General features: G+C 67.4%; 49 protein-coding genes (2 of these 49 cut by a window edge). 27 read left to right on the top strand and 22 right to left on the bottom strand.

Features of this window, described 5'->3' with window-relative positions; all coding sequences use genetic code 11:
* On the top strand, window positions 1-147 hold the final stretch of the coding sequence (locus tag AC07PF_RS26555) for a hypothetical protein (protein WP_494613876.1). It extends 417 nt beyond the left edge of the window; the window shows 147 of its 564 coding nt (coding positions 418-564); the start codon falls outside the window, past its left edge; its stop codon occupies window positions 145-147.
* Window positions 148-158: 11 nt separating this feature from the next.
* Window positions 159-440: a hypothetical protein gene (locus tag AC07PF_RS26550; RefSeq protein WP_494613875.1), complete on the top strand. Its 282-nt coding sequence runs from the start codon at window positions 159-161 to the stop codon at window positions 438-440.
* Window positions 441-510: 70 nt separating this feature from the next.
* Here AC07PF_RS26550 and AC07PF_RS26545 read toward each other — a convergent pair whose 3' ends face one another.
* The 3 genes from AC07PF_RS26545 to AC07PF_RS26535 form a co-directional block, all read right to left on the bottom strand.
* Complete coding sequence (locus AC07PF_RS26545) at window positions 511-813, bottom strand: hypothetical protein (protein WP_494609418.1); 303 nt, start codon at window positions 811-813, stop codon at window positions 511-513.
* Between the two features lie 297 nt (window positions 814-1,110).
* Window positions 1,111-2,604, bottom strand: a complete 1,494-nt coding sequence (locus AC07PF_RS26540; RefSeq protein WP_007858434.1) for a M12 family metallo-peptidase — start codon at window positions 2,602-2,604, stop codon at window positions 1,111-1,113.
* 198 nt (window positions 2,605-2,802) lie between these two features.
* Window positions 2,803-3,573, bottom strand: coding sequence for a hypothetical protein (locus AC07PF_RS26535; RefSeq protein ID WP_494613874.1), 771 nt, complete (start codon window positions 3,571-3,573; stop codon window positions 2,803-2,805).
* 221 nt (window positions 3,574-3,794) lie between these two features.
* Here AC07PF_RS26535 and AC07PF_RS26530 point away from each other — a divergent pair, with 221 nt between their 5' ends.
* Window positions 3,795-4,199 (top strand): hypothetical protein, encoded by a 405-nt coding sequence (locus tag AC07PF_RS26530; protein WP_494613873.1) that lies wholly within the window; start codon window positions 3,795-3,797, stop codon window positions 4,197-4,199.
* A 60-nt stretch (window positions 4,200-4,259) separates the two neighbouring features.
* On the opposite strand, the gene AC07PF_RS26525 is transcribed toward AC07PF_RS26530, so the two are convergent.
* Together AC07PF_RS26525 and AC07PF_RS26520 are read right to left on the bottom strand one after the other, a co-directional pair.
* Window positions 4,260-5,033, bottom strand: coding sequence for a hypothetical protein (locus tag AC07PF_RS26525; protein WP_494613872.1), 774 nt, complete (start codon window positions 5,031-5,033; stop codon window positions 4,260-4,262).
* A 264-nt stretch (window positions 5,034-5,297) separates the two neighbouring features.
* Window positions 5,298-6,530 carry an NAD(P)/FAD-dependent oxidoreductase gene (locus AC07PF_RS26520; protein ID WP_494613871.1) on the bottom strand — a complete coding sequence of 411 codons (1,233 nt, stop codon included), beginning with the start codon at window positions 6,528-6,530 and terminating at the stop codon, window positions 5,298-5,300.
* A gap of 266 nt (window positions 6,531-6,796) precedes the next feature.
* Here AC07PF_RS26520 and AC07PF_RS26515 point away from each other — a divergent pair, with 266 nt between their 5' ends.
* The 3 genes from AC07PF_RS26515 to AC07PF_RS26505 all read left to right on the top strand — a co-directional run bounded on the left by AC07PF_RS26515 (window position 6,797) and on the right by AC07PF_RS26505 (window position 11,795).
* Window positions 6,797-9,229 carry a PAS domain S-box protein gene (locus AC07PF_RS26515; RefSeq protein WP_494613870.1) on the top strand — a complete coding sequence of 811 codons (2,433 nt, stop codon included), beginning with the start codon at window positions 6,797-6,799 and terminating at the stop codon, window positions 9,227-9,229.
* Window positions 9,230-9,481: 252 nt separating this feature from the next.
* Window positions 9,482-11,137, top strand: a complete 1,656-nt coding sequence (locus tag AC07PF_RS26510; RefSeq protein ID WP_494613869.1) for a hypothetical protein — start codon at window positions 9,482-9,484, stop codon at window positions 11,135-11,137.
* A 445-nt stretch (window positions 11,138-11,582) separates the two neighbouring features.
* Entirely contained in the window at window positions 11,583-11,795 is a 213-nt protein-coding gene (locus AC07PF_RS26505; RefSeq protein ID WP_145698117.1) for a hypothetical protein, read from the top strand.
* Between the two features lie 600 nt (window positions 11,796-12,395).
* Here AC07PF_RS26505 and AC07PF_RS26500 read toward each other — a convergent pair.
* The 6 genes from AC07PF_RS26500 to AC07PF_RS26475 all read right to left on the bottom strand — a co-directional run bounded on the left by AC07PF_RS26500 (window position 12,396) and on the right by AC07PF_RS26475 (window position 23,774).
* On the bottom strand, window positions 12,396-12,551 hold the full coding sequence (locus tag AC07PF_RS26500; RefSeq protein ID WP_179679810.1) for a hypothetical protein: 156 nt from the start codon (window positions 12,549-12,551) through the stop codon (window positions 12,396-12,398).
* Between the two features lie 137 nt (window positions 12,552-12,688).
* A complete protein-coding gene (locus AC07PF_RS26495; protein ID WP_494613868.1) occupies window positions 12,689-13,132 on the bottom strand; it encodes a hypothetical protein in 444 nt (147 codons plus the stop codon).
* A gap of 10 nt (window positions 13,133-13,142) precedes the next feature.
* A complete protein-coding gene (locus tag AC07PF_RS26490; protein ID WP_494613867.1) occupies window positions 13,143-13,643 on the bottom strand; it encodes a hypothetical protein in 501 nt (166 codons plus the stop codon).
* A 654-nt stretch (window positions 13,644-14,297) separates the two neighbouring features.
* Window positions 14,298-14,570: a hypothetical protein gene (locus AC07PF_RS26485; RefSeq protein WP_007851806.1), complete on the bottom strand. Its 273-nt coding sequence runs from the start codon at window positions 14,568-14,570 to the stop codon at window positions 14,298-14,300.
* Between the two features lie 17 nt (window positions 14,571-14,587).
* Window positions 14,588-22,753: a JAB domain-containing protein gene (locus AC07PF_RS26480; protein ID WP_494613866.1), complete on the bottom strand. Its 8,166-nt coding sequence runs from the start codon at window positions 22,751-22,753 to the stop codon at window positions 14,588-14,590.
* Between the two features lie 109 nt (window positions 22,754-22,862).
* Complete coding sequence (locus AC07PF_RS26475; protein WP_494613865.1) at window positions 22,863-23,774, bottom strand: LysR family transcriptional regulator; 912 nt, start codon at window positions 23,772-23,774, stop codon at window positions 22,863-22,865.
* A 289-nt stretch (window positions 23,775-24,063) separates the two neighbouring features.
* Here AC07PF_RS26475 and AC07PF_RS26470 point away from each other — a divergent pair, with 289 nt between their 5' ends.
* Window positions 24,064-25,104 carry a Bug family tripartite tricarboxylate transporter substrate binding protein gene (locus AC07PF_RS26470; protein WP_494613864.1) on the top strand — a complete coding sequence of 347 codons (1,041 nt, stop codon included), beginning with the start codon at window positions 24,064-24,066 and terminating at the stop codon, window positions 25,102-25,104.
* A 52-nt stretch (window positions 25,105-25,156) separates the two neighbouring features.
* Window positions 25,157-26,743, top strand: a complete 1,587-nt coding sequence (locus tag AC07PF_RS26465) for an amidase (RefSeq protein WP_494613863.1) — start codon at window positions 25,157-25,159, stop codon at window positions 26,741-26,743.
* A 37-nt stretch (window positions 26,744-26,780) separates the two neighbouring features.
* Here the strand turns inward: AC07PF_RS26465 and AC07PF_RS26460 are convergent, their stop codons facing one another.
* A complete protein-coding gene (locus AC07PF_RS26460) occupies window positions 26,781-28,628 on the bottom strand; it encodes an RCC1 domain-containing protein (RefSeq protein ID WP_494613862.1) in 1,848 nt (615 codons plus the stop codon).
* 27 nt (window positions 28,629-28,655) lie between these two features.
* A complete protein-coding gene (locus AC07PF_RS26455; protein WP_494613861.1) occupies window positions 28,656-30,491 on the bottom strand; it encodes an RCC1 domain-containing protein in 1,836 nt (611 codons plus the stop codon).
* A gap of 156 nt (window positions 30,492-30,647) precedes the next feature.
* Here AC07PF_RS26455 and AC07PF_RS26450 point away from each other — a divergent pair, with 156 nt between their 5' ends.
* Window positions 30,648-32,657, top strand: coding sequence for a tetratricopeptide repeat protein (locus AC07PF_RS26450; RefSeq protein WP_494613860.1), 2,010 nt, complete (start codon window positions 30,648-30,650; stop codon window positions 32,655-32,657).
* A 194-nt stretch (window positions 32,658-32,851) separates the two neighbouring features.
* Here AC07PF_RS26450 and AC07PF_RS26445 read toward each other — a convergent pair whose 3' ends face one another.
* Window positions 32,852-33,694, bottom strand: a complete 843-nt coding sequence (locus AC07PF_RS26445; protein WP_494613859.1) for a dienelactone hydrolase family protein — start codon at window positions 33,692-33,694, stop codon at window positions 32,852-32,854.
* A gap of 250 nt (window positions 33,695-33,944) precedes the next feature.
* Between AC07PF_RS26445 and AC07PF_RS26440 the strand changes: the two genes are divergently transcribed.
* Window positions 33,945-34,754 carry a hypothetical protein gene (locus AC07PF_RS26440; protein WP_494613858.1) on the top strand — a complete coding sequence of 270 codons (810 nt, stop codon included), beginning with the start codon at window positions 33,945-33,947 and terminating at the stop codon, window positions 34,752-34,754.
* 160 nt (window positions 34,755-34,914) lie between these two features.
* On the opposite strand, the gene AC07PF_RS26435 is transcribed toward AC07PF_RS26440, so the two are convergent.
* The gene (locus tag AC07PF_RS26435; protein WP_494613857.1) at window positions 34,915-35,124 is read right to left on the bottom strand and encodes a hypothetical protein; all 210 of its coding nucleotides are present in this window, start codon (window positions 35,122-35,124) and stop codon (window positions 34,915-34,917) included.
* A 28-nt stretch (window positions 35,125-35,152) separates the two neighbouring features.
* Between AC07PF_RS26435 and AC07PF_RS26430 the strand changes: the two genes are divergently transcribed.
* A complete protein-coding gene (locus AC07PF_RS26430) occupies window positions 35,153-35,446 on the top strand; it encodes a hypothetical protein (RefSeq protein WP_494613856.1) in 294 nt (97 codons plus the stop codon).
* Between the two features lie 105 nt (window positions 35,447-35,551).
* Here AC07PF_RS26430 and AC07PF_RS26425 read toward each other — a convergent pair whose 3' ends face one another.
* Window positions 35,552-37,351 (bottom strand): RCC1 domain-containing protein, encoded by a 1,800-nt coding sequence (locus AC07PF_RS26425; RefSeq protein ID WP_494613854.1) that lies wholly within the window; start codon window positions 37,349-37,351, stop codon window positions 35,552-35,554.
* A gap of 136 nt (window positions 37,352-37,487) precedes the next feature.
* Between AC07PF_RS26425 and AC07PF_RS26420 the strand changes: the two genes are divergently transcribed.
* Window positions 37,488-37,820 carry a hypothetical protein gene (locus AC07PF_RS26420; RefSeq protein ID WP_007855330.1) on the top strand — a complete coding sequence of 111 codons (333 nt, stop codon included), beginning with the start codon at window positions 37,488-37,490 and terminating at the stop codon, window positions 37,818-37,820.
* 169 nt (window positions 37,821-37,989) lie between these two features.
* Window positions 37,990-38,976: a quinone oxidoreductase family protein gene (locus tag AC07PF_RS26415; protein ID WP_494613853.1), complete on the top strand. Its 987-nt coding sequence runs from the start codon at window positions 37,990-37,992 to the stop codon at window positions 38,974-38,976.
* A 24-nt stretch (window positions 38,977-39,000) separates the two neighbouring features.
* Here the strand turns inward: AC07PF_RS26415 and AC07PF_RS26410 are convergent, their stop codons facing one another.
* Window positions 39,001-39,489, bottom strand: coding sequence for an Lrp/AsnC family transcriptional regulator (locus AC07PF_RS26410; RefSeq protein WP_007855333.1), 489 nt, complete (start codon window positions 39,487-39,489; stop codon window positions 39,001-39,003).
* A gap of 162 nt (window positions 39,490-39,651) precedes the next feature.
* Here AC07PF_RS26410 and AC07PF_RS26405 point away from each other — a divergent pair, with 162 nt between their 5' ends.
* From AC07PF_RS26405 to AC07PF_RS26370, 8 genes are all read left to right on the top strand, one after another.
* Window positions 39,652-40,824, top strand: coding sequence for a pyridoxal phosphate-dependent aminotransferase (locus AC07PF_RS26405; protein WP_494613852.1), 1,173 nt, complete (start codon window positions 39,652-39,654; stop codon window positions 40,822-40,824).
* Between the two features lie 6 nt (window positions 40,825-40,830).
* A complete protein-coding gene (locus tag AC07PF_RS26400) occupies window positions 40,831-42,000 on the top strand; it encodes a monodechloroaminopyrrolnitrin synthase PrnB family protein (RefSeq protein ID WP_494613851.1) in 1,170 nt (389 codons plus the stop codon).
* A gap of 66 nt (window positions 42,001-42,066) precedes the next feature.
* A complete protein-coding gene (locus tag AC07PF_RS26395) occupies window positions 42,067-42,987 on the top strand; it encodes a LysR family transcriptional regulator (protein ID WP_494613850.1) in 921 nt (306 codons plus the stop codon).
* Between the two features lie 67 nt (window positions 42,988-43,054).
* The gene (locus tag AC07PF_RS26390; protein WP_494613849.1) at window positions 43,055-44,047 is read left to right on the top strand and encodes an alpha/beta hydrolase; all 993 of its coding nucleotides are present in this window, start codon (window positions 43,055-43,057) and stop codon (window positions 44,045-44,047) included.
* A 22-nt stretch (window positions 44,048-44,069) separates the two neighbouring features.
* Window positions 44,070-44,498: a DMP19 family protein gene (locus AC07PF_RS26385; protein ID WP_494613848.1), complete on the top strand. Its 429-nt coding sequence runs from the start codon at window positions 44,070-44,072 to the stop codon at window positions 44,496-44,498.
* 109 nt (window positions 44,499-44,607) lie between these two features.
* A complete protein-coding gene (locus AC07PF_RS26380; protein WP_494613847.1) occupies window positions 44,608-45,015 on the top strand; it encodes a hypothetical protein in 408 nt (135 codons plus the stop codon).
* A gap of 16 nt (window positions 45,016-45,031) precedes the next feature.
* Window positions 45,032-46,897, top strand: a complete 1,866-nt coding sequence (locus AC07PF_RS26375) for an RCC1 domain-containing protein (protein ID WP_494613846.1) — start codon at window positions 45,032-45,034, stop codon at window positions 46,895-46,897.
* Between the two features lie 50 nt (window positions 46,898-46,947).
* Window positions 46,948-47,736, top strand: coding sequence for a hypothetical protein (locus AC07PF_RS26370; protein WP_494613845.1), 789 nt, complete (start codon window positions 46,948-46,950; stop codon window positions 47,734-47,736).
* Between the two features lie 770 nt (window positions 47,737-48,506).
* Here AC07PF_RS26370 and AC07PF_RS26365 read toward each other — a convergent pair.
* Window positions 48,507-49,613, bottom strand: a complete 1,107-nt coding sequence (locus AC07PF_RS26365) for an FUSC family protein (protein WP_494613844.1) — start codon at window positions 49,611-49,613, stop codon at window positions 48,507-48,509.
* Window positions 49,614-49,615: 2 nt separating this feature from the next.
* The gene (locus AC07PF_RS26360; RefSeq protein WP_035203769.1) at window positions 49,616-50,068 is read right to left on the bottom strand and encodes a MarR family winged helix-turn-helix transcriptional regulator; all 453 of its coding nucleotides are present in this window, start codon (window positions 50,066-50,068) and stop codon (window positions 49,616-49,618) included.
* A 223-nt stretch (window positions 50,069-50,291) separates the two neighbouring features.
* On the opposite strand from AC07PF_RS26360, the gene AC07PF_RS26355 reads away from it, so the two are divergent.
* From AC07PF_RS26355 to AC07PF_RS26345, 3 genes are read left to right on the top strand one after another with little or no spacing between them, the layout of a single operon-like run.
* Window positions 50,292-51,020, top strand: a complete 729-nt coding sequence (locus AC07PF_RS26355; protein WP_035203787.1) for a class I SAM-dependent methyltransferase — start codon at window positions 50,292-50,294, stop codon at window positions 51,018-51,020.
* Window positions 51,021-51,033: 13 nt separating this feature from the next.
* The gene (locus tag AC07PF_RS26350; RefSeq protein ID WP_494613843.1) at window positions 51,034-51,423 is read left to right on the top strand and encodes a VOC family protein; all 390 of its coding nucleotides are present in this window, start codon (window positions 51,034-51,036) and stop codon (window positions 51,421-51,423) included.
* Window positions 51,416-51,736 (top strand): hypothetical protein, encoded by a 321-nt coding sequence (locus tag AC07PF_RS26345; protein ID WP_494613842.1) that lies wholly within the window; start codon window positions 51,416-51,418, stop codon window positions 51,734-51,736. Before AC07PF_RS26350 ends, AC07PF_RS26345 begins: the two co-directional genes overlap by 8 nt.
* Before the next feature lie 18 nt (window positions 51,737-51,754).
* On the opposite strand, the gene AC07PF_RS26340 is transcribed toward AC07PF_RS26345, so the two are convergent.
* Genes AC07PF_RS26340 through AC07PF_RS26330 form a run of 3 tightly spaced genes read right to left on the bottom strand, consistent with a single transcriptional unit; the run spans window position 51,755 to window position 54,411 of the window.
* Window positions 51,755-52,150, bottom strand: a complete 396-nt coding sequence (locus AC07PF_RS26340; RefSeq protein WP_494613841.1) for a hypothetical protein — start codon at window positions 52,148-52,150, stop codon at window positions 51,755-51,757.
* Between the two features lie 52 nt (window positions 52,151-52,202).
* A complete protein-coding gene (locus tag AC07PF_RS26335) occupies window positions 52,203-53,225 on the bottom strand; it encodes a Bug family tripartite tricarboxylate transporter substrate binding protein (protein WP_494613840.1) in 1,023 nt (340 codons plus the stop codon).
* Between the two features lie 43 nt (window positions 53,226-53,268).
* The gene (locus AC07PF_RS26330; RefSeq protein ID WP_494613890.1) at window positions 53,269-54,411 is read right to left on the bottom strand and encodes a M20 aminoacylase family protein; all 1,143 of its coding nucleotides are present in this window, start codon (window positions 54,409-54,411) and stop codon (window positions 53,269-53,271) included.
* 282 nt (window positions 54,412-54,693) lie between these two features.
* Here AC07PF_RS26330 and AC07PF_RS26325 point away from each other — a divergent pair, with 282 nt between their 5' ends.
* From AC07PF_RS26325 to AC07PF_RS26315, 3 genes are all read left to right on the top strand, one after another.
* Window positions 54,694-55,668: a LysR family transcriptional regulator gene (locus AC07PF_RS26325; RefSeq protein WP_494613839.1), complete on the top strand. Its 975-nt coding sequence runs from the start codon at window positions 54,694-54,696 to the stop codon at window positions 55,666-55,668.
* Between the two features lie 117 nt (window positions 55,669-55,785).
* A complete protein-coding gene (locus AC07PF_RS26320; protein WP_494613838.1) occupies window positions 55,786-56,580 on the top strand; it encodes an SHOCT domain-containing protein in 795 nt (264 codons plus the stop codon).
* Window positions 56,581-56,652: 72 nt separating this feature from the next.
* A protein-coding gene (locus AC07PF_RS26315; protein WP_494613837.1) for a calcium-binding protein crosses the window boundary here: on the top strand, window positions 56,653-56,738 show its start. The gene runs 1,537 nt beyond the window's last position; 86 of the gene's 1,623 nt are visible here — the first part of the coding sequence; it begins with the start codon at window positions 56,653-56,655; its stop codon lies off the right edge, out of view.

Genomic DNA, 56,738 nt, shown 5'->3' with positions numbered 1-56,738 from the left:
AATAATAACCGGAATAAAAAAAAGGAAATCATCAATCGATTTGTCCGGCATGTCCTGGAGCGCGTCGAAAAAACCCCTGCCGACAGCCCTTACAGAGGCATGCCAATCATTGGGTTGCTGAAAGGTTCTGCCAAAGCGGTTTCATGAGAGGTGAAGCAGTGAATTTTAAAAAGAAAGATATGGATGGGTTGGCTTCATTTTTTGCGGAGTGGCGCGGTGAAAACGCTTTCTTTGCCGGCTATGTCAATGGCCATGACCGGTTTACCATCGGATTGCAGCGCAGTGGCGGTTCGACGGACTTCATTGGCGTGACATTTGTGCAATTCGTGTATATAAGTGGTCCGGTTCGCTGGTCTGGCTGTGACATCCAATGCGAGATAGTGGCCATGCCAGAAGGAGAGCAAGGGCTGGCCGCTTTGTTCACTGCCACGGCGGTCTGATAAGGCCCTGCCAAGTGCTTGCAGGGGGGGGCGGGCTGGCTCAGGCAGTGCCTGGCGCGGGTAAGGCCTTTTACGCCGCCAGGGGCCGCGCGATGGGCCGGTCGACCTGCGACATGCGCAGTGCGTTGGACACGGTGACGTCCAGGCGGTGGGCCCAGGAGTCGAGGTCGTTCCGTTGGGCGGTGTCGTGCCGCTCGTTCCAGCTGAGTTCGGCCACCAGGCGGTCAGGCAGGTCGAGCACCGCGCGGAATGAGCGGTCGTTGGCCATGAGGGCCCAGTTGAGCAGCACGGCCTGGGCGTCCGTGGAGGCGGATACGCTGGGCGCAAACCTGCAGACGCCGGCGCGGGTGAATTCGAAGAGTGCGGTAATCACGTTGGGTATGCCCCAGTCACTGGGTTGGCCAGGCGTTGTGCCCCGGGGGCCATGGCTCCAGCGGGGCACGGTTGCTCCCCGGGGACTGGCGCGCGCGGGGCGAGCATGTCTGCCCCTGGCAAAACAATGCTTGCCTTGGAACATCGAAAGTGATTGGAGCGCAAATCGCTGGCGGGCGATATCCCCCAAAAAGGGGGCGTCGCCATCTGGCGCCAGAGGCAACGCGGGCCTTGCTTGCTGCGCACGCGCCGTTACCCGCCTTGGCCACAGGCCCGGCGGCGGCGCGCGGTATGGCCCTCAGACGTATTCCAGCCCCGTCTGGCTCAGCCCCACCAGGTTGATCTTGCTGGCAGTGAGGTCTGAGCTGGCCACGGCCCAGGTCAGCGATGCGCCGGTGTAGCTGCCCGATTGGAGCAGGCCCGCCAGGTTCTGCACGGTGGCGGCATCGGCCGCGGTGCCGAACAGGTTGGCGTACAGCAGAGCCACGACCTGCTCGGGCGTGGCGGAGGGGCCGGCCACGGCGGCCAGGGCCAGCTCTGCCAGTTGCTGGGGCGTGGCACCGGATTCGTCCACTGCCTTGATCACGGCACCCACCAGCCCGCGGTTGTTCAGCGCGTTGGAGCCCAGCAGGGTGCTGATGAGGCGCGCGGCGGTGCCGGCGGCCCCGTCCAGGTCCAGTGCCACGGAGTGGTCCGCAAAGCGCACGCGCTCGATCTGCTGAAGGGTGTCGATGCCGTCCAGGCCGGCGCCCTTGTCATTGAGCCGCCAGGTGCCGCTGCCGGTGGGCTGCAGGGTGTAGCCGCCCCGGGCGCCGTGGACCAGCAGGGTGTCCACGCCAGCGGCGCCGGTGAAGCTTTCGCTGGCGGGCTTGCTGTTGAACAGGTCGGCGTCGGCCGTGCCCTGGGTGCCACTGGGCTGGTTGGGGTTGCTGGGCGTCGGTACTGGCTTGGGGGGCGTGGGGGCCGGCGTCGGCGTCGGTGCGGGTGCCGGTGGCTTGGGGGCCGGGGCTGGCGTGGGCGAGGGTGCCGGGGCAGGGCCAGGCGCTGGAGCGGGGGCTGGCGCGGGCGCCGGCGCCGTATCGAAGGTCAGCGTCGGGCCCTTGGTGGAGTTGAATCCGTAGGTGCCCCCCAGGCCATCGCGGCCGTAGAGCCAGTCCAGCGCGAGCAGGTCGTAGGCCTGGAAGGTGGTCTTGGCGGGGCCGGCATGCGTGTACGACATGACGGTGTTGTTGGTGTTGTCCTGCCCCGCGGGCAGGGGGTGCGAGGAGTCGAAGGGGTGCGACAGGCCCAGCGCATGTCCCACCTCGTGCAGCAGCACTTCATAGCCGGCGCCACCGGCCGTGGGCCGGTTGTTGATGCCGGCGTGCTCCACGTTGTCCAGGTAGACCACGGCCTCGATGTTCAGCGAGTTCACCGTCTGGTTGGGGCCGGAGTAGCTGTAGCCATAGCCAGACGATGCCAGGCCCGCGGTGGAGGGGCCCTGCAGGTTGGTGGCGGCGAAGTGCAGGTCTGCCTGGGCCGAGGTGGCGACCTCGGTGAAGACGATGCCGGTGACGGCGGAAGCATGCTGCAGGATCTGCAGAGTGGACTGTTTCTGGTCGGCGTTGAAGCCCGTGACCGCGCTGCCGGTCTTCTTGGTCGCCTCGCTGCCGGCGCTGGCGTCGAAGGTGTAGTAGATCACCTTGCGCCCGTCGGGCCAGAAGTTCCAGATGGGCGTGCCACCCAGCAGGGCATCTGCCTGGGGGTTGCCGGAAAAGCGCATGTTCTGCAGGTCGGAGACGGTAACGGCCATGTCGTTCGGGATGGGTTGGCGTGGAATCGGGCGGCTATCGCCCGGCAAGGGGGCGGGCGAGGCGCGAATCTATCACCGGGGTGTCGCGCGCGCTGTGGCGTGAAACCAAATGTCACGACATGGCGCTGCGCGCCGACAGGCGGTCGCCGGGCGGGGCTGGACGGCGCGTGGCGGACGCGATGCGGGGTGGCTGCGCGCTCAGCGCCGGGCGCACACGTAGATGTACGAGGCGCTGAAATCGCTGGCCTGGTAGGCCAGTGCCAGCGGGTAGCGTGCGCCGGCGGCCGTGTCCAGCGACACCAGGTACAGCGGAAAGCCGCGGTTGGCATAGATGCGGTCGCCGCTGCTGCCCAGGCCGTCGAAGGGCAGGCTGAGGCTGGGGACCGGGATGGGGTTGATACGGGAGGTGTCCACCACCGCCTGCGCTGCCGTGAAGGTGGCGGTGGCGTTGTACGTGGCGCCCGTGTCGCTGGAACACAGGTAGGCGCCGCTGTAGGCCGCGTAGGGGTCGCCCGCGCCGGGCGGGATGGGGTACTCCGCCAGGGTGGCCACCTGGCGGTAGCGGCCGCTGGCCAGCATTTCGAAGAAATCGGTGCCGTAGCCCACGAAGACGGCCCCACCCAGCTGCGCGCGGGTGTTCCAGTTGTTGACCGCGATGGTCTCGGTCGGCTGGCGGATGGTGCGGTACTCGGGGATCTCGCCGCCCGTGTAGGGCACGAAGCCCCGCGTCTCGGACAGCAGGTAGAACTGCCCGTTGTGCAGCAGCACGAAGTACAGCTTGCCCTGGCCGAGGAAGCGCGACTCGGGGCTGACGCTGATGGCGAAGTTCAGTGCCTGCGTGCTGCCGCTGATGGTGGTGGCCACCGTGGTGATCTGGCCGAAGGCGGGCGCGGCGCCCAGGCCCAGTGCCAGGGCGGCGCCAGCCAGAAGTCTGCGCAAGGTACCAGGAAGGGGCATGGTGATGGGCATGGCGGTGTCCGGTTACAGCACATTCAACGCGGTGGCATTGCCGGCGGTTTACGTGGAGGCGCGCATGCTCCTGCTGTCATTGCGGCTGCAGGCGCGCAGTCCATTTTGCGCCTTGCCTGGGCCGTGGAGCGTGCGCTGGGCGCATACTGTGTCAAAACGCGCCTGCCATGGCGCCTGCGCGCTGTTGCCGTTGCCATCCCTTCGACCTGCCGACCGCCACCATGCCCATCCCTTCGACCCCCACCCCTACCCGCCTGCCCACCCCGTTCGAGTCGCTCGCGGGCGTTGCCAAGTTCCTGGGCGCGCAGGAGATGAGCCCGGCCTTCCATGCGCGGCATGCGCAGGCCATCGATGCGGCATGCGCCTTCCTGCAGGAGCTGGTGCGCGACCACCCATCGCTGGACATGGCGTTCAACGCGGCGCTGCCGCTGCCGGTGGTGGACGGCGGCAAGCTGGTGCTGCAGGCGCTGTCGTCCATCCAGTTCGCCGAGCAGAAGCTGCACTGGTTCGACAGCCAGATGAACACCACGCTGCGCGCCCTGGCGCCCGTGGTGCGCGACCCCGCACTGCCCACCTGGATGGCGGAATGCCGCTGGGCGGTGGATGGGGCGGCGGTGAATGTGTAGGGGATTCCCGCCCACGGCCGCTGGCAGGCCGTGGGCAGCGTGCCCGGCGCGCGGCCCTGGTCAGAGCTTGGTGCAGGCGTACATGATTTCGCTGCTGTACGTACTGCCTTGGTAGCCGACCGCCAGACTGTACGAGCCGCCGGACAGCTTGAGCATGACCAGCTTGAGGGGGTAGGGTGTGCTGTGGTAGATGCGGTAGCCGGGCTCCTGGAGGATGGTGCTTGCCGGCAGGCTGTAGGAGTACACGGGGATATTCGACAAGCGGGTCACATCGATGGTGGTGGCGCTGGCGGTGAACGAGGCGGTGATGGAGCCTGAGCGACCGTACTCGTCGTAGCACATGTAGCTGCCGTTGTGTACCGCATAGGGGTTGGTCACGACGGGGGGCGTCGGCGTCGGTGCAGGTGCCTGGGGCAGCGTGGCCACTTGCTTGAACTTGCCATTGTTGATCATGTCCATCACGTCGGTGCCAAAGCCCACGAAGACGGAGGCGCCGGCTTGGGCGGTGGTGTTCCAGCCCTGCACGGTGATGGTTTCGGTGGCCTGGGTGATGGTGCGGTAGGCCGCAGGCTCGCCGCCCGTGTAGGGGATGAAGCCGCGGGTCTCGGACAGCACGTAGATCTGCGAGCCGTGCAGTATCACGAAGTACAGCTTGCCACGTCCCAGGTACTGTGCCTCGGGCGTGATGCGGGCCACCAGGGTGTAGGCGCTCGATGAGCCGCTGCTGGTGGCCGATGCTGTGATGTCGGCGAATGCGGGACTGGCGGCGCCAAGGCTGGCGACGACGATGGCAGCGGCGGCGGCAATTTGCTTGAACGTGCGGGTGAGGAGCATGGCAGTGGTGAACCGAGGTTGCGCCGGCGTGGGCTTCTTGGGGTTGTGGTGGCCGGCAGGTGGTAGAGAGAAAAGCAAAGAAAGATGCGTGCGAAACACATGTGTCCACATGGACACACTTGTATCCATTGGTTTCTTGATTTCAAGGCAATGGAGCGATCACCACAATCGCCAATATGGGTGATGCAGGCAGGCTTCGTCGCCGAGGGCCCTGCCGGGCGCGGAGTAGGGTGGGGGCAGGTGCCGCGCGCGCGGCCGGCGCCGTTACAAAAACCGCTGCGCCAAATAAGGCGCCGGGTCCACGAACGGCGCCTCGCCGCTGATGAGCTCGGCCACCAGGCGCCCCGTGACCGGGCCCAGGGTGAAGCCCTGGTGCGCGTGGCCGAAGTTGAACCACAGGCCCGTGTGCCGCGGCGCTTTGCCCAGCACGGGCAGCATGTCGGCGGTGCAGGGGCGCGCGCCCAGCCAGGGCGTGGCCTCCACGGGCTCGCCCAGGGGCAGCAGTTCGCGTGTGGACTGCTCGGCGCGGCGCAGTTGCACGGGGGTGGCGGGGGCGTCCAGCAGCGCGAACTCGGCCCCGGTGGTCAGGCGCAGGCCGCGCGCCATGGGGGCCAGCATCACGCCGCGCTCGATGTCCAGCGCCGGCATGGTCAGGCTGGGGCCACCGGCAAAGTGGCGGTGGTAGCCGCGCTTGCTGAACAGCGGCAGGCGGTAGCCCAGGCGCGTGGTGAGGGCGCCGGCCCAGGGGCCTAGGGCAATGACGGCGTGCTGCGCGCTGATGCTGCCAGAGTCCACCTGCACGGCCCAGCCGCTGCCCTCCTGCCGCACCGCCATCGCGTCGCCCGTGGCCAGGTGCCCGCCGCGCTGCACGAACAGCCGCGCATAGCGCGCCACCAGCTCGCCGGGGTCGCGCACGGTCCACGGGTCCTGCCAGTGCACGGCGCCGGCCAGCGGCATCTGCAGCACGGGCTGCGCGGCGGCCAGGGCCGCCGTGTCCAGCACCTGGCAGGCCAGGCCGTGCGCTGCCGCGGTGGCCCGGGCCTGCGTGGCGGCCGCGTCGAACACCGGGGCGGTGCGGTACAGCTGCATCCAGCCTTGCCTGTGCACCAGGTCGGCGGCGCCGGCCGCTTCAATCCAGCCGCCATGCTCGGTCAGGCAGTGCGCGATCAGGCGGCTGTAGGCCTGGGCGATGGGCGCGTAGCGCCCAGGCGCCGACGCGGCCCAGTAGCCCAGCAACTGCGGCGCCAGGCGCAGCACGGCGCCCCAGTGGTAGTGGGCGTCGTTGCTCAGGCCGGTGGCGATGCGTGCCAGCGTGGCGATGTTGCGCGGAAAGGCGTAGGGCTGCACGGCCTCGCGCTGGATGATGCCGGCATTGCCGTACGAGGTCTCCTGGCCCGGGGCCTTGCGGTCGACGAGGGTCACGGCGTGGCCGCGCTGCTGCAGCGCCAGGGCGGTGCTGACGCCGACCATGCCGGCGCCGAGAACAATGGTTTCCATGGGGTGATTATTGTGCCGGCCCGCGCCAGGTACACCCACTGCGTTGCGCTGTTTTTCGAACCCTCGATTGCCGTATCGGCAATCGCTGCCCGCGGCCACCGCGCACTGACATTGGCCACTTGCCATGCCACACCAACGCGATACAGTCGGCCCGGATAGGAGCTGTCCTACAAGGCCGGGCGGCAAGACCGGTTACCTTTCCACCACGGACCCGCGCCGCGCAGGGCCGTTTGTGTCGATCCCCGCCCCTGGGACAAAGGTTGCGTATGAGGACGGCTCCCGTTGTATTGAGAGGCCACTGCGCTTGCCGCCGTGTGGAGTACGCCGTGCATGCGCTGGAGTTGGAGGCCGCGGTGTGCTACTGCGAGACCTGCCGCAGGGCCTCCGGCGGTGCCGGCATGGTCTGGGTCGGTGGCGACAGGGGCACCCTGCGCGTGTATGGCGCAATGCACACCTGGCGCTCGTCCGACCACGGGGCTCGCCAGCTGTGCCCCGAGTGCGGCAGCCAGCTGTTTCGCCTGGAGGATGCGCAGCCCGGCGTGGTCGAGGTGGCCGTGGGCACGCTCGACGATGCCAGCGCCATCCGCAGCACGCACAGCGCCTTTGCCAACCAGCGCCCGCGCTGGGATGCACGCATGGCGCTGGGCAGCCAGCCGCTGGCACCGGTGCCCGGCCTGCTGGCCAAGGGCACCCTGCACAGCGAAGCGCCGGGTGGGCCTGCGCGCGACGAGACGCTGCACAGCATGCTCACCAGCACGCAGGACGCCTTCGTCAGCATCGATCCCGGCGGCTTCATCACCGAGTGGAACCCGCAGGCGCAGGCCGCCCTGGGCTGGAGCTACGACGAAGCCATCGGCCGGCCCATGCACGAGCTCATCATCCCCCCCGAGATGCGCAGCGCCCACCTCTATGGCATGGCGCGGCTGCAGCGAACGGGTGAGGGCCCGGTGCTGCGCCGGCGCTTCGAGGTGGATGCGCTGCACAAGGACGGGCATCGCCTGCCGGTGGAGCTGTCCATCGCGCCGCTGCGCATGGCTGGCGGCATTGGCGCCACGGCCTTCATCCGCGACACCAGCCAGCGCCAGGCGGTAGAGCGCGAATTGCGCGCCAACCAGGATCTGCTGCAGCGCACCGGCGAGCTGGCGCTGGTGGGCTCCTGGACGGTGGACCTGCCCGCCAGCACGGTGCACTGGTCGCCCATGGTGCGGCGCATCCACGGCGTGGACGACGACTTCGTGCCCACGCTGCCCGGTGTGGTCGGCTTTTACGAAGAGGGCGCGCAGGAGCGGCTCATCGCCGCCTTCGAGCAAGGCATCGAGGACGGCCAGAAGTGGGAGATCGAAGCCCCTCTGCGCACCCCCGATGGCCGGCGCGTGTGGGCGCGCGCCATCGGCAACACCGAGTACGACGAACACGGCGCGCCGGTGCGCGTGGTCGGCGCGCTGCAGGACATCACCGGCCGCAAGCGGGCCGAGGAATCGCTGCACATGCTCACCCAGATCCTGGAGGCCACGCCCGACTACGTGGTGCAGGCCGACAAGGACGGCCGCGTGACCTACATGAACCCGGCCGCGCGCCAGGCCCAGGGCTACGACGCCGGCTACGACGTCACGCAGCACCGCTTCACCGACTTCAACACGCCCGAGACCACGCGGCGCTACCGCGACGAGGTCATGCCCTCGGTGCACAAGACCGGCGTGTGGATGGGCGAGAGCACCGTGCTAGTGGCCGGCCAGCCGATCGCGGTGGACCATTCGGTGCTGTCGCACAAGGACGCCACCGGCCAGGTGGTGCGCTACACCGCCGTGATGCGCGACATCTCGGCGCAGCAGCGCGCCCGCGCCGACCTGTTTCGCCAGCAGCGCACGCTCAGCTCCATTGCCGAGGCGATCCCGGACGTCATCGCCGTGGTCGACCGCGAAGGCCGCTACGAGTTCGTCAACTCCGCCTTCGAGAAGCTGGTGGGGCCCTCGCGCGCAGAGATCGTGGGCCACAGGATCGGCGAGGTCATGCCCATCCAGGAGCTGCAGGGCAGCATGGCCCACATCCAGAAGGCGCAGGGCGGAGAGCCCACCACGTTCGAGCTCGACCTGCACCTGGGCGGGCGCCAGCGCAACATGGCCATCACCCTGGTGCCCCGCTTGTCGGAAGGCGGCACGCCCGACGGCTTCATCGCCGTGCTGGACGACGTCACCATCCACCGCCAGCGCGAGTCGCGCCTCATCGGCCTGAGCGAGCGCGACGGCCTCACCGGCCTCATGAACCGGCAGGGCCTGGAGGCCTACCTGCAGCGCATACCGATCGGCGAGGCCCACGGCGTGGCCATGCTGTACGTGGACCTGGACCGCTTCAAGCCCGTCAACGACACCTGGGGCCACCCAGTGGGCGACCAGTTGCTGCAGGCCGTGGCCGCGCGCTTCCTGGCGCTGGTGCGGCCCATGGACCTGGTGGCCCGCGTGGGCGGCGACGAGTTCGTGGTGGTGCTGGGCGGCATGCCCAGCCGCGCCGCCGCCGAGCAGGTGGCCGACAAGCTCGTGGCCACCGCCGCCAAGCCCTTCGACCTGGGCGGGCGCAGGGTGCTCATCGGCGCCAGCGTGGGCGTGGCCTTTGCGGGCGACGACGGCTGGCGCGGCCTCATGGAGCGCGCCGATGCCTCGCTGTACCGCGCCAAGGCGGCCGGACGGGGCAGGCGCGCCTGAAATGGCTGGCCCCTGAGTTGCCGCGCCTCGGTGCAGTCAGTGGCCAGAGGCGGCAGGCACCCCCGGGTCACCACCACGCGCCGGGGCTTGTAGCAGCAGCAGCCATGGCGCGCAGGCTTGGCACACGCATGGCGGCGCCTGCAGCACAGTGCTGTGCAACCCCATCCCCTGCTGTTTTGGGTAGCATGGTCGCTACAGTCCAGCCCTTGGTGCCTTGCCACGAAACCCGCGACCCCGACGAAAGACCTGCCCATGCCAGCTGATTCCCATCCCGTCTGCGTGCGGGAGTTTCGCCAGGTTTTGCTGTGGCCCCTGCGCCTGATGCCGGTGCGGGGCTCCGAAGGCCGGCACGCCAAGCCCTGGCAACTGCTGGCGGACATGGGCGAGGAGGCCTCGCCCTGGCGCGAGGTGGTTGACGAATTCACGGGCGACAGCAGCCGCTTTCACGAACGCCATTACAACGAGTTCGTCACCTTTTTGCCCTACGTGCAGCGGTTCCTGTATGGCGAAGGCCGCAGCCAGCCAGGCAGCAGCGCCACCGGCTCGCCGATGCGGGTGTTCCGGCGCAGCGACGTCAGCGCCGTGCGGGCAGTGCTGCGCCCCGGCGACGCGCCGATCATGCTCGACATCGTCCACGTGGACCTGTATTTTTTTCTCGACCTGGACCTGGTGCTGCTCAATGTCGAGGTCAGCGCCCGCGACCTGGCGCTCGACCAGGCGCAGGAGCTGCTGTACCGCTTCGGCCGTGGCTACCCCGCCGGCTGGGATGCGCAGGGCCATGCCCAGCACTGCCTGTACAGCGCCGAGTGGCTGGACGCCGCCGGGCAGGTGCTGGCCCAGTCCGATGCCAACCAGCGCGACCTCTTCATGGCCCATGTCAGCAGCCACCGCGCCCCGCGCATCGCGGCGCACTGGGCCTGGCTGCTGGAGCCGCTGGTGAGCGACCATTCCGAGCGCAGCGGCCCCCTGCGCTACCGCCAGATCGAGTACTACCGCATGCCGCAGCTGGCCTTTCTGGCGCTGGACGACCCGCGCGCACTCAGCCGCAGCGACTTCGTGCGCCTTGGCCTGGTGACCGGTGCCCCCATGTCCGGCGACGGCACCGGCCTGCCCTACGCCGAAGAGTACCTGGACGACTTCGAAAAGCGCTTCTGCTACGACCGCTTCTGGAGCGGCAGCGGCGCCGCCCCCAATACGCGCTACCTGTGCAGCGGCCATTCGCTGCTGGTGCTGGGCGATGCCGGCAGCCCGTTCTATGTCTGCCGCGACCGGGGCGTGCTGGCGCAGTTCAGGCACCAGCATTTTTTGCTCTTCTTGATCGCGCATTTCCAGAAGGCGGCGCTGCTGATGTTCTCGGACCGGCTGGCCGAGGCCCTGAAAGACCTGGACATTGCCGATGCCGCCAGCGTGCGCCGTTTCAAGCGCACCATCCGCGACAGCTTTGCCGGTTTTCTGCGTTTCACGCACCGCTACTGGTTCCACGAAGTGTCCGAACAGGCCCAGGTGCGCGCCCTGTTCCGCATGTGCGCCAACCACCTCGGGCTGGACCCGCTGTACACGGAGGTCAAGGAGCGCATCGGCGAAATGAACCAGTACCTGGACGCCGACAGCCTGCGCCGCCAGGCCAATACCGTCGTGCGGCTCACGGTCGTGACCATCTTCGGCCTGATCGGCACCGTGACCACGGGCTTCCTGGGCATGAACCTGCTGGCCGAAGCCGACGCCCCCCTGGGCCGCAAGCTGGCAATCTTCGCCATCGTGTTCGTGCTGACCACCTCGCTGACCGTCTACACCATGGCCAAGTCCAAACGCCTGTCGGACTTTCTCGACGTGCTCTCGGACGAACGCGCCACGGCCTGGCAGAAGTTCAAGGCGCTGGGGCTGGTGTGGAAGCGTACGGGCGGGTAGAGGAGGGCGGGTGGTACGCCATGGGCCGCAGCCGTTGAACGGCCGGCAGGCACAGTTGCTCTGGCGAATCTACCCGTTCACCGACAAGGGCTTGGCCGCCGGGAAGCTCGACGCGCTTGGCGATTCCAAGTCCCACGAGAGTGGCGGTCCGACGCGGTAAGGGCGTTCTTCCACTCCGCCGCAGAATCCCCGGGCTGCTCCCTTGGTCGTCGGCTGGCTCCATTCGCCCGGCAAATCCGAGTCCCACGAGAGAGGCGGGTCGAGGCGGTACGGCATCACCAGCCCCCCGCACGCTGTCAGCGGTGGAAGCACTGGATCGACCAGTCGTGGGTCCTCGGCCATCGTCAGGCTGTGTAGGTTTTTGAGCGCGTCCATTGGCATCACTGTAGCCGCTGCGGTAGCTCTCTGCAACGAAGCCGCCTTGGCTTGGTGCAGGATTGTGAGGTTGCGCAGGCTGAAGGCCGCCCAGCAACTGCCGCGCCTTGCCCATCTGGTCGAGCCCGACGAGCACGCCGCCCTTGCGCCGCAGCACGGGGTCCACCCCACCTTTGCGCAGGCGCTCTTGCAGTTGTACGGGGTCGCCCCGGACCATCAGCGTGCCGTCGCGTTGCATCTCCATGACGGGCACGGGCTGAGACGCTCCAGCATTCGCCTGTGAGCCATGAACTGTGCGAGGGGCTCTGGCACCCACTGGGCTGGGGCCACCTATGGAACTGCCAGCGGTTGGTGCTTGGGTCGCAGAGGGCGCAAGCTGTGCGGCAGTTCTGGCCCGGGGCAAGGTGGCCGTTGCCGATGCGCGCTGAGACCCCCGATCCGCCTGCGTGCCAACCGGGCCAGCCGACGCAGCGGGTGGGCGGCTGAGAACCTGCTGTGCCAGTGCCGCCTGGTCCACGGGCACCAGAGTCACACCCGCGAATGGTTCGGCACCGCGCACGCCGCCAGCCTGCAGGTGCGCCAAGATGGCTGCCTGGTCGCCTCCGACCACGAGCATGCCGGAGTCCAGGGCCTGGACCTGTGCCTCTATGGGGGCGGTGGCCTGGGGCTGGGGCGCTGTTGCAGGTGCGCTTGCGGGACGTGGGTTTTTTCAGGACGGCGAGTAGCTCGTCAACCTTAACTCACCCATTAAACGACCAACTGGACGGATCCCGAGCGCGCCTATGGCCTCGCTCTTCCCTCCAGGGGTTTCCCCATCGATTCCTGCGTGCCAGAACCGACGCACCCATCACTTCCAGCGATTCAAGAATCGTAGAAATTTATTTCATTCTTTGTCGTAATAATTTTTCATCCAGTGATCAATGTCCATTCCTTCCTTTGCGACAAAGTACACAAAGAGTTTTGCATTTCCAAGACTTGCCCCTTTTCCGAGGAGATATCTTATGTATTTTTCCGCATCCAATCGTGCAAGTTTGCGCACGTCCTCCAGATGTAGGTTGTATACATCTCTGTAATCACGACAGCTTCCCCCTTCCTGAGAAACATCCCTCCCAAGATCACGATTCAGGAACTCTAGAGTGGAATCATATAACCCAGCCATAGCAAATCCTTTAACAGTTATTTTTTCCTGGCAATTATATTAACCTTGCTAGGAGCATCCTTGAGTCCATCGGCGTCAATAGGGTCCTTCAATGTTATCTCGAAGGCCTCGTATCCAACTTTCCCCCTGGCCTTGCCGAACGATATATCTCTTATCGTGGCCTGCGCCCAATCATTTTTCGTTCCATTGTGATTGCTTTTGCGATGCTTGTCGAATTCTTTTTGGAAATTTTTGAGATTTTCTTCAGCCAGCTTGCCAGGCAAGGCAATCGGGGGGCTCCCCGTAGTTTCAATGTAATAAGAAATCAATTTTCTCAATATTGCCTCGGTCACTCCAGGGGCGTTGATTATCACGTGCTCCTCTGTTGATTTTATTTTTGACTTTTTTGAAATGCTCAAAATTGGGCCGTTATCTGTTATTTCCACGCTGGCAAAATCAACATCCTCTCCGTCCACGAGCATCGTAATGGCGTTACTTGGGTCGTTGTCCGTAGTTATTCGAACCCTGAAGTCCGTGAGCGGAAGGTGCGCTGCCGTTGGGCGGCCCAAGCCCCGACGGGGCCGAGGCTGAGCGCTCCAACTGTGCAATGCCAAACGCCAAGTCCACCAAATCCTGCCCATCAAACGCCTGTGGATTGCCCGTCAGCTTGCCGAGCAAGTCCTTCAGCGATGCGCGCACCCGCGCCAGCCAGCCCTGCACCGAGTTGTTCGGCATCAGTGCAGTAGGCTGCACGCCCAGTTCCATCGCCACCTGCACGGCGTAGGGGAACAGCTCTTCACTGCTGTAGGTGGCAGTATCTGCGCTGTCTGGCGGCGAAGCCCGCACGCGCGCTGCGGCCTCGTCGTAGACCTGGCGCTCCAGGCTCCCCTCGGGCCTGGTCGCCCAACTGCCAATCACCCTGTGCAGTTGCCTCCACCCCGCTTCGCCCAGCACCGCCTTGCCATGCTTGTGCACCAGCTCGTGCGCGGCCACGGCCATCTCCTGGCCGGCTTCTATGTGGTCGGCGATGAGGAAGACGGTGTTGGTTTAGAACCTGTTCACGGTCTCCCAGGGGTCGCGCAGCGGCCTTGGCGGGATGGGGTGCAAGGCGCGGGGTGCAGCCGATAGCCCGTGCTATCGGCAAGCGCCGCAACGCCGCAGACCGCCCGCCAAGGCCATTGCCCGAAGGGTTGGAGCGAAATCGGGCGATTGGACGCCCCGCCTGCTTGCATGGGCATGGGCCCATGCGGCGCATCCGAAGCATCCACTCATCCCGATTGCGCTCCAACGCGATCCCCTGCGAGATCGTGAACAGGTTCTAGGGTTGAAGAACCCCTGGGCCAGACCGGTGTCTTGCGAGCCCATGTCGACTTCGCCGATGAGGGGCTCCCAATGCGCCTTGATGTCCTCTGAGGTGGCCACCACCACGCGGCCACGGCCCTCTGCGAGCAGGCCCATGCTGTTGGTGAGCTTGGCAACTGCGGCGCGCACCGATTGAACGGTGGCAGGCTTGAAGGGCAGGCCCTGGAGTTCTGATTTGGCGAGCTACGGCTGAACTGCTGGCTTGGCAGGGAGGAGGACTGGGCCTGCTCGCCAGAACCAATGCGTTAACCGCTTCCGGCGATTGAAAAGTCGCAGAAAATTATTTCATTCTTTCTCGTAATAATTTTCCAGCCAATGGTCAATATCCATGCCCTCCTTGGCGACAAAGTACGTAAAGAGCTTGGCGTTTCCAAGGCTCGACCCTCCAAGAAGATACCTTATGTATCTATCCGCATCCAAAGGAGCAAGCTTCCGCACATCATTAATGTGGAGGTCGTACACCTCCCTGTAACTACTGCAGCTTCCTTCTTCCTGCGATACATCTCTTCCCAGATCACGCTCCAGTGCTTTTAGAGTGGAATCGCGCAAACCAGCCATGGTAACTCCTTTGATAATCATTTTTGCTTTGCAATAATATTCAATTTGCTGGGCACTTCTTTCAGTTCATCGACGTCAATCGGGTCCTTTAGTGTTATCTCAAAAATTCCATATCCCAGCTTCTGCCTAGCTTTGCCGAACGATATGTCCCTTATCGCGGCCTGTGCCCAATCATCCTTTGTTCCATTTTGATTGTTTTTGCGATGCTTGTCGAATTCTTTTTGGAAATTTCTGAGATTGCTGTTGGCCAGTTTGCCTGGCAACCCAACCGGAAGATGCCCTTTCGTTTCGAGGTAGTAAGAAATCAATTTTCTCAGCATTGCCTCAGTCACTCCGTGGGCATCAATTTTCACGAATTCTCCTGATGATTCTATTTTTGCTGTTTTTGAAATATTCAGGGAAGGTCCATTTTTTTCATCATCTTCTATGTTGGCGAAGCCAACATACTCTTCACCCACAAGCAAAGCAATGTCGTCCGCGTAGGGATTGTCTTTTGACATCCGGACCTTGAGGTCTTCTTCCTTGAAGGGAATGGGCCGGGGATTGTCCTTCGTTCCCAGCGGACCTTTCTTCGGTGCTGCACCCGCGTTGTCATCTCCCGCCCCGCGGCTCATCTGGATGGGAAGATAGGGGGCGGAAGGTGCCCTGCCGTTGGGCCGCTCAAGACCCGACGGGGCCGAGGCTGAGCGCTCCAACTGTGCAATGCCAAACGCCAAGTCCACCAAATCCTGCCCATCAAAAGCCTGCGGATTGCCCGTCAGCTTGCCGAGCACGTCCTTCAGCGATGCGCGCACCCGCGCCAGCCAGCCCTGCACCGAGTTGTTCGGCATGAGCGCTGTAGGCTGCACCCCCAACTCCATGGCCACCTGTACGGCATAGGGGAATAGTTCTTCGCTGCTGTAGCTGGTCTCATCCGCTCCGGCCGGCCGTGAAGCCTGCACGAGTGCCATGGCCTCGTCGTAAACCAGCCGCTCCAAGCTCCCCTCAGGCCTGTTCGCCCAACTGCCAATCACCTCGTGCAGTTGCCTCCACCTTGCTTCGCCCAGCACCGCCTTGCCATGCTTGTGCACCAGCTCGTGCGCGGCCACGGCCATCTCCTGGCCGGCCTCGATGTGGTCGGCGATGAGGAAGACGGTGTTGGTTTGCGGATCGAAGAACCCCTGGGCCAAACCTGTGTCCTGCGAGCCCATGTCCACCTCGCCGACCAGGGGCTCCCAGTGCACCTGGATGTCGGCCGAGGTGGCAACCACCACGCGGCCACGGCCCTCTGCGAGCAGGCCCATGCTGTTGGTGAGCTTGGCCACGGCAGCCTTTACGGACTGCACGGTGGCGGGCTTGGAAGGCAGGTTATTGGCCCGTGAAGCTTGATCTGGCGCGCTGCGGCTGAATTGCTGGCCCGATAGGGAGGCAAGGGAAGGCTGAGAGGGCAGGGATGGGCCTGCCGACGCCGAGTCGCGTGGCGGCGGCTGCTGCAGCAACTGCCGCGCCTTGTGCACCTGGTCGAGCCCGACGAGCACGCCGCCCTTGCGCAGCAGTACGCTGTCCACTCCGCCACCCCGCAGGCGGTCGAGCAGTTGCGCTGGATCACCCTTGACCATCAGCGTGCCGTCGCGCTGCGTGTGCATGCTCACGGCGCTTGGGGCGCTCGACCCAGGTTCGCCCTCGGCGACCCGGCGCCCCCGGGTCAGCGAGAAGCCTGTGCCGCCCGTATGCACACCCTGCTGGTGCAGTGTGCGTCCGGCATCGGGCAGTGCATCACGAAGAATGCCCGCGGCCAGTGCATCGCGCACAGGCTTGGACCCTATGTCGCCCGCGTCGCCTACCGCGAAAACGCTGCCCGAGCCTGATTGGCGCATGAAGCGGCGCACGGTGGCCGCCAGGTAGGGATAGCTGCGCGTGAGGATGCTGGCTGGCGCTTCGGAGATCGCGCGCACCTTGCCATCTGCGCCGGTGCCGATGAGCGTGATCCAGCCTGGCCGCTGCATGGACTTGCCCACGATGGCGAAGTCGTCTGGCCCAGCCATCTTTTCGCCCAGTACCGCCATGGGCTTGCTGGCTTTGAGCAGCCTGTCCTCACCAAAGTCTTGGTAGCGCACCATGTCGGCAGGTTCTCTGCCTTGGTTCGCAGTGTCGATCACAGCGTACTTGTTGCTGTTGATGACAACGTGGGCCAGCAGGCCCGGCACATGCGCGCCGAGCATGCGTGTGAGTCCAACGTCCTCAGGACTGGGCGTGGGATTTCCCGATGGGTGGTTGTGCAGCAAATAGTAGGAGTCCGCCCCAGTCTGCTGCTTGATGTCGCGCATCTGGTTCACGTATTCCTGTTCGCTGACGCCAGCAGGAGCCATCGGCGTAGTTCCAGGCATGCGAGAACTTACGCCGGTGGCATGCACCACCACGCCGTCCTTGACGAAGAAAACCCGGAATGTCTCGAACCGGGGATCGCGATACACCTGGGCCAGTTCGGCCAGGCGCTGCGGGCTGTTTACTTGCTCGCCAAGGAGGGCTTGGCTGCCGGCGCGTTCGATTCGCTCGGCGATTCCGAGTCCCACGAGAGTGGCGGTCCGACGCGATAAGGATGCTCCTCCACTCCGCCGCAGAATCCCCTGGCTGGTCCCTTGGTCGTCGGCTGGCTGAATTCGTCCTGCGAATCCAGATCCCACGAGAGAGGCGGTTCCAGTCGGTACGGCATTACCAGTCCCCCGCACAGAGTCCAGGGAGGTAGCACGCGAGCGACCAGTCGTGGGTCCTCGTCCATCATCAGGTTGGGTGGGCTCTTGAACGCGTCCATCGTTATCACTGTAGCCGTTGCTATGGTTTTCTGCAACGAAGTCGCTTTGGCTTGTTGCGACCTCCCTCTGCGCCACTGCAGACGTTGGGAGCGCAGCTCCGCTGCGATCTTGTGTGGACTGCGGGTTACTGAACAATTGCCGCGCCTTGCCCGCCTGATCGAGCCCGACGAGCACGCCGCCTTCGCGCCGCAGCACGTGGTCTACACCGCCGGTCCGCAAGCGCTCCTCCAACTGCACGGAATCGCCCTTGACCATGAGCGTGCCGTCGCGCTGCATCTCCAGGCGCGCGGAGTCGATTGGCTGCGTCCATGGATTTTGCGGACTGCGGGTGCTGAATCGAGCCCGGCCATAGTTCTCGATATCGCCGCCTGCCGCCCCGGCGTGATCGATGGCGCGCATCACAAAGCGCTCGGCCTCGTTGTAGGTCATGGCCCTTATGGCCTGCGCCAGCTTGGCCATACCTGCCTTGTCGGCCACGGTGGCCAACCATTGGGCCAGTGCACGGATGCGCGATGGCTTCCACCGTGTTCCCATGCTCACATCGACATTCAGCTCTTCGGATATCCGCGCCAGACCCTCCTCGATCGCCATCGCCTCCAGCTGCCCTTGCAGTTCACTGCCCTTGTACCCAAGGCGCGCAAGTTGTTCGCGCTGCTGTGGCACGATGCCGGTGCGCTTCCATTCATTGGCATACTGCTGAACCCGCGTGTCCCTTGCCGCCAGATCCAGCATGGTTTGCACGTACTGCGCGCGTGGCACCAGGAAGCGCACACCCCGATGGAGCAGTTCATGGAAAACGACCAGCCGCACGTCCAGGTCCGAGCCCACACCCGACTGGAACACATAGATATCCCCACTCCCGAGGGTAATGCCCGATGCCACTACTTGCGCAGGCACGACGAGTCCGATATCTCCGGGGCTGCCCACGGCCTTGACTGGTGGCGCACCAGCCAGCCCCGCAAGAGTCTTCTGGATCACCTGGTCGATGCGTTCAAGCGAAAGCTCGGCCTTGGGGGGCGTTGAACGGTTGCTGTAGCGACTGGCAGGCGAAGATCCATCTTCGGCTTTGGATGTTGGCGCAGCGTAGTTACCGTCCTGCACCAGCGATGCGCTGCGGTTGAGCTGCTGGCTCGTCGTTGAGGGGCCTGCCGAGGCTTGGGCGTGTGGTGACTGCTGCAGTAACTGCCGCGCTTTGTCGACCTGATCGAGCCCGACGAGCACGCCACCTTCGCGCCGCAGCACGCTGTCCACCCCACCTTTGCGCAAGCGCTCTTCCAACTGCACGGAATCGCCCTTGACCATGAGCGTGCCGTCGCGCTGCATTTGCATGGGCCCCGGGATGTGCTTCTGCGCTTCTCGAAGTTGCGCGCGGTCCTTGGGCCTTGTGACTGTCCGTCCTCCATTGGCAAGAGACTGACCAAGGTCGGTCACGGCATCGCGCAGAATGCCAGCTTCGACAGCGCCCCGAACCGGACTGTTGTTGATATCACCGGCCTCGCCCACGGCAAAGACTTCGACAGACCCCGACATCCGAACAAATCGACGCACCGTGGCCGCCAAGTAGGTGGGGCTGCGCGAAAGAATGCTCGAAGGTGCTTCGGCAACGGCCCGCACATGGCCATCAGAGCCTACTCCAACCAGGGTCATCCAGCCGGGCCCTTGCATGGACTTGCCCACTATCGCCAGAACGTCGGGCGATGGGATGGTCTGGCCCAGCGCAGCCAGGGGTTTACTGGCTTGCAGTAGGCGGTCTGTCCCAAAATGCTTCAGACGCACCATGGCTGCGGGCGCCGCCCGGCGCGCTGCATCCTCGGGCGTGATCACCGCATACTTGTTGCTGTTGATGACCACATGCGCGAGCATCCCGGGCACCTGCCGGGCAAGGTGCTCTGTCAGCTCAATATCTTCCGGGCTCGGCTGTGGATCGCCGGATGGATGGTTGTGCAGGATGTAGTAGCCCTGCGCTCCCGTGCGGCGCATGCCTTCGCGAAATTGTGCGAGGTACTGCGCTTCGGTCATGCCCGAAGGCACCATCGGTGTCCGATCAGGCAGGCGTGAACTCACGCCCGTGGCATGCACCACCTCGCCATCCCTGACGAAGAAAACCCGAAACGTTTCGTACCGGGGATCCCGGTATACCTGCGCAAGCTCTGCCAGGTGCTCTGGTGAATCTACCCGTTCACCGACGAGGGCCTGGCTGCCGGCAAGCGTGATGCGCTCGGCGATTCCAAGTCCCACAAGAGTGGCCCGGGGTGCCGCGCGATCTCCTTGGCCCGGCCCTCCACGGTGCAATCCGCCAGCAGGTGCTCCTGCGAAGTAAGTGGTGCCTGCAGAGTATCCATCGTCGGGTTGGGTGGGCTCGTGGAGGGAAAAGCTGGCACTGCCCTGCCTTGAAGCATCTGCGGCAATTCGTTCGGGGGAAAGGCTGCCTCGCCTACCGCGTCCGACTCCCAGATCAACGGTCCGCCCGGATCGTAATAATCCACGCGCGTCTCCGACTCGTGGACCGATGGGAGCGTCAGTCTCTGGTGATGTGACACCTTTGCCGTGCCGGTCAACGGAAAGGTCGGAGCGGTTGGGGCGGTCGTCATCGATGAAAGTGTAGCGGGTATGCCCTTGGCGACCTCTGGTATCACTCGCATATCGTTGTCCCCGGGACATGTCATCCATAGGCGCGGCGGTCTGGTCGTTGTTGCCAGACCTCTGTGTCTGACCTGCCGTCCTGTCTGGCGGTGCCATGGTGCGCGGTGGTTCAAGCAAAACCCGCTGTGCCAGTGCCGCCTGGTCCACGGGCACGATGGTTGCGCCCATGAACGGCTCGGCGCCGCGCACGCCGCCTGCGTGCAGGTGCGCCAGGATGGTGGCTTGGTCGCCGCCGACCACGAGCATGCCGGAGTCCAGGGCCTGGATTTGTGCATTGATGGGGGCTGGGACTTGGACCTGTGCCGCTGCGGTGTGGCGGGCGGTGCCGTGCTGGGTGGTTGTGGGCGCTGGGTCTGCGGCGCCGGTGTCGGCTTCGGCATCCGCGGCGGCAGGTGTTGGTGCCGGTGCTGGAATGCCGGATGCCTGGGGGCTTGTGTCCGCCTGGTCAGCATCGTGGTTGACCTGCACTTGCGGCGATGCGTCGGCGCTCTGCTGCGTGCTGCTGTGGTTGCCGTCTGTCGATGCCTGCATGGGCGCCGGGGGAGTGGCCGGTGGTGCTGCAGGGGCCGGTGCGGTCGCTGTGCTGGTGGCAGACTCCTGCGCTGGCAGGGCCTCGGCCTGGCGCAGTATTTCGGCCTCGGCCTGGGCCTTCCTTGTGGCGGTGGCGACATCCGACCAGGTGGCGTTGCCGGGCACGGGGACACCGTCGTAACCTGTTGCCGGCGCCGTGGAGGCTGGTGAAGGCGCTGGAGCAGGGGCCGGGGCGGTGGTGCTGCCGGTGCCGCTCTCGTAGGTCGCCTCTTGGGTATGGGGTGGGTTTGGCGTGGTGGACTGGTCCTGTGCCCGCGGTGCGGATGGTGCGGGTGGTGCCGCAGCGGCCATACCCCCCAGCACACGCCTCCCCCCGTTCATCATCCCGCCCTGCATCACGGTCTGGGTGATGGTGTCGCCCACCTGCCTGAAGTAGTCCTCGAAGGTGGCGTTCGGGTTCAGCGCCATGCCTGCGGGGGCCCATTTGTCCACGGCGAACTGGCCGGTGGTGGTGAGCACTTCGCCGGGGATTTCCTTTTTGACCTGGTTGGCCAGGAAGCCCGCCACCGCATCCGATGGCATGCCCTGCGTGGCCTTGCGGATGGCATCCAGGTTGCCCTTGAGGCCGAACTTCTCTCCGATCACCTCGAAGGCGGCGAACGCGCCTGCGCGCCCTGCGGCCTGCTGCGGGTCGAGCCCGCGCGACTTGCCGTCGCTGTACTCCTGGCCGAACGACTGCGCGGCGATGCTGCCCATGGCAAGCAACTGGGAGGGGACGAAGCTGCCCGTCACCAGCATGGGCAGTTGCTGCGTGATGGAGGCGATGGCCCCTTCGGCATTGCGCTGCAGGTGCGTGCCGCGCTCGCCGATGGCCTGCTCCATGCCGCGCAATGAAGTGGCGCGGTCTGCGGTGCGCTGTTTCGTTGCATCGTCTGCGCCGCTCAGGTCTTCGATGAACTGGCTGATGCCCACCACCCCCTTGCCCAGGCCCAGCCCGCCCTTGGCAACGCCGCGCCCCACCACGTTGTTGAGCAGGTTGGCCGGGCGGTCTGGGTCGGAGAGGTCCTTGGTAGCGAAGTCGTAGGTGGAGGGCTGCACCGTGCCGCCCAGGGCTTTTACCTCCTGCCCTGGCGCGACGCCCGCAGCGGCGCCTTCGTAGGCTGCGCGGCGGGCGAAGTCGGGGTGTTCGCCCTTGGCGATCAGCGTTTTGGTGCGGCCTTCTGCGCGGGTATCGAACAGGGCCGCTGTCGGCGACGCGGCGAAAATGCCCTTGTCCGCCTGTGCGAACTGAGCGGCGCGCTCGCGCGCAAGCTGGCCCTGCCATCCTGGCAAGGATTGAAGTCGCTGGCGGTCCTGCGGGCTGGCCGCATCCCAGGCGTTGTTGGCGGCCTTGCGTGTTTCGGGCCGCAGCGGCAAATCGCGGGAGGGCAGGTCTGTCGCAGGCACTGCCTCGCGCTCCAGCACACTGCCCACGCTGGCGGGCGGGGCCTTGCCGGTGGTTGGTTCGGGCTGGTTGGCCACCCAGCGTGCGGCCGCGCCGGTGCCCGGCAGCATCTGGGCCAGGGTCTTCGCGCCCGATGCCAGCTGGCTTTTCACCTCCTCCACGAAAGGCCTTGGCGCTGCCGGGGCCTGGCTGTACATCAGGCTGCGCGGGTCGTTGGCGGCGTTCAGCCTGCCGTCTGCCGGGGCAGCGGGCAGGTCTTGCCTGGCTGACTGCGATGGCGGTGGCCCTGGCACGGGCGCAGTGGCCTGGGGCCTTGCGGGCCGGGGCCTGGGCGCAACTGCGGTGGGCCGTCCCGAGGGGGCTGGCGCTGGTACAGGTGCTGGGGCGGGCATCCGTGCATCGGCCTGCGGTGGGGGTGAGAGGGGTGCAGCGGCCGGTGCCGCCAAGGCATTGCCGCCGTGGCCTTCTTCTTCCTGGCGGTAGGAAGCCAGGGCCTGGGCATAGTCGCCGCCAAACGCCTCCAGGCGCGAGCGCAGCGAGGCTGCGGTGTCGAAGATGGAGTCGACCGAACTGCCAGGGCCCAGCGCGCGCAGCACATCGGCATCCACCCCGTACTCGCGCGCGGCGGCGTCCAGGGCCGCGTCAATAGGTACTGGGCCGGGCGGCACGGGGGCGGGCGGGTCCGCAAACCACACGGACAGCGGTGTGGTGTCGTCATCGGGGGCGTAAGCCCCCCAGGCCTCATCTTGCGAGGCCAGTTGGTACAGGTTCATGGAAAGGGCTCCGCGCGGAGGTGGGTGGTACGAGACCACTCTCGCGCGCGGATCACCCGCTGGGGAGTGCCGGCATATATGCAGCGGGCACCCCCGCGCCCGCTGCTATCTACCCGGCCTTGATGTGCTCGGTGAGGAACTGCACGAAGGCCTTGCCTGCGGCGGGCAGGGCGCGGCCGGCCAGGGTCTGCACCTCCAGGTAGCGCTCGTTCATCTCGCGGTCGCGCAGGGCAATGGCCACCAGGTCCAGCGACGGCAGGCGGGTGCGCACCGAGAGTTCGCCGTAGAAGGCGATGGCCTCGGGGGCGGTGGCGGCGTAGCTCACCAGCGAGTCGGCGTGGTTGCTGGTGATGGCGGCGTTGTACTGCAGGCCCTGGCGGCTGCAGCTGGTGTCCAGCAGCTGGCGGATGGAGCTGACCGGCGTGGGCAGGGCCAGCGGGTAGGCCACCACCTGGCTGAGCGAGAGCTGGCGCTGCGCGGCCAGCGGGTGGCGGCGCGACATGACGGCCAGCACGGGGCAGGGGTGGCGCAGCTCCAGGCGGATGCCGGGCTCGGGCAGGCCGCTCAGGGTGATGCCGATGTCGGCCTCGCCGTCGCGGATGCGGCCCGGCACCTCGCCCTGGGCGCACATCTCCAGGTGGAAGCGGATGCCCTCGTAGGTCTCGCCGAAGCGCGCGATCAGCGTGGGCAGCAGGTCGTAGGCAAAGCCGGCCGCGCTGGCCACGCGCACAAAGCCCTTGCGCAGGCCGCGCAGGGCCGAGATGTCGCCGAGCACGCGCTCGTTGTCCTGCTGGGCACGCTTGGCGTGCGCGGCCAGCAATTCACCGGCCGCATTGGGCACCATGCCGCGTGCCTGGCGCTCGAAGAGCAGGGTGTCCATCTCGCGCTCGAGCCGCGCCACCTGCCGGCTCACGGCCGAGGGCGCCACGTTCAGGCGCAGGGCGGCGTCCTTCACCGAGCCGGCGCGCACCACCTCCAGGAAGTAGCGGACGGCGGTCTCCTGCAGGATGTGGCTGGACATGGGGATGCTCCTATCGTTCATGTTTCCAAGCGCTTGCTCCCAGACGGCCCGTGAAACTCGCGCGGCCAGGGCCAGTGCCCCCGTGCAAGGGCCGCCCCGCCGCACTGGGGGCGTCCCCCTGAGGGGGAAGGCGCGCAGCGACTCAGGGGGCATCAAGCCCAATTGCGATTTCGGCAATCGACAATTCTAAACATTGCGCTTGTGGCACTGGGAGATGGCTTCTACCATGGCTGCATGGCGTTTGCGTGACGCCTGACCCATGACCACCCTTGCTCCAGGAATGCTGTCCATGAAATCACCGATGTCGTTTGCGCCCCCCACCGCCGCAGCCCGTGCCCACCGCCTGAATGCGGCCCTGTTCGCCGGCCTGGCCACCGTGGCGGCACTGGGTGCCCTGTTCAGCACGCCGGCGCGTGCGGCGGACGCAGCAGCCTTCCCGAGCAAGCCGCTGACGCTGGTGATCCCGTTCCCGCCCGGCGGTGCCACCGATGTGCTGGGCCGCGTGATCGCGCTGCGCATGGGCAAGGAGCTGGGCCAGCCCATCGTGATCGAGAACCGTGCGGGCGCGGGCACCATCATCGGCGCGGGCTACGTGAGCAAGGCTCCGGCCGATGGGTACACGCTGCTGCTGAGCTCGGGCACCACCTTCACGGTGAACCCGGCCATCCGCAGCAACCTGCCGTACGACCCGGTGCAGGGGTTCGACCCCATCGGCATATCGGGCCGCACGGGGCTGATCCTGCTGGCCAACCAGCAGGTGCCGGTGCAAAGCGTCAAGCAGTTCGTGGACTATGTGAAGGCGGCGCCGGGCGCGTATTCGTACGGCTCGTTCGGCAGCGGCACCACGTCGCACTTTGCGGGCGAAACCATCTTGCAGGCCACGGGCCTGAAGATGACGCACGTGCCCTACAAGGGCAGCGCCCCGGCCATGACGGACCTGATGGGCGGGCAGGTGCCCTTCACCGTGGACACGGTGGCCGCGACCATTCCGCAGCTCAAGACCGGCAAGATCAAGGCCATTGCCATCACCACGGCCAAGCGCTCGCCGCTGCTGCCCAATGTGCCCACGCTGGCCGAGTCCGGATACCCCGGCATCGACCTGGACACCTGGCTGGTGATGGCCGCGCCCAAGGGCCTGCCGCCCGCCGTACGCACCAAGCTCGAAAAAGCCCTGGCCGCCACCGTGGCCGACCCCGAGACCAAGGCCAAGCTCACGGCCCAGGGCATGGAGCCAGCGTTCAGCAGCGGTGCGGCGGCGGCCGAGCTGATCCAGCGCGAGCTGCCTGCGATGCGTGCAGTCGCAGCCCGTTCGAACATCACTGCTGATTGACCCAGTGCTGTGCGCGCAGCGCGTGGCACCCTGAACAACACACCGAGACAACATGCCAGATATCGCTTTTTCCACCACCACCCCATCCGAGTATCCCGACACCGCCAGCCGCCCTGGCGATGCGCTGGTGGAGCAGTCCGCCGTGGCGCTGCGCCGGCTCATCGGGCGCAAGGAGGTCTCGCCCGTGGAGCTGCTGGAGGCCTGCATCGACCGCATCGAGCGCATCAACCCCTTCGTGAACGCCGTCACGGCTACCTGCTTCGACCGGGCGCGCAGCGAGGCACGCGCGGCCGAGCAGGCGGTGGTGGATGGCACGGCGCCCCTGGGCCTGCTGCACGGCCTGCCGCTGGGCGTGAAGGACCTGGAGCCCACCGAGGGCCTGCTCACCACCTGGGGCTCGGCCATCTACCGCGACCATGTGCCCACGCAGGACATCGAGCTGGTGGCGCGCCTGCGCCGCGCCGGTGCCATCGTGGCCGGCAAAACCAATGTGCCCGAGCTGGGCGCGGGCGCCAATTCGCGCAACACCGTGTGGGGTGCCACGGGCAACCCGTTCAACCCGAATCTCAACGCCGGGGGCTCCTCGGGCGGCTCGGCCGCGGCGCTGGCCTGCGACCTGCTGCCGGTGTGCACGGGGTCCGATACCGGGGGCTCGCTGCGCATACCGGCGGCCAAGTGCGGGGTGGTGGGTTTTAGGCCATCGCCGGGCGTGGTGCCCAGCGTGCGCAAGCCCCTGGTGTGGACGCCCATCTCCGTGGTCGGGCCCATGGGCCGCACGGTCGAGGATGCCTGCCTGCAGCTGGCCGCATCGGCCGGCATGCACGCGGGCGATGCGCTGAGCTACCCACTCGACCCGCTGAGCTTCCTCACCCCGCCCGAGGTGGACCTGGGCCGCCTGCGCGTGGCCTATACCGAGGACTTTGGCACCTGCGCGGTGGACGAGGGCATACGCGCCACCTTCCGCGCCAAGATCGCGGCCATGCGCCACCTGTTCCGCAGCTGCGACGAGGTGAAGCTGGACTTGGGCGACGCGCACCGCTGCTTCGACGTGCTGCGCGCCGAGGCCTTCGTGGCCGGCATGCAGGCCGCCTACGACCGCGACCCTGACAGCCTGGGCCCCAACACCCGCGCCAACTACGAAATGGGCAAGCGCATGAGCCTGCTCGACAGCGCCTGGGCCCAGGCCGAGCAGACGCGCATCATCCAGGCCACGCAGCGCACCTTTGCCGACTACGACCTGATCCTGTCGCCCACCACGCCCGTCTCGCCCTTCGCGTGGACGCAGCTGTATGCCGACACCATCAACGGCGAGCAGCAGGCCACCTACTACCGCTGGCTGGGCCTGACCTACGTGGTCACGCTGATGACGCACCCGGCCCTGTCGCTGCCCTGCGGCACGGACCACCTTGGCATGCCGTTTGGCCTGCAGATCGTGGGCGGATTTCGGCAAGACCACCAGGTGCTGGGCGCATCGCTGGCGCTGGAGCGGGCGTTTGCGGCCCGGCCCGAATTGCGCCGGCCCCGGCCGGACCTGGCGGCGTTGCGTCGGGCGGTGCCGGATTTGCGCTCCATCGTGACCACGCCGCCGGTGCTGGGCTCGGCGGGGCAGGGGGCTGCCGCGTCGGTGTCGGTGGTGTAGGCGCAGTCTGGGCGCAGAAGCGGCGAGGGCGCGCGCCTCAGTACGACGTTCTCATCACCGCCTTGGCGCGCAATGCGCCCTTGCGGTTGCCAACGGTGTAGAAGACGGTCACCTCCACATCGCCCTGCAAGGCGGCGAAGAGCGAGCATCCCACCGCAGAGCCCAGGTGCACGGGTTCCAGCCGCGTTCCGGGGCCCGGGATGTGGGTTCCGTCGGAAATCCAGTCGGTGTCATTGGTCATGATGGTTTTGCGGTACCCGCCCCGTGCGGTGTGCTCCACGGACCGCCCCCCGCCTGTCACCTTCACCAGGCTGCTCATCAGCCCCTCTGGCAGGGCCTTGGCGCCCCCACGGATGCCGTACCGCGTCTGCAGATAGGCGCACGGGTCGGGGCCAGGCATGGCGTTGGTGTGGGTGTCTGCCTGCAACTGAAGGCCACTGCCCAGCCCTTCGTGCAGCGCGGCCTCCCGGATCCACTGGCTCAGGGGCCCCAGGTCGGCCACCTGCCCGGCGCTCAAGGGGCCCGCGTACAGGAGCTGCGGGGTGCCGTGGGCGTTGATGGCCAGCCGGTGGCCGCCGGGGTAGTCGCGCACGTACAGAAGATTCTTGTCGATGCCGGCTGGCACGGTGCCGGCCTGCGGGGCAAAGGTCTGCGGCAAGGTCTTCTCGGCCCAGTCGAGCACCTGCGCCGCATCGTTGGCCGACCCCAGGCCCTGCACGGCCATGGGCGCTGCAGAGCCCTGCGGGCGGCAGATGGCGAGGTCCACCACCGGGCCGTAGGAGGCGGGCACGCCCGGGTACAGCCCGCCCGGCACGCGGCACGGGGCGCTGCTCCAGCCGGCGCCTTCGCCCCAGCACTGCACGTAGCCGCCTTCCAGCACAGCGCAGGCTGCAGTCTTGCCCGCGCTGATGGCGATGGCCTTGGTGATGCCCACCACCAGGCCCGTGGCCGGTGTCGCAGTGCCGGGCGCCAGGCCCATGCCCAATTGGCCGTTGGCATTGTTGCCCCAGCACTTGATGGTGCCGCCCTCCAGCAGCGCGCAGGTGAATCCATCACCCACCGCCACGGCCTTGGCTGGCGCGCCCAGGCCTTGCACTTCCACGGGAGTGGTCAGCGGGGCGTTGCTGGCCGGCACGCCCAGCTCGCCGTACTGGTTGCTGCCCCAGCAGGACACCTTGCCAAACCCGCGCAGCACGCAGGCATGGCCGGCGAAGAGGGATACATCCACGGCGTCCGTGATGCCCGGCACGGCGCGCGCCGTGCGCGGGTCTTCTGCGGCACCCGCCAGGCCGCTGCCGGCGCCCACGCAGATGACTTTGCGGTCATTGGGCACATCCATCACGCCGCAGGTGCTGGCCCGGCCGGCAGCGAGTTTTGTCATGGTGTCCATGCCCTCCACGCGCACGGCCTCGGCCGTGGTGGTGGGTACCGCGCTGCCGATCTGCCCCTGGCTGCCGTCGCCCCAGCAGAACACCTGCAGCTCACTCGTGCGGGCACAGCCGTGCCGTGCGCCCACGGCGATCTGGGAGATCTGGCGCAGGCCGCTGAGCGTGTAGCCCCACGGGGCCTGCAGGACCGGATTGCCGAGCTGCGAGTACGCATTGCTGCGGCCCCAGCATTGGACCGAGGTGCCCGTCAGCGCGCAACTGAAGTCCTCGCCCACGCGGATGTCCTGGGCGCGCGCCTCGTACGCCAGTGGCGCCATGGGCAGCGTGCCCCAGCAGGTGGCGACGCCGGTGTCGGCCACGGAGCAGCCGTGGCTGGTGCCCATGCTGAGGGTGGTGGCCATGGCTGCCGGCGGTGCGAAGGCGGTGGGCAGCACGACAGCGGCGCCTGCAAGCAGCCGCAAGAGAATCGGGGAGGCGTGGCGCATGTTGTCGTTCATGGTCTGGTCTTTCGCGGCAGCGCCTGCCTACACCGTCGGGCTCGGGATGACCTTGACCCGGGTGCGCAACTGCCCCTTGCGGTTGCCCAGGGTGTAGAAGACGGTCAGGTCCACGTCCAGGCCCAGGGGATTGAAGCTGGGGCACGCCGACGTGCGGCCGAACAGCACCGACTCTTCCTTCATCCCGGCGGGAATGGGCTCGCCCGGCTGGCGCGTGCGCTGGGAAATCCAGTCGGTCTCGGTGGTCAGCACCGCGATGCGGTAGCGGTTGTCGACGGGGAATTCCATGGATCGGCTGCCGCTTTCCACCCGCACCGAGGTGGTCACCAAGCCTTCAGGCACGCCGTTCGCCCCGCCGCGGATGGCGTGGGGAATCTGGAACCCGTTGCACACATTGCCGAAACTGATCTGGACGATGTAGGGCATGGCCTGCATCTGCAGGTCGCTGAGCCGGCCCTCGTCCAGGCTGGCCTCGTTCAGCCACCGGCTGAGCGGGCCCAGGTCGGCCAGTTGCCCTGCGGTCAAAGGCCCAAGGTACAGCAGGTGCGGTGTGCCGTGCACGTTGACGCCCAGCGTGTGGCCGCCCGGGTACTGGCGCAGGTGGAACAGGGTATCGCCCAAATCCGGGGCGCTGGCGCCCTGGGCTGGGAAGGCCCCCGGCATGGTCTTCTCTGCCCAGTCCAGTACCTGGCCCGCATCGTTGGCCGGCCCCAGGCCCTTGACGGCCAGGGGTGCGAACGAGCCCAGCGGGCGGCACATGGCGATGTCGACAATCGGGCCGTAGCTGGCAGGATGCTGCGGGTAGATACCGCCCAGCACGCCACAGGTGCCGTTGCCCCAACCCGTGCCCTGGCCCCAGCACTGCACATAGCCACCCTGCAGCACGGCGCAGGCGGCTGTCTGCCCGGCGCTGATGGCGGTGGCATCGGTGATGCCGGTGACCAGGCCGGTGGCAGCCCCACCGAGGGCCGTACCCAGCTGGCCGCTGGCGTTGTTGCCCCAGCACCTGATGGTGCCATTGACCAGCAGGGCGCAGGTATAGCCACTGCCCACGGCGACGGCCTTGGCGGCGGCGCCCAGGTTGGCGACCTCGACGGGGGTTGTCTGCGCGCCGCTGCTGGCCGGTATGCCCAGCTCGCCAAAGCGGTTGCTGCCCCAGCAGGCCACCCGGCCCTCTCTGCGCAGCACGCAGGCATGGCCGTCGAAAAGGGAAACCTCCAGCGCATCGCCGATGCCTGGCAGCTCGCGCGGCGTGCGCGGTGCATCGGCTGCGCCGGCCAGGCCGCTGCCGGCGCCCACGCAGAGCACGCGGCCATCCTCCTGTACCGCGCAGGTGGCGCCGTTGCCTGCGGCAACGTGCACCGCCTTGGCCAGCCCGGGGATTGCGGTGGCCCGGGCCACCGCCGTGCGTGCAGGCTCGCCGAGCTGCCCCTGGCTGGCATCGCCCCAGCAGCGCAGCGATCCGTACAGCAACGCACACGCGTGCCGCGCCCCCACGGCAACCTGGTCGGCCTGGTCGAGCCCCTCCACGAACTGCCCGGTCGGCTTCGCGGCGGCCGTGCCCAACTGCGAAAATTCATTGTTGCCCCAGCACCGCACGGAGCTGAGCACCAGTGCGCAGCTGAAGTCGCGGCCCACCTTGATGTCCTTGATCACATAGGGCGCCTGGTCCTGCACCGGCAGGCTGCCCCAGCAATTGGCCTGGCCCGTGTCAGCCACCGAGCAGCCGTGGGTGGTGCCCATGCTCACGGTGGTGGCCATGGAGGCCGTAGGCGTGAAAGCGGTGGCCAGCGCCAGTGCTGCAAGGGCGAGCACTGTGCGCGCCAGCCGCGACAAAAGGGGCTGGGTGGGTCTGTCGTTCATGGTCCTCAACCTCTCGCAGTGTTTTCGGGCCATTCTAGGAATGCAGGCCCGCGGCGCCTGTGGCTGCGGTCACAGGCGCCATGTAACGAAATGCGCCGCAGGCGCCCTAGAATCCGCCTCAACAACGACGATGCCAAGCCTGGGAGGGTACCGAGCATGAGTTACACGCTGCAACTGTGGGAAAAGCCAGTTGACTGGCCGTGGCCGACCACCAAGAAGGAGGCCGATGCGCAGTTCGAGCGCGTCAGCGACAGCCCGCCGCCAGGGCAGAACCCCAAGTTCCTGGAGTGGGGACGGGTGCTGCAAGAGCGCTACCCCGAAGCGATGGACGTGTGGCTGGACGGCAGCGAGGACGGCGTCACCGAAGATGCCACGCTCGGCTTTGGCATCAACACCCGTACGGAGCATTGGGACGCGGCTTTCAACCTTGCGTGGGAGCAGGCCACCCTGCGGGGGCTGAGCCTGTACGACCCGCAAAGCGGCGTGCACTACCTGGGCAATGGCGATGTGCCCGAGGAGCCGGACCTGCAGGTGCGCTTTGCCGTGCAGGCACGCGAGCGGGGCGACGATGCCAGTGCCTGGGCCGAGTACCGGCGCTGGGCCGCGCGTGGCAACCCGCACGCGTTGTACGCCATGGGCCGCGCGCTGCGCTTTGGCACCATGGGCCAGCGCCGCCACTTCGATCTGGCAGCCGCGCTGCAGGTGATGGGCGCGCACGATGCACCGACCCGGCAGGACGCGCAGGCCTTTTACGAGCGCTTTCCCATCGAGGCGAAAGGGCGCATACAGACCCTGATGGCGCGGCTAAAGTCCGCATCGGGCGACATGCTGCTCACGATCGTGGACGGCGAGCGCAAGGCGCTGGACGACGCCTTCACGCACAACGAGCAGATGATGCTCTACACCAGAAAGCGTATTGAAGCCGCAGACGCTCTGGAGGCCATCGCCCTGCAGGGCCATGAGGTGGCAGCCTTCCAGTATGCGCTGGAGGTGGTGATCGGTTGGGAGGAGCCCAACTACGAGAACGCCCGCTACTGGTGCCAGCGCGCGGTGGACTGGGACCACGAACCCGCCAAGCGCCTGTTTGCACTGATGCACGAACGCGGCTGGGGCGGCCCTGTGGACATGGCCCTGGCCGCCAAATGGAACGCCGCAGCCAAGGACCAGTGGCAGCAGGAACAGAAGCTGCGGCAAGCGAGGGAAGAGGCCGAATCCCCCGGCGGACTGAGCCTTGCGCCCATGGCACCGTCGGCGCCCGCCATGGCTCCCGTGGTGTGGACCGGCTCGGTCACGCGCGACCTGGTGGGCTGGTTCGCCCGTGAGGGCAACCCCCATGCCGCCTTCCATCTGGGCACGTCCGATCAGTACGGCCGCGACGGCGGGTTGGTGAACCTGGCGCAGGCCCGCGACTGGTATGCCCAGGCGGCGGAGGCCGGCCATGCCGACGCCACCTACAACCTGGGCGTTTTCATCGAGGACGGCACCGGTGGCCCCAGGGATGCGCAGGTCGCCAAGGCACTCTTCATGCTGGCCAATACACGCGGCACCACCAGGCGCGTGGATGACCTCAAGATCGCGCCCCACGAGCAGGGCCCCGTGCGTGCCCTGGTGGCGGCCCTGCGCGAACCGGGCCGCCTGCGCGCCGTGCTGCGCGAGAAGGGGCTGGGGGCCGGTGCATCGCCGGCAGTGGCAGGCATGGGAGGCAGCGCGGGTACCGCCGTTGCCGGTGGCGCCGCCGCGGCGCTGTCGGCATCGGACTGGGGCCGCACTGGCGGCGCACCCGCTGCGCCGGCGACCGCGGCCCCGCAGGGCCCGGCCCCTGCTCGCTCGCGCGGCCGCATCGACGACCGCGAGGCGGAGGACGACCCTGCCGACGACCCCCGGTACCGGAACACCACCTTCTCGCTGCACCTGGGCCATCTGGCCCTGGTCATCGGCGCGGCCAACGTGGTGCTGCTGATCCTGTTCTTCAAGGAAGGCGCGAGCTTTCGCCGGGGCATGGCCGTGATGGGACTGATCGCGGCCTTTGGTGCCTGGCGCACCGGGCGCGACTTCGACTGGGCGCCCGCCGCACGCGCTGCGGTGGCGGTGGTTGCGGCCATCCCCATCGTGGGCATGGCGGTGAGCGTGTGGATGCTGGTCCGGGCGTTTCGCGGGCGGGTGTAAGAACCTGTTCAAAAAGATCTTGAACAGGTTCTAAGAGCGCCAGCAGCGTGCGCGGCAGGAGGAGCATCGGCTGCAAGGCCCGACAAACCGGTCTCGCCGGGTACCACCTCTCGCCCCCAGGGGCCGACCCTGGGCAACCGGAACATGCATGCCCGGACGCCGCGGCGCCCGGGATGCGTTCGTTCAGGCCGGTATCAGGCCAGTGCCTTGCCGAATGTGGCCAGCAGGCGTGCCCAGGCGCGATCGGACTGGGCGGCATCGTAGACCCGCGAATCGGAAGGGCACCAGCCGTGGGCGGCGGGGTAGACCTCGACTTCGGCCTGCAGCCTGGCGCTGTCGAACGCGGTGCGCAGGCTGGCCTTGGCCTCGGGGTCCTTGGTGTCGTCGTTTTCGGCAATCGCAATGAGGTATTGCGCCTTGGTCTGCGCCACCAGGCGGTGGGGGCTGTCAGGCGCCGGCGTCACCATGGCGGCGCCATGGAAGCTGGCCACGGCACCGACGCGGCCCGAGGACACCAGGGCAGTGCGCACCGCAATCGGCCCGCCCATGCAGTAGCCGGTGGTGCCAATCTTGCGGGCCTTGTCCACCTCGGCCTGGGCGTCGAGCCAGGTCACGAAGGTCTTGCCGTCGCTCAGGTGCATGGCGGGCGTCAGGGCCTGCATCAGCGGCAGCACTTCGGCAATCGGCGTCTGGCCGCCCTGGGGGGCGGTTGGCGCCTTCTTCTGTCGGTAGAAAGGGTTGACGACGAGCACGCTGTAGCCCGACTCGGCCAGGCGCTTGCCCATCTGCCGGAAGGCCGGGCGCAGGCCGAACACGTCGGGCCATACGAGCACACCGGGGGCCGAGCCCGACGTCGGCGCGACGAAGTAGGCGTCGCAGCTTCCGTCCGGCGTGGTGATGGTCACCTCACGCTCTGCCACCGCTGCAGCGTTGGCCACCGCAGGCAGGGCGGTCAGCACGCCGGCCGACGCCGCCCACGCGGCAAAGTCGCGGCGGGTGTACTTGTGGAGATCGTCATGGTCATTCGAATCGCACATGGTGGTCCAGCTCCTTTTCGGTCAAAACAGTTGCGGCAGGGCGTGCCATGGTACGTGACAACCAGGAATGCTGCAGGCTCTTTGGTGCCGTGGTGCGGTGCCGGGGCACATGGGCTGCATGCGCTTGCTCCCTTGCCTTGGGGGCGGCCCAAAGCACCCACAAGCTGCATGGCAAACGCGAAATTTGCCGATTCAAGGGCTGCGCTTACGATGGCTGCGAGGGAGTTTTCGAGCCATAAGAAATTACACCATGAGAGACCATCGCCACCCCGAAGGCCTGGCCCCTGCGCTGCCAGCCGCCTACGCAACGAGCACTGCCACACCCGGCAGCACCGCCCGCGCAACCGATGCACCACCACAGCGCCGCCGCAGCCGCGAAGAGCTGGCCGCCGCCCCGCAGCGCGCCCAGTCGCGCGTGCAGGGCCAGGTGCAAAAACAAAAGGACCAGGAGCGCCGCGCACGGATGCGGCAGGCCCAGCAGCGGCGCGAGCAGCAGCCTGCCGCGCGCCTGTTTGTGCCCTACAAGCTGGCCGCGGTCTTCGTGGCACTGCTCGTCTTCATCTTTGGCGGTGCCTTGTTCGAGGTGGCGCGGGGCGAGCACTTCCTGGTCACCGGCCACGCCACGCTGCGCGCGGCAACCCCCTGGCTGGCGCTTGCCGCGGCCCCGCTGTGGTACTGGGCACTGTGCCGCACGGAGGTGCTGGCACCCTGGTGGGTGCAGCAGATGCCCACCTGGTTCGTGCGCCAGATGGTGGCGTACCCCTTCGCGGCGCTGCTGGGCGCCGCAGCGGTGGGGGCCGCCCCCTGGGGCTGGGCTGCCTACCTGGGCGAGCTGGTGGGCAAACCCGCGCGCGTGGAGGTGCGTGTGGTGTCGGTGGAGGCACCGCGCACTTCCAGCAGCTGCACCCAGTACGCCCGCCTGGAGTTTCGTGGCAGCACAGGCCGCGTGTGCGTGAACACCTCCGTGACAGGGGTGATGCCGCGCGCGGGCGATACCGTGGTGGTGGCCGGGCGGGTTTCGCGCTGGGGGTTGCATGTGGGGACGGTGCATGGGAGGTGAGCCACTCGTCAACTCGTCTTCCATGCCGCATGTTGCCCGCGATATCTCCCTGGGCCCACAGCCCGGCACCAGCACGGGCGATGCCATCGACCAGTTAGGGCCCGAGGTGGCAGCCGTGCTGCGCGAAGGCATGGCGCTCGAGCGCAGGGGAAGCCTGGATTCAGAAGCCACCGCGCGCATCGAGGCGCGGCTGCAAGCAATCATTGAAGCCCAGGATCGTGCCATGCAGGCGCAGAAGGCGTTCAGCGAAGAAGCGGACGATCCACCCCTGCCGGTTGGCCGCCGTTCTGTTGCCGGTCTTCGCCGCCTTCTGGTTCTGGACGATACGCGGGGCGCAGGCCATCCAGAGCGATGGGATGACCTGGACCAAGCGTTGGCTGGGGATGTTTCCAGGCTGTGTGGCCCTGACCACCGCCATGGTGCTGGTAGCGCCCTGGGGCTGGTCTGCCATGCTGGGCTGGACCTTGGGCTCGCCCACCCGCGTGCAGGTGCGCGTTGTCTCTTTCAAGGTGCCTGAATACTACCGTGGCTGCCATCTGCGCGAGGCATTCGAGTTCAACGGAGCCACCTCTTCCAGCGCCTGCGTGGACGGTCGCTTCAAGGGCGAGATGCCGCCCGTGGGCAGCTTGGTCACGGTGTACGGAAAGCTATCCCGATGGGGGCTGATGGTGAGCAGCATCCACGGGCGGTGAAGGCGTTCGCAAAGGCTCCAGCCCGCATGGGGCGTTGCAGCGGTCTGGCTGTGCACGCAGCGCATGGACTTCCAATGGGCGGTAGCCGAGCGGTCGGTTGTGGTGTCAGGACGACTCCATCACCTTGGCCCGTGTCCGCACCTGTCCCGCCTCGCCATCGATGGTGAAGTACAGCACCACCTCCACTTCGTCGTCGCCACGGATCAAGGTGGCCGGGCAGCCCCAGGCCCGGCCCGTGTAGGTACCGGGGGGCGGTGGCGACCTGCTGTCTTCGCCCACGTTGGGCACGTCCAGGTAGGTGTCGCCCTTGAGCAGGCGGATCGCGGTCGGCTTGAATCCGGCCGGCAGGGCATTGCCAGCGGTGGCCCCGAGCCAGAACCAGACGGACAGGTTGTTGCAACTGGTCCGCGGCGGTCCGGGGAAGAAGTCCACATTGACGAGGACCTGCTTGAGCTGCAGCGTGGTGCTGATGGGCGGTGTGGTGGGCTGGCTGGCGCGGGCCTGGCGCACCCAGGGGGCCAGGCGGCCCAGGTCGGCCAATTGGCCGCCGCTGTCGGGGCCCAGGTACATCAGGTGTGGCGTGCCGTGGCCGTTGACGGCAAGGTAGGTGTTGCCGGGATAGGCGCGGACCAGGTAGTTTCCGATGCGGCCGGACGGCGAGGGGATATTGAACCGGGGCGGAAAGGCCCTTGGCAGGCTGGCCTCTGCCCAGTCCATCACCAGGTTCGCATCGGCCAGTGGGCCAAGGTCCTGCACGGCGTAGGGTGTGGCGGACGCGCCGTTGAAACAGGCCGCGAGATTGGAGGTCGGGTAGCTGTACTGCACGCCTGGGTAGTGGGCCCCCACGGTGGTGCACAGGCCATCGCCACGGCCAAGGCCGGCGCCCCAGCAGTTGACGTAGCCGCCGTCGAGCACTGCGCAGGCGTGCGTTGCGCCCGTGCCGATGGCCGTGGCGTCGGTGATGCCCAGCACCTGCCCTGTGGCGGGCGTGGCAAAGTCCCGCTGGTAGCCGATGCCCAACTGCATGTCCGGGTTGCCGCCCCAGCATTTCACCGTTCCGTTGGTGAGCACTGCGCAGGTGTAGCCGGGTCCCACGGCAACGGCCTTGGCCGGGCTGCCCAGGCCCGGCACTTCCACCGGTGTGGTCATCGGCGTGGCGCTGGCGGCCATGCCCAGTTCCCCCTTGGCGTTGCTGCCCCAGCAGGCAACGGCGCCAGTCTTGCGCAGCACGCAGGCATGGCCGTCGAAGAGTGCGACGTCCACCGCATCGCTGATGCCGGGCACCTGAATGCCCGTGCCGGGCGCAGGGGCCATGCCGCCCGGGGCGGTGAGCGGCGGGGTGCCGCTGCCGTAGCACCATACGGTACCGTCGCGCTTGACCCCGCAGGTGCTGCCGTTGCCGGCGGCCACGCGGGCCACGTCGTGCAGCCCTTGCGCGTAGGTGGCTTGCGCCGAGGGCGTGGCGCTCACCGGCGCGCCGCGCTGGCCCCGGCTGCCGTCGCCCCAGCAGTACACCACGGCCCCGCTGAGCGCGCAGGCGTGGGTGGCGCCCACGGCCAACTGGGTGGCCTCGCGCACCCCTGCAATGGCCTGGCCCGGGGTGTCGACCGTGGCGGGGCCGAACGACAGGCTGCCCATGTTGCCCCAGCAACTGGCCGTCTCGTCCTTGCGCAGCGCGCAGTTGAAGCCCTTGCCCGCGCGCAGGTCGGCAATGCCCGCGGTGCTGGTCCTGGCCAGCGGCACGGCGCCCCAGCACTGGGCCCCCCAGTCGTTGGAGACGGAGCATGAGGTGTCGTACCCGGTGCTGAGCGTGGTGGCCCGGGCGGGGGCTGCGGCCAGCAGCAGCAAGCCGGTGGCGAGGGCCAGGAGCCAGAGGAACGGGGTGGCGAGGGTAGTGCGGGGCATGCTGCGGTTCTATCAGTTTCGGTGCCGTGTGCACACACAAAAAACACCTGGTCACGAATGGCGGGTGCCGGCGCGCGCGGCACAATGCCTAACTGCACATATCCATCCGCAATCTCCCATATCCAGGCACTGCCCCATGGCGACCGAGCCCATTCGCTACCAACTGGTGATCCAGTTTCCCGACAGCTACTTCACCTCGCTGGACGAGGTGCATGCCTTCGAAGATCGCCTGATCGCCTGCATGCCCAGGACCTGTTCGGTCGATGGGCACGACGTGGGCTCGGGCACGGTCAACTTCTTCATCTACACCGGCTTTCCCAATGCCGCTTTTCTGACGTTCAGGAAGTACCTGGGCACGAACAAGGTGGAGAAGAAGGTGCGGGTGGCGTTCCGCGAAGCCACGGGCGAGGACTTCACCAACCTTTGGCCCAAGAGGGATGCGAGGCCATTCCACTACTGGTACGACTGAGCCGATACCGGCCCTTGCGTCTTGCGGACGGAGGGCTTGGGGGCGCCCCGCATCGCATTGCTGCACCCCATGCACGGCTGAACTGCAGCCAGCCCGGTTGCTGGCGCAGGCACGCATGCCTACGCTTGCCAGGTCTCCAACCGAACACTGAACAGAGTAGGAAGCGCGCATGGCACAGCAGCAGCAACAACAAATCGTCCTCCACGCCACCGGCGCCCCCGAGGTGATGCGCCTTCACCCCACGGAGACCCAGGCCCCCGGCCCGGGCGAGGTCTGGCTCACCCAGGCCGCCATCGGCGTGAACCCGCTCGACGTGAGCCAGCGCAAGGGCGCCGTGCGCATCGCTTTGCCCTCGGGCCTGGGGCTCGAAGGCGCGGGCACGGTGGTGGCCATCGGCGCCGGCGTCGCCAACGTGGCCGAGGGCGATCGCGTGGCCTATGCCACGGGGCCGTTGGGGGCGTATGCCAGCGCACGGCTGTTCCCGGCCGACAGGCTGGTGAAGCTGCCCGATGCGCTGGCCTTCGACGAAGCGGCGGCCGTGCTGTTCAAGGGCATCACGGCGCAGTACCTGCTCAAGACGACGTACGCGGTCGGGCCGGGCACGCGCATCGTGGTCTACGGCGCGGCGGGCGGGCTGGGGCAGATCATGGCGGCGTGGGCACGGCACCTGGGCGCCTTCGTGATCGGCGTGGTGTCCAAGGCCGAGAGCCTGGAGCGTGCGCGGGCCGCGGGCTGCCACGCGGTCTTCGTGTTCGACCCGGCCACGCTGGCCGGGCAGGTGAAACAGGCCACAGAGGGCCTGGGGGCCGACGTGGTGTACGACCCCATCGGCCGCGTCTCGCTGGAGGCCTCGCTCGACAGCCTGCGCCCGCGCGGGCTGCTGGTGTCGTTTGGCGCGCTGTCGGGTGCGCCCGCGCCCATCGAGATGGGCACGCTCAATGCCAAGGGTTCGCTGTTCGTCACCCGGCCTTCGCTCGCAGCCCACACCGCCACCGCGGCCGAATACCAGGAGCGGGCACGCGACGTGCTCGATGCGCTCGGGGCCGGGATCATCCGCGCCCAGTTGTGGCGCCGCTACCCGCTGGCCGAGGCGGCGGCGGCGCATGCGGACCTGGAAGAGGGGCGCTCGCAGGGGGCGATCGTCCTGGTTCCCTGAGGCGGTTGACGCCCCTGGCCGGGCTCAGTCGAGTGCGGCCTTGCGGATGGGCAGGCCCGCGTAGGACTTGAGCGTCTTGAGCACGAAGGACGACTGGATCTCGCGCACCCCCGGCAGCTTGCCGGCCACACGGCTGATGAAGTCCGCGTAGGCGTTCATGTCCGTTGCCACCACCCGCAAGAGGAAGTCGCCGTTGCCCGACACCATGTGGCACGACACGATCTCGTCCACGGCCGCCACGGCGGCCGTGAACTCCTGGATGTTGCGCTCGTCGTGGGTGTGCACGCTGATGGACAGAAAGCTCTCGATGCCGAAGCCGAGCTTTTGCGCGTTCAGGTGCGCGTGGTAGCCGTCGATGAGGCCGGACTCCTGCATCTTCTTGATGCGCCGCCACACGGGCGTGTTGCTCAGGTGCAGCTGCTCGGCCAGGTCGGCACTGGACAGCCGCGCGTCGCGCTGCAGTTGTTCAAGGATCACGACTTCGACCTCGGTCAGCGCTTCGGGACGGCCCATGGTTCTTTCTTCTTTCGATCAGCGAGAGCAGATGGTATTGGAGCGCCCGCCGATTGCAAAGGTTTTGCGCTTTGCACCGGCCCAGGCGTGTTTTGCGCAAAGTCTTTTCCTGCCTGCGTCGTGAGAATCGATTTCTCCCCACCCGAGGAAAGACCCGCCACCATGAAATGGCCCGCCACGCGCATCTCCAGCAGCTCGCCGAAGTCCTTCGGCATGTACCAGCGGGCCGCTGCGCTCTTCCCGCACGACCCCGACGTGATCCACCTGGAGGTGGGCCGCCCCGACTGCGACACGCCCGCGCACATCAAGCAGGCGGCCATCGACGCCCTGCAGGCCGGCCGGGTGCACTATGGCGAGTTTCCGGGCGAACTGGACCTGCGTGAAGCCATCTGCACCCGCCTGGCCCGGCACAACGGCATCGAGGTCAGCCCGGCACAGGTCATCGTGACCAACGGGCTCACGCACGCATCGTATGCCACGGTGATGGCGGCCATCGACCCGGGCGACGAGGTCATCCTGCTCGCGCCGTACTACCCCCAGGTCATCAACAAGATCGAGCTGGCAGGCGGGGTGGTGGTCGCCGTGCCGCTGGATGCCGCGGCGGGCTTTGCCATCGATGCGGCGCGCATCGAGGCCGCGGTCACGCCGCGCACGCGCATGGTCTGCATCGTTAATCCCAACAACCCCACTGGCCGGGTCCATACCCGCCAGGAGCTGCAGGCGCTGGCGGACGTGGCCATCCGCCACGACCTGCTGGTGCTGTCGGACGAGGTGTACGAGCGCATCGTGTACGACGGTGCGCACCACACCAGCATCGCGTCGCTGCCCGGCATGGCCGAGCGCACGATCAGCCTGTTCGCTTTCACCAAGGCCTATGCCATGGACGGCTGGCGGCTGGGCTACCTGGTGGCCGACCCCCGGTTCATCCCGGCGATCCTCAAGGTCACGATGAACGACGTGTCCCACGTCAACACCTTCATCCAGGCGGGCGGCGTGGCGGCGCTGACCGGCGACCAGGGCGCGGTCGAGCAGATGGTCGAGGAAGACCGGCGCCGCCGCGACCTGGTCTGCGACACGCTGGACGGGCTGGCCGGCATCCGCTGCCCGCGCCCGCAGGGCACGATCTACGCCTTTGCCGACATCCGCGGTACGGGCCTGGGCAGCCAGGCGTTCGCCGACCGGCTGCTTGCGCAGACCAAGGTGAGCGTGGAGTCCGGGGCGTTCTACGGCCCGGCGGGCGAGGGCTTCGTGCGCATCTGCTTCGGTGGCGAGCCGTATGCGCGCATCCAGACCGCGATGGACCGCATGCGCGGTTTCCTGCAAGGCCAAGGGTAGAGCGCCATGGGTATCGCGAGCGCCACTGCATTCGACGGCTGGATCCGCAGCCGCTTCAAGGACTTCAACACCGAGCTGGAGGAACTGTATTTTGCCAAGGCGGACCGGGCCGACGTGGAGGGCACGGGCGATGGCACCAAGGCAGCGTTGCGGGACGAGGGGGCCGCGCACATCGCACGCATCCACGCCGAGCCCCGGCTGTACGAGGACGAGGCGCGCAGCTACGACCTGCTGGGCAACATCGGCCTGTACATGGCCGCGCTGCGCCGCCATGAGCTGACCAACCCGGACCGGGAGGAGCGCTCGCCCTTTCCGGTGGCGAGCGCGCTGGCGCAGCGCCTGGCAGCCGGTCTGGGCGTTGCGCCGCGCTTTGCCACCGCCCACGTCAACCTGCGCAACCTGGCCATCGGCGGCGAGCACAAGAGCTTCACGCGCCTGCCGGACGAGCTGCTGTTCATCGAGTACAACTGCCTGCCCATCCTGGCCTACATCCGCGCTGCCGACGTGCTGCGCCGCATAGCGCCGCTGGGCGTGGCCCACCCCGCCACGCTGGCCCTGCTGCGCGATGCGCAAGCCGCGCTCCGGGACGTCGGCCGTTACAACGCCGAGCTGCACCGGCGGCTGGACGTGGACCGCTTCTTCTACAACATCCGCCCCTATTTCAAGACCTACCGCGTGGGCCGCCATGCCTACCGGGGCGCCAACGCCGGCGACTTTGCCGCGATCAACGAGATCGACCTGTGCCTGGGGCTGTGCCGCGTGTCCGACCCGGGCTATGCCGGCATCGTGCTGGAGAAGATGCCGTTTTTGCCGCGCGAGGACCAGCAGGCGCTGCAGGCCGCCTGCCGGCAGCAGAGCCTGCTCGACGCCTTTTTGGAGGCCGCGCCGGCCGCGCACGGGCATGCGGGCCTGCGCGCCAACGTGCAGGCGTTGCTGGATGTCTGCACGGCGCACGGAGAGACGGCGGCCCAGCACCACGCGCTGTTCGTGCGCCGTTTCATCGAGGTCCCTTCGACCCGCATGGAGGAAAAGCACCTGGCGCAGATCACCGCCAGCGGCCCCCCGCTGCAGGCGCTGCTGGCGGCGCTGGAGGCGCTGCGCGACCGGCGCCTGGCCGTGGACCGGCCGGGCATCGACTCGCGGCACGCCGACCTGGCGGTGCTGCGTGCGCTGTAGCAGGGCAGGGCGCAGCCCGGTGCATGGCATCGCGTACAGTCCCCGTGACTGCTTTGTGATTGCCCCATGGACCTGCTCGACAGCCAACACGCCGATGAACTAGCCACACTGCTGGCGCTGCATGCCGAGGGCTCGTTCGCGGCCGCGGGGCGGGCGCTGAACAAGCACCCCTCGGTGCTCTCCAAGCGCCTGGCCGCGCTGGAGGCACGGCTGGGCGTGCGCCTGGTGGAACGCACCACGCGGCAGCTGCGCTTTACCGATGACGGCCTGCGCCTGGTGGAGAAGGTGCGCCACGCCGCGCTGCTGATCGCCGAGGCGCAGAAGGAGGCCGCCCAGGGCGCACACGAAGTGCGCGGGCGGCTGCGCCTGTCCATGCCCGCCGCCATGGGCCGGCGCTGGCTCAGCCCCATGGTGGCCGGATTTGCCCTGGCCCACCCCGAGGTGCAGGTGGAGGTGGAATACGCCGAGCGTTTCGTCGACATCGTGGCCGAGCATTTCGACGCGGCCATCCGCATCGGTGAGCTCGAAGACAGCCGCCTGGTGGCCACGCGGCTGTGCGAGCACCGGCGCATCCTGTGCGCGGCGCCCGGCTACCTGCAGCGCCATGGCACACCCCAGGTACCGACCGACCTGGCGGCGCACAACTGCCTGGGCTTCACGGGGCTGCGCTCCTACCCCGAGTGGCGCCTGACGCGCGACGGCGTGACCGAGGCCGTGCAGATCAAGGGCAGCCTCATCAGCAACGACAACGAGGCCCTGCTGGCCGCAGCGCGCCTGGGCCTGGGCATCATGGCCGCGGGCGACTGGCTGGTCAGCCCCGACGTTGCCGCCGGCCACCTGGTGCCGGTGTTGGCGCCCTGGGGGCTCAATGCGCATGCCGGCATCTACCTGGTGCGGCCCTCGGGGCGGTTCAGCACCGCGGCGATGGCGGCGTTCAAGGCCTGGATGGTGGGGCAGTTTGCGCAAGGGGCGCCCTGGCGCTTGTAGGTGGGTGCACCCACGCAGCCACCACTTGTAACGGCTGGAGGGGGGCACATCGGCAATACTTGGCCGCATGAAAGCACTCCTACTGGGCCTGGTGGCTGTGGCCGCATCGCTGGCCGCCGCGGCACAGCCTGCCACCGATCCGCGCGCGAAGCCCATCGAGGCCCGTGGCCCGCTGGCGCCGCTCAAAGGCACGCTGCTGGCGCCTGCCAGGGCCGGTGCGCCCGTGGTGCTGGTCGTGCCCGGCTCGGGCCCCACGGATCGCGATGGCAACAACCCGCTGGGCGTGAATGCCGCCACCTACAAGCTGCTGGCGCAGGACTTGGCGGCCCGGGGCATCGCCTCGGTGCGCATCGACAAGCGCGGCATGTTCGGCAGTGCCAAGGCCGTGGCCGATGCCAATGCCGTCACCATTCCCGACTATGTAACCGACGTGCACAGCTGGGTGGGTGCGATCCGCCGCACCACCGGTGTGCCCTGCGTGTGGGTGCTGGGCCACAGCGAGGGCGGCCTGGTTGCGCTGGCCGCTGCGCAAGGGGGCGGTGAGGTGCCGGGCATCTGCGGCCTGCTGCTGGTGGCCGCGCCCGGCCGGCCGCTGGGCCAGGTGCTGCGCGACCAGCTGCGTGCCAACCCGGCCAACGCGCCCATCCTGGATCAGGCGCTGGCCGCCATCACCAGGCTCGAAGGCGGGGCCCGCGTGGACACTGCCAGCCTGCACCCCGCCTTGCACCCGCTGTTCAACGAGGCGGTGCAGGGCTTTTTGATCAGCGCCTTCGCGCAGGACCCGGCCAAGCTCATCGCCGCTACCAAGGTACCCGTGCTGGTGCTGCAGGGCGAGCGCGATCTGCAGGTGGGCGTGCAGGACGCACGCCTGCTGGCCCAGGCCAACCCCGCCGCCCAACTGGTGCTGCTGCCCGGCACCAACCATGTGCTCAAGGCCGTGGTGACGGACGACCCTGCGGCCAACATGGCGACCTATGCCAATCCGGGCCAGCCGCTGGCGCCAGGCGTGGTGGATGCGGTCGTGCGCTTCGTCGCCGCACCGGGCAAGGCCAGGCCCTGATGGAACCCGAGGAGTCCGCCCCATGGGTTTGAGCGACAGCCCCACCTGGAAGCAACTCGAAGCGCGCTGGGGCCAGGGCTTCGACACGCTGCTGCGCGAGGAGCAGGAGGCCATCGCCCTGTGGTGGCTGGAAGCGGAGACCATGAACGGCACCCTCAACCAGTTCTACTGGAACAGCGCGGGCGACATGGCCCTGCTGGCGCGCGATGCCTTGCGCAGCCTGGGCATGCCCGTCACCCTGGCTGCGCTGGAGTCCACGCTGGCCTATTTTGGTGACACTTACCCGCTGGACCGCGATGCGCGCATGGCCGTGCTGGAGGGGATCGAGGAACGCCATGGCGAAGAGGTGTTCACGCCCGCGTCGCGCATCATCCAGGACCTGCCGGAGGACTTTGTGCAGGCGGCCGTGGACCGGCTGGCTGTGCTGTATGCGCGGGGGGGGGTTGAGTGAAAACCCCCGATGCCTCGCCGCAGAGTTGCGTTTGGACGAGGATGACCGGGTGCGGGCTGCAAGGTCCATCTGCACCCTTGGCCCGTCAATCATTTGTTGGGAGAAGCCTGTGAAACGATCCATTGCTGCCGTGGCTCTGTGCCTTCCGCTGTTGGTGTCGGCAGGCGAGCTGTCCATATCCTGCATCGGTGAAGAGTCGACCAACTGCCCCGTGGTGGTTGATGTGACATTGAGACAGGAAAGGCTGACCGCGGAATTCCAGGTGGGCACCGCGGCAGGTGGTTTCTCGACCACCACGCTGAATTTTTGCGGGTATGAGGGCAGCGCCGCCAACATCTACTACGGTGAGTGGGTAGCCAACCAGAAATGCGTGGTGGGCGGGAGATTTCGCGTGCTCAATGGCGAGTTGACCAAGCAGCAATTGGCTGACGGCGTGATGAGGTTTGAAATTCACACGGGAATGGCCTACTGCGACAACTCAGCGGGAACCGCGCGATGCTCCACCGTCAAGAGATGAAGAAGCGCCGCAACGCGTGCGCAGCGGTAGCTTCTGGAATGACTGTTTCGTTGATTGGAGGGCGCAGATGTCTTCTCTGGCCGGTTTGCTCTTGAAAATCGCTGCGGTGCTGTCGTGCCTGCTCGCAATGGGTTGGGGCTCTGCATCGGCCGCCACGGTCAGCGCGGGCTACAGCCACTCGTGTTCTGTTTCGGATGCCAGGCAGGTGAATTGCTGGGGCGCGCCTTTCTCGCAGTTGCCAGCACCCTCTTTCGCCCAGGATGTCCGGGCGGGCCTCGATTTCAGTTGCGCCCTGTTCGCTGGCGGTTACGTCAGCTGCTGGGGCAAGAACGACTTCAACCAGTTGGGCTCCCCCAAGCCCGATGCGCGCGAGGTCATGGTGGTCAGCAATCTCAACGAAGCGGGCCAGATTTCTGCGGGTGCCCGCCACGCGTGTGCCGTCACGGTCTCGTCCGTAGCCGTGGTGTGCTGGGGCGATGCAAGCCAGGGACAACAGGGGGAGGCCAGCGCTTCCACGGTGGCACAGGCCACGCGGGTGCCGGGCTTCAAGGGCTGGTTCACGCGCGTGGCCGCGGGCAGTTCCAGCACGTGTGCGGTGGAGGGCGGGCGGGTCTGGTGTGTGGGCTCCGGCAGCATGCTGGCCGGCGCGTTGGCAGACCCGCGCACGCCCAGGCAGGTGCCTGGCATCAGCGATGCCATGGACGTCTCCATCTTCGAAGGCCACGCCTGCGTGCTGCGCAGGGAGGGCAAGGTCGCGTGCTGGGGGAACAATCCCAACGGCGAACTGGGTGTGCCGGCGGGCGCCGCCCTGACCACGCCGGTCGATGTGGTGGGCCTGAAGGGCCCGGCCAAAGCCGTGGCGGTGGGCTTGGGCTTCAGCTGCGCGTTGCTGGAGGACCGGTCCGTGCAATGCTGGGGCACGCATGCGCATGGTCAGCTTGGCGTTGGCACCCGCCTGGTGGTAGCAAGTTCGACGCCTGTCCGGGTGCTGGGCATCACCGATGCCGTCGCGCTGAGTGCGGGCGCCAGCCACGCCTGTGCCGCGCTGGAGGGCGGGTACATCAATTGCTGGGGCGGCCCCAAGGACACCTACCACGGGCTGTGCCAGCCATGGGGCGCGTTCTACCCCAATGAGACGTACCGGGCTCCGACGTTCAGCAGCACCGTGTGTTCGGAGAGCGGCTCATCGACGCCCTATGCCGTGGTGGGCATGGGGCCCCTCAAGGATGCGGGCTTTGCCATGGACTGGGCGGAGAAGGTCTTGCCGCAACTTTTCCCGCGGGACTGGACCGGTGTGCCCGCAAAGGTGGAGAGCTTTTACTGGAGGCCCTATGCGGGCGGCAGGTACCTGGCCGTGAACGGCCACGGCACGCCCCACCTGATGTACCTGGGGCCCGACACGGGCAACAAGGTGCGCGACCTGGGGCCGCTGTCCCAATGGATGTACCTGGCGACGAAGGACGCCGGATTGCAGAGCGGCCTGCAGTTCCAGTCGCCCACATACGTCTCAGGCAACTGCACTTTCGTGGCGCCGATTTTCGTCCGTGGAGGGGCTGCAGACCGTCTGGCCAGGTTGATTCCGACCTCCGTGCGGGTGGAGTGGGAGGATGGCAATTTCGTGGAACTGCCTGCCGCCGAAACCAATGGAGTCTTCAAGCTGCTGACGACGGAGACGTGGTTCAGCTCGGTTGACGTCTACCAGGAAGGCGCGCCCATTCCCGCAGGCAAGGGGGTGGAGCCTGTCCTCTGGGCGGCTGCCCGGGGATGCCCGAAGCCAGGCGTGTTCGGCAGCGGCGAAATGGTGGATGTGGCCTTGTTCTACATCCTGGACGGCCAAAAGGGGCAGCTGCGCACCCGGGCCAAGCTGATTGGGGTGCCCTGAGCGGGGCCAGGGTCGCAGCCCCATCGTGTCAACCGATCAGGGAGGGTTCAATGAAGCAACTTCTACTGGCTCTGGCCTTTTGCCTACCGATGTGCGCTTCGGCTGCCGACGTCACCATTTCCTGCCTCGGGCCCGAGTCTGATGACTGCCCTGTGGCTGTGGACGTGATTCTTGAGAGCGAAACCCTCGTCGCCTCATTCAACCAGCGCAGGGTCGATGGTGTGATGGAGCGCGTCGAGCTTTCGTGGTGCACGGGCTTCAATATCAACAATGGCGGCATCTATCGTTGGCTGCCTCTCCAGGGGTCCTGCGAGACGCAAGGCTTGCACAGAACCGTCAATGGCGAACTCACGAAACGGCAGTTGGCGGAAAGTGGTTTGGTTCTCTCCACACGGCAAGTGCAGAGCCAGTGTCTTGTTGGCTATGCATCTTCATGCATCACAAAACCCCATGCCCCTCCGAATGAGAAGTTCCGGCTCTCCTGTATCGGGCCCGAATCAGCTGATTGCCCCGTGGTTGTGGAAGTAAAACTTCAGGGGGATGCCTTGATTGGAACCTTCTACTCTGCGCCTGACAGCAGGCTTCGCAGAACAAGAACCGACGTTGAATGGTCGAGCGGCTTCTCGGTAACAGGCGATGCCCCTCTGCTCTGGAGGCAATACAGTGGTGGTTCTTCCAGGGTGTGGGGTTCATCAAAGCCGCTCAACGGGGAACTCACCAAGCGGCAGTTGGCTGAGGCCTCGGCTTCTTTCGAGATACGGACACTTGAGGCGGCGTGCTATTTTGAAGGCGCAAGCCAGAGCAATCAGAAGCCTGTCTGTTTGAAAATGCTGCGTTGAAAAATGGACGATGCCCTGAAGCGAAGTGGAAGCTGGCGGGGCGACCAAAGAGGCCCGTGATTTCGTAGCCTGGCCAGCTCCCGCGCCAATGCGCGCAACTCTTTGTTGAAGGCGGTCAGCTCCCCAAGCGTCTATTCAATGGCCCGCTGCGAGCCGCAGCGGATTCCAATGGCTTTGGTGAGCTTTCGGGCGTTCCCAGGGCCTGACGATGGACATGTGTTCATGCTTCGCTGAATCGCCTGTTTTGGTGATTCAGGGCACGGACGCAACCAGCTAGACTGGCCCGGAGCGGAAGCCAGCGGCTGTGACAGCTTACGCCGACTCCAGTTCGCAACCAACTTACCAGCTTCCCCGTACAACTACATTTGCCATGCACTTCAGCGTTCGTCTATTCTTCATTGCAGTTCTAGGGGTTGGCCTTGTTGGTTGCGCAACTTCACCACCTGAGGCGGGAGAACTTGTGCAGGCGGATGCAAGCAGGTCGTTCGTCATTTCTCAACGCCATCTTTTCAAGACAGGCACATCTGGCACTCCAGGATGTCTGCGCGGCTCTGAAGAGATTGTGCTCCTGCCCGGTCAATACACCGCCAAGCATCAGAACGAACTTGGCAGTTCGGCCAGGTACGGACGTTCTCGCCCAGTCGGGTGAACTTTTGATTTACTGTCGCATTGAGCCTCTGGATGACGGCTTGTGGCCGATGCCCCCCATACCGGGCGTTGAGCCACTGCAGTGTGGCACGGGCCCTTTCTCGGGCTTGGGGGGCAGGGGCCTAGGCGCCCCGAGCCCGCTCATGGTGCTGCGCCAGCTGCACCCGGTCCTCCAGCGTCGAGAACACCACCGCAAACGCCATGCCCACCAAGGCGCCGAGCACGGTGTCGAGCACGCGCGCCAGCGGCATCCCGCTGCTTGCCGCAGGCGTGGCCAGCGAGGTCATGAGCAGCGCCATGGGGGTCACGAAGACCTGGCCCAGCGCGTAGTTGGCGCCGATCACCACCTCGGTGGCCAGCTGCAGCACGATCACGGCGGCCAGCAGGGGCCAGAACGACGGGTGCTGGGCCAGCACCAGCCACGCCAGGGCCGCGCCGGCCACGGTGCCCAGGCTGCGCTGCAGGGCGCGGTGCATGGCGGTGTGCAGGTGGCTGCCCTGCAGCACGGCCATGGCGCCGATGGCGGCCCAGGCCGGGTGCTGCCAGCCGGCGGCCAGGGCCAGCAGGCCGGCGCTGGCGGTGCACAGGGCAATGCGGGCAAATTGCAGCCACGGGCCGGCCTGCACGGCGGGCGCGGGCGGCGGCGTGGCCGGTGCGGCGCGCAGCCGGTCGCTGGCGCGGCAGACGGCAAAGGCCGATGCCACCCCGGCCAGGGTGAAGAGCACGCGGGCAATGGCGCTCTGCCAGCCATCCACCGGTGCCATGGCGGCACAACCCGCAAAGACAAAGATCACGGCGCCCGGCGGGCCCAGGCACCAGCGCCCGGCCAGCCACGACACCGTGCCGGCCAGCAGGCCCAGGCAGAGCAGCAGGGCGGCGGGTTGTGCGCCTGCCAGGCCCAGCAGCGACATCAGCGCCACTGCCCCGATGAGCAGCGCGCCCGAGCGCAGCACGGCGGGCATGCGCTGCCCCGCCGGCGCAAAGCGCCCCAGCAGTGCCGCCAATGCGCCCAGTGCCGCATAGCCCACGAGGTGCGCCCAGGGCGACAGGTGGGTGGCCCCGGCGGCGATCAGCACGGCCAGGCCGGTCTGCAGCCCCACCACGGCGGCGTTGCGCAGCGAGGGCAGGGGGGAGATGGCGCAGGCCTCGCGCAGGCGCGCGGGGGCCAGCAGGCGCGGCAGGCTGGCCAGGTGGGAGCTGTGCACAGAGGAGGAGGCGGTGGTCTGCATGGTCAGGCCTGCGATGCAATGCGCGCCTCGATGCGCTCGAAGGCGCGCAGCAGGGTCTGCGCATCCTGCTCGCCAATGTCGGCCAGCAGCTCCGACTCAATGGCCTGCAGCTGCTTGCGCAGGGTGGCCACGGTGCGCCGGCCGGCGGGCGTCAGGTGCACCAGCTTCACGCGGCGGTCCTCGGGGTGAGGGCGGCGCTCGATCAGTCCGCGCTCCACCAGGATGTCGAGCAGCCGCACCAGGCTGGAGCCATCGAGCCCCACGGCCGCTGCCAGCGCACTTTGCGACACATCGCTGTCGCTGCCCAGTTCGTGCAGGTGCATCAGCGGCGCCCAGGTGGCGTCGCTCAGGCCGCTGGCGGACAGGCGCGCATCCAGCGCCTGGCGCCAGCGCCGTGCCAGGCCCACCAGGCGGATGCCAATGCGGTGGCGTGGATCGGGAAGGTCTTCTTTCATGGATATTGATTTTATCACAATCATTTTAATTCAAATGATTGTGGTGCAGCGCAGCTTGTTTGCCGAGCAGCGGGTGCCTGTTACCGTTCCACGGGCCGGGGGATTGGGGGAGGGCCTGCTCTTGGCCTATCATCTGCTGAAGAGCAAGCCGCCCGATGCGACATCGGTCATCCGGCCCGCCAACCAGAACATCGAACCGGTGGTCCTCCGCCAACACCCGTCCATGCCCTCTCTTTCGTCCCCTCCGGCCGCAACAACACCGTCGTCACCCGCCTTCGTCCCCGAGACCCGCTTCGGCCTGTGGTTCCTGTCCACCGAGACCTGGCGCGTGCATGTGCTGCAGCGCGCCCTCAACGACCTGCAGGCCCTGGCACCCGACCTGCCCAAGGGCGGCACCGTGCTGGACATCGGCACCGGCCAGGGCCACTCGCTGCCGGAGCTGGCTGAACGCTTTCGCCCCAGCCAGCTCCATGCCCTGGATCCCGAGCCAGACTTTGCCGAGCGCAGCGCAGCGATGCGCCAGGCGGTCAGCCCCGCCGTCGCGCTGCACAATGCGCATGCCGAGAACATTCCGTTGCCCGACGGGTCGGTGGACCTGGTGCTGTGCCACCAGACCCTGCACCACATCGTGGACCAGCAGGCCGCGCTGGCCGAGATCTTTCGTGTGCTCAAGCCGGGCGGCCACCTGCTGCTGGCCGAAAGCACCCGCGCCTACATCCACAGCTGGGTCATCCGGCTGCTGTTTCGCCACCCCATGCACGTGCAGCGCAGTGCGCCCGAGTTCCTGGCCATGCTGGGCGAGGCCGGCTTCGAGGTGAAGCCCGAGCATGTCAGCACGCCCTACCTGTGGTGGAGCCGCAAGGACCTGGGCGCGTTGGAATGGCTGGGGTTTGGCGTGCCCAAGGTGCGCGAGGAAACGCTGCTCAATGCCGTAGCGCGCAAACCGCTTTGAGGAGCTGACCGTCATGCAGATCAAACTCGCCAGCGTCCTGGTGGACGACCAGGAAAAGGCCCTGAAGTTCTACACCGAGCAGCTCGGCTTCGTGAAGGACAAGGACATCGCCATGGGCACGTTCCGCTGGCTTACCGTCAACTCGCCCGAGGGTGCCGAGGGCGTGGAGCTGGTGCTGGAGCCCATGGCATTTCCGCCCTCTGCTGTGTACCAGCGTGCACTGTTCGAGGCCGGCATCCCGGCCACCGCCTTCATCACCAAGGACCTGGCGGGCGACTACGCGCGGCTCAAGGCCAACGGCGTGCAGTTTCGCGGCGAGCCCATGCGCGCGGGGCCGATCACCATGGTGCTGTTCGAGGACACCTGCGGCAACCTGATCAACCTCGTCCAACCCGATGACTGAGGCTGGAGGGGTGCCTGCGGCCGATCCGCGGATCGACGCGGTGCTGGCCCTGTGCGATGCCGCCCACGACGAGGTGCGCCGGCTGGGCGCAGTGCAGGACGAGGCCCGCATGCAGGACATCATCGACCGGCTGCATGCGCTGGCGCAGGTGTACGCCGATGCCCCCACGGTGCCCAAGGCGCTCGCCGGGGTGCTGTTTGACCTGTCCACGGCCTTGTATTCGGCGGCGGGCAGCACCGACGAGGTGCGCTGCAAGGCGGCGTTCGCGTGGTTCGATGAATTCTGCGATGCAGCGCGGGGCGTGCTGAACTAGCTCGCCAGAGAAGACGTTCTAGCCCAGCGCCCTGATCACCGCCGCATGCGCCATCGCCAGTTCGGGCGAGGTGTGGAAGTGCCGCTGGTAGTGCCCTGAGAAATCCGCCTCGGCCGAGTGCTCGAGCTTGAGCATCTCGCGCACGCGGCGCGCCACGACGGGCGGTGCCTCGGCGATATCGGCATTGCCAGGCTCCATGGCCTCGTCGAGCATCACGATCAGGCGGCTCAGCGGCTCCAGCCAGCGCATGGATTCGGCATACGCCATGACCTGCAGGAACTCGCCGGCCGACTGGCGGCCATGCAGCTTTTCATAGTCGCGCCGCTCCAGCTCGATCAGCTGGCGGTGCAGCGCCAGCAGGGCGTTGCGCAGGGCGGCGCATTGTTCAGGGGTGGCAGAGGTGGTCGTGGTCATGGGCAGAGGGTCTGAAAAATGGTCTGCCGCATGATCGCACGCCCCCGGGGCATCAATCCTTCATCTTGGCGAAGTCCACCAACTTGGCGTACTGCGCCGTGTCGCTGCGCATCAGTGCCGCCAGGTCGGTGTTGGCGGCGGTGGGCAGCACCATGCCGGCGTCTTCCAGGCGGCGGCGCACGGCCGGGTCCTGCAGGGTGGCCTTGAGGCCCTGGCTGAGCTGCTGGGCCAGGGCGGGTGGCAGGTTTTTGGGCGCGGCCATGGCGAACCAGCCGACCAGGTCGTAGCCCTTGAGCAGCGGGTGCTCGCCCAGCGCGGGCACGTTGGGCAGGGCCGGGCTGCGCGCGGCGCTGGTGATGCCTAGGGGCACGACGCGGCCGCCCTGGATGAAGGGCAGGGCGGCGGTGGGCGAGAGCATGGCGAAGTCCAGCGTGCCGCCGGCCAGGTCGCTGGTGAGCGAAGCCGTGCCGCGGTAGGGGATGTGCGTCATGAAGATGCCGGCGCGCTGCTTGATGAGTTCGCCCGCAAAGTGCAACGTGGAGCCCACCCCCGAGCTGCCATAGCTGTACTTGCCGGGGTTGCGCTTGACCAGGTCGATGAACTCGGCCAGGTTCTTCACGCCCGTCTTGGGTCCGGCCACCAGGAGCACGGGGGCGGTGGCGATGAGGCCGATGGGCGCCAGGTCCTTGAGCGGGTCGTACTTCTGCGCGGGGTTCACCAGGCCGGTGGCCGCCATCTCGTTGCTGGAGCCCACCAGCAGGGTGTAGCCGTCCGGCGGGCTGCTGACCACGCGCTGCGCGGCGATGGCGCCGGCCGCGCCGCCCTGGTTGTCCATGACCAGCGTGGCGCCGAGCCTGGGGCCCAGCGCGTCGCCGACGATACGCGCCGCCTGGTCCACCGAGCCGCCCGGTGGGTAGCCGATGACGATCTTGACCGGCTTGGTAGGCCAGGCCGCGGCGCCCTGGGCCAGGGCTGCGGGCGTGCCGGTGGCCGCGAGCGTGGCCATGGTGGCGGCCAGCAGCGCGGTACGGCGCGTTGCGGATGAGGGGATCAGGCGAGGAAAGGGCATGCGCATGGTGGGGGCCGTGAGGGTGGGGTGTGAAGGGGAGGGCGTGGGCTCAGGCCGGTGCCAGGAAGCGCTCGGTCAGCTTGACCCAGTAGGTCGATGCCAGGGGCAGGCAGGCGTCGTTGAAGTCGTAGCCGGGGTTGTGCACCATGCAACCGCCGCTGCCGTGCGTGTCGCCCACGCCGTTGCCCACGATCAGGTAGCTGCCGGGGCACTGCTCCAGCATGAAGGAGAAGTCCTCGCTGCCGGTCAGGGGCTGCAGGTTGGGCATGATGCCGTCCTCGCCCAGCCAGTCGAGCGCGACCTGGCGTGCGAAGTCGGTGCTGGCCATGTCGTTCACCAGGGCCGGGTAGCGCCAGTGGTAGTCCACCTCGGCCTGCACGCCCAGCGTAGCGGCCTGGGCCTGCACCAGGGCGGTGATGCGCTCGCGCAGCAGGGCGCGGATCTCGGGGCGGTAGGCGCGCACCGTCAGGCGCATGAGCACGCTGCCAGGGATGACGTTGGGCGCATCGCCGCCGTGGATGGCGCCCACCGAGATGACGGCCATCTCGCGCGGGTCCACGTTGCGCGAGACGATGGTCTGCAGCGCCAGCACGATGTGCGCCGCCGCCACCACCGGGTCGGCCGCCAGGTGCGGGGCCGAGCCGTGGCCGCCCCGGCCCTTGACGGTGATGGTGACCGAGTCGGACGAGGCCATGAACGGCCCGCCCATGAAGCCGAAGGTGCCCACCGGGTGGCCGGGCATGTTGTGCAGGGCGAAGATGGCGTCGCAGGGGAACCGCTCGAACAGGCCGTCCTCGATCATCTTGCGGCCGCCGCCCAGGCCTTCTTCGGCGGGCTGGAAGATCAGGTGCAAGGTGCCGTCGAAGCTGCGATCCTTTGCCAGGTGGCGCGCCGCCGCCAGCAGGATGGCGGTGTGGCCGTCGTGCCCGCAGGCGTGCATCTTGCCCGCGTGGGTGCTGGCATAGGGCAGGCCGGTCTCCTCGTGGATGGGCAGGGCGTCCATGTCGGCGCGCAGGCCCAGCACGCGCGGGCTGCTGCCCAGGCGCAAGGTGCCCACCACGCCGGTACCGCCCAGGCCGCGGTGCACGGTGTAGCCCCATTCGGCCAGGCGCGCGGCCACCAGGTCGCCGGTGGCGAATTCCTCGAATGCGAGCTCGGGGTGGGCATGGATGTGGCGGCGCAGGGCGACCATCTCCGCCTCGATCGCGCGGATGCCGGGCAGCACCGGGTCGGTGCGGTGGGCGTGGTCATTGCACTGGTGCTGTGGTGGTGTTGCGTTGTCTCGTTCGATGGCCTGGTTCATGGCGGTTTCTGGTGTGCAGTAGGTGGGCAAAGTCTAGAAACCGCGCCTGCACAGCGGCAGACAGGGACTGCCTTGCACCGCATGGCAGCGCTTGTCTTGCTGTGGTCACAGGCTTGTGTTGGGACCGGCCGCGCGGGCGGCCAAGGGCGGCGCGCACTGATAATGGCCGCCATGAAACTGCACCAGATGCGCTACATCGCCGCGGTGGCTGCGCACGGCAGCATCCGCGCGGCGGCGCGCGCCCTGGGGGTGACGCAGGCCGCCGTCACCCAGGGCATGCGCGAGCTGGAGGCGGACTGCCAGCTCGCCCTGTTCACCCGGCACAGCGGCGGCATCGGCCTCACGCCTGCGGGGCGCGACCTGGTGCAGCATGCCCAGCGCATCCTGGAGCAGATGCACCAGGCCGAGCAGGACCTGGCGCGCCACCGCGGCGCGGGCGCGCCGCAGCGCCTGTCCATCGGCATCACGCCCTGGGTGGCGCAGACATTGCTGGCGCGCGTGCTGCCGCCCTTCCGCGCCGAGATGCCGCATGTGCAGCTGGAGCTGTATGACGGCTTCTCGGCCCTGGCCTACCCCAAGCTGCGCGAGGGCAGCCTGGATCTGATGATCGGCCGCATCGCCGCGCCCGACGAGATGCTGGGCCTGCAGTCCACGCCGCTGTTCACCTACGAGGCCACCGTGATGGCGCGCGCCGGGCATGCACGGGCAGGGGCCACGTCCATCCACGAACTGCTGGACCAGGACTGGGTGCTGAACTTCGGCCCCGGCGGCGAGAAGGAACTGATGGACCAGCTGTTCACCTGCCACGGCGCCGCCGTGCCGCGCCACCACATCCACCTGGCGCAGTCGGCCTCGCTGATGCTGACCCTGGTGCAGAAGACCGACATGCTGACCTTCTGCCCCTGGCCGCTGGCCGAGACGGCCTCGCTGCGCGGCAGCATGGTGGCGCTGCAGCTGCGCGAGCAGTTCGCGCCGCGCACCGTGGGCATCATCCGGCGCAGCAACGAGACCCCCTCGCTCGCGGCGCAGCGCTTTCTGGCGCACTTTGCCGAGCAGGTGCAGGCCAGCGTGCAGTCGGACGATGCGGAGCTGCGGCGGGTGTTTTATTCGGTGGAGATGGCGAAGGGGGCGGGCGCCGAGGAGTGAGGCAGGTCCGGCAGAAGAGGCGCTGGATTGTCCCTTTGCCGCCGATGTCATCCGCCATGGTGTTTGTCGCGTTGTCTAAGATCACGCGCAACAATGACGAGAGGGAGAAAAAGAACCATGCAGACCATTGCAAAAAACCTGGCTGTGGCCGCCATGGCGCTGTGCGCCGCTGCGGCCTGTGCCCGGCAGTCTCAGAACATGGAGGCCATGAACCGGGGCGTGTTCAGCGATGTGCCAGCGCCGCCGCTGGGCGGCAGCGTCAAGGACGCGGCGGCCAAGAAGCGCGGCAGCCTGCAGCCGGGCACCGGTGACTTCTACCGCTTTGCCAAGATCGAGGCGACGCCGGTCAGCCAGGAGGCGAGCCCGATGGACCTGCGGCGCTGGACGCTGTCTGCCCTGGTGAGCAAGGCTACAGGCGAGGTCGAGTTCTACCTGCACTATTACGAGATCTACCGCGCCAGCTCCTGGAAGGCGTTTTCCGCCGCGCAGACGGACGCGGGCGAGAACCTCAAGCTCGGCCGCATCGGCGCCCGGGTGGTGTCGTGCCGCAGCGGCTGCTCCTACGCGGAAGAGCTGTTCATCGACCTCGCCCCGGGCACCGTGGAGCGCGCCCGCACGCAGCCCTTGCGGATACAGCTGTCGGGCCTGGGCGCCAACGCCACCCTGGTCGAGGTTGGGGCGCAGGCGGTGAACGACCTGGTGGCCAAGGCCGAGCTGGAAGCGATGAAGTACCGCAAGGCGGGGGCTTCGGCCGGGGTAGTTCCCGCGCTCGCGTCTGAACCTTCCGTGCCGGCTGCGGCAACCCCGGCCCTGGTGGCCGATGAGCTGCAAAAGCTCGCCAGGCTCCGGGCCGACGGCACCATCACCGAGCAGGAGTTCCAGGGCCTCAAGGCGAAGCTGCTGGCGAGGTGAACCGCCGCCAGCGTGCGGTCGACCGCGATTTTCCTGAATTTCTTTTTGTCTGATTGGATGGAGAGCTTTCCCATGGCGTCTTACTACTTCGGTCTGGATGGTCTGAGTGATCTTTCTGCGTCCTCCAGGGCGTCGGCCAATACCATGGTGTTCGTCCC

The sequence above is a fragment of the Acidovorax sp. GW821-FHT10A04 genome (assembly GCF_059415825.1).
This window is presented reverse-complemented; position numbering and strand designations above follow the sequence as displayed.

Coding starts and splice junctions, on each gene's coding strand:
- AC07PF_RS26325 (WP_494613839.1), top strand. CDS start 54,694: ATGAAACTGCACCAGATGCGCTACATCGCCGCGGTGGCTGCGCACGGC.
- AC07PF_RS26395 (WP_494613850.1), top strand. CDS start 42,067: ATGGACCTGCTCGACAGCCAACACGCCGATGAACTAGCCACACTGCTG.
- AC07PF_RS26350 (WP_494613843.1), top strand. CDS start 51,034: ATGCAGATCAAACTCGCCAGCGTCCTGGTGGACGACCAGGAAAAGGCC.
- AC07PF_RS26480 (WP_494613866.1), bottom strand. CDS start 22,753: ATGAACCTGTACCAACTGGCCTCGCAAGATGAGGCCTGGGGGGCTTAC.
- AC07PF_RS26415 (WP_494613853.1), top strand. CDS start 37,990: ATGGCACAGCAGCAGCAACAACAAATCGTCCTCCACGCCACCGGCGCC.
- AC07PF_RS26335 (WP_494613840.1), bottom strand. CDS start 53,225: ATGCGCATGCCCTTTCCTCGCCTGATCCCCTCATCCGCAACGCGCCGT.
- AC07PF_RS26320 (WP_494613838.1), top strand. CDS start 55,786: ATGCAGACCATTGCAAAAAACCTGGCTGTGGCCGCCATGGCGCTGTGC.
- AC07PF_RS26425 (WP_494613854.1), bottom strand. CDS start 37,351: ATGCCCCGCACTACCCTCGCCACCCCGTTCCTCTGGCTCCTGGCCCTC.
- AC07PF_RS26330 (WP_494613890.1), bottom strand. CDS start 54,411: ATGGTCGCCCTGCGCCGCCACATCCATGCCCACCCCGAGCTCGCATTC.
- AC07PF_RS26515 (WP_494613870.1), top strand. CDS start 6,797: ATGAGGACGGCTCCCGTTGTATTGAGAGGCCACTGCGCTTGCCGCCGT.
- AC07PF_RS26495 (WP_494613868.1), bottom strand. CDS start 13,132: ATGCTCGTGGACGGAGAGGATGTTGATTTTGCCAGCGTGGAAATAACA.
- AC07PF_RS26440 (WP_494613858.1), top strand. CDS start 33,945: ATGAGAGACCATCGCCACCCCGAAGGCCTGGCCCCTGCGCTGCCAGCC.
- AC07PF_RS26530 (WP_494613873.1), top strand. CDS start 3,795: ATGCCCATCCCTTCGACCCCCACCCCTACCCGCCTGCCCACCCCGTTC.
- AC07PF_RS26475 (WP_494613865.1), bottom strand. CDS start 23,774: ATGTCCAGCCACATCCTGCAGGAGACCGCCGTCCGCTACTTCCTGGAG.
- AC07PF_RS26345 (WP_494613842.1), top strand. CDS start 51,416: ATGACTGAGGCTGGAGGGGTGCCTGCGGCCGATCCGCGGATCGACGCG.
- AC07PF_RS26365 (WP_494613844.1), bottom strand. CDS start 49,613: ATGCAGACCACCGCCTCCTCCTCTGTGCACAGCTCCCACCTGGCCAGC.
- AC07PF_RS26360 (WP_035203769.1), bottom strand. CDS start 50,068: ATGAAAGAAGACCTTCCCGATCCACGCCACCGCATTGGCATCCGCCTG.
- AC07PF_RS26510 (WP_494613869.1), top strand. CDS start 9,482: ATGCCAGCTGATTCCCATCCCGTCTGCGTGCGGGAGTTTCGCCAGGTT.
- AC07PF_RS26485 (WP_007851806.1), bottom strand. CDS start 14,570: ATGGCTGGTTTGCGCGATTCCACTCTAAAAGCACTGGAGCGTGATCTG.
- AC07PF_RS26520 (WP_494613871.1), bottom strand. CDS start 6,530: ATGGAAACCATTGTTCTCGGCGCCGGCATGGTCGGCGTCAGCACCGCC.
- AC07PF_RS26390 (WP_494613849.1), top strand. CDS start 43,055: ATGAAAGCACTCCTACTGGGCCTGGTGGCTGTGGCCGCATCGCTGGCC.
- AC07PF_RS26355 (WP_035203787.1), top strand. CDS start 50,292: ATGCCCTCTCTTTCGTCCCCTCCGGCCGCAACAACACCGTCGTCACCC.
- AC07PF_RS26460 (WP_494613862.1), bottom strand. CDS start 28,628: ATGAACGACAACATGCGCCACGCCTCCCCGATTCTCTTGCGGCTGCTT.
- AC07PF_RS26450 (WP_494613860.1), top strand. CDS start 30,648: ATGAGTTACACGCTGCAACTGTGGGAAAAGCCAGTTGACTGGCCGTGG.
- AC07PF_RS26405 (WP_494613852.1), top strand. CDS start 39,652: ATGAAATGGCCCGCCACGCGCATCTCCAGCAGCTCGCCGAAGTCCTTC.
- AC07PF_RS26525 (WP_494613872.1), bottom strand. CDS start 5,033: ATGCTCCTCACCCGCACGTTCAAGCAAATTGCCGCCGCCGCTGCCATC.
- AC07PF_RS26340 (WP_494613841.1), bottom strand. CDS start 52,150: ATGACCACGACCACCTCTGCCACCCCTGAACAATGCGCCGCCCTGCGC.
- AC07PF_RS26370 (WP_494613845.1), top strand. CDS start 46,948: ATGAAGCAACTTCTACTGGCTCTGGCCTTTTGCCTACCGATGTGCGCT.
- AC07PF_RS26385 (WP_494613848.1), top strand. CDS start 44,070: ATGGGTTTGAGCGACAGCCCCACCTGGAAGCAACTCGAAGCGCGCTGG.
- AC07PF_RS26470 (WP_494613864.1), top strand. CDS start 24,064: ATGAAATCACCGATGTCGTTTGCGCCCCCCACCGCCGCAGCCCGTGCC.
- AC07PF_RS26455 (WP_494613861.1), bottom strand. CDS start 30,491: ATGAACGACAGACCCACCCAGCCCCTTTTGTCGCGGCTGGCGCGCACA.
- AC07PF_RS26535 (WP_494613874.1), bottom strand. CDS start 3,573: ATGCCCATCACCATGCCCCTTCCTGGTACCTTGCGCAGACTTCTGGCT.
- AC07PF_RS26465 (WP_494613863.1), top strand. CDS start 25,157: ATGCCAGATATCGCTTTTTCCACCACCACCCCATCCGAGTATCCCGAC.
- AC07PF_RS26410 (WP_007855333.1), bottom strand. CDS start 39,489: ATGGGCCGTCCCGAAGCGCTGACCGAGGTCGAAGTCGTGATCCTTGAA.
- AC07PF_RS26420 (WP_007855330.1), top strand. CDS start 37,488: ATGGCGACCGAGCCCATTCGCTACCAACTGGTGATCCAGTTTCCCGAC.
- AC07PF_RS26445 (WP_494613859.1), bottom strand. CDS start 33,694: ATGTGCGATTCGAATGACCATGACGATCTCCACAAGTACACCCGCCGC.
- AC07PF_RS26540 (WP_007858434.1), bottom strand. CDS start 2,604: ATGGCCGTTACCGTCTCCGACCTGCAGAACATGCGCTTTTCCGGCAAC.
- AC07PF_RS26400 (WP_494613851.1), top strand. CDS start 40,831: ATGGGTATCGCGAGCGCCACTGCATTCGACGGCTGGATCCGCAGCCGC.